Annotated in this window: 36 protein-coding genes and 1 tRNA gene; 19 read left to right on the top strand and 18 right to left on the bottom strand. The window is 42.2% G+C overall.

The genetic code is table 11. From position 1 onward, the window contains the following. Positions 1–237 precede the first annotated feature (237 nt). The 3 genes from der (at position 238) to V7K35_RS28880 (ending at position 4,508) form a co-directional block, all read left to right on the top strand. Complete coding sequence (der, locus tag V7K35_RS28890) at positions 238–1,608, top strand: ribosome biogenesis GTPase Der (protein ID WP_335083825.1); 1,371 nt, start codon at positions 238–240, stop codon at positions 1,606–1,608. 373 nt (positions 1,609–1,981) lie between these two features. After that, entirely contained in the window at positions 1,982–2,899 is a 918-nt protein-coding gene (locus V7K35_RS28885) for an energy-coupling factor transporter transmembrane component T family protein (protein ID WP_335083823.1), read from the top strand. A gap of 124 nt (positions 2,900–3,023) precedes the next feature. Then, positions 3,024–4,508 (top strand): anthranilate synthase component I, encoded by a 1,485-nt coding sequence (locus tag V7K35_RS28880; RefSeq protein WP_335083821.1) that lies wholly within the window; start codon positions 3,024–3,026, stop codon positions 4,506–4,508. A gap of 238 nt (positions 4,509–4,746) precedes the next feature. Here V7K35_RS28880 and V7K35_RS28875 read toward each other — a convergent pair whose 3' ends face one another. Further along, positions 4,747–4,872, bottom strand: a complete 126-nt coding sequence (locus tag V7K35_RS28875) for a hypothetical protein (RefSeq protein WP_334793841.1) — start codon at positions 4,870–4,872, stop codon at positions 4,747–4,749. Positions 4,873–4,965: 93 nt separating this feature from the next. On the opposite strand from V7K35_RS28875, the gene pipX reads away from it, so the two are divergent. From pipX to V7K35_RS28850, 5 genes are all read left to right on the top strand, one after another. Further along, positions 4,966–5,244, top strand: coding sequence for a transcriptional coactivator PipX (pipX, locus tag V7K35_RS28870; RefSeq protein ID WP_335083819.1), 279 nt, complete (start codon positions 4,966–4,968; stop codon positions 5,242–5,244). Next, complete coding sequence (locus V7K35_RS28865; protein ID WP_335083817.1) at positions 5,241–5,909, top strand: YggS family pyridoxal phosphate-dependent enzyme; 669 nt, start codon at positions 5,241–5,243, stop codon at positions 5,907–5,909. Before pipX ends, V7K35_RS28865 begins: the two co-directional genes overlap by 4 nt. A 383-nt stretch (positions 5,910–6,292) precedes the next feature. Continuing rightward, positions 6,293–6,895, top strand: a complete 603-nt coding sequence (locus tag V7K35_RS28860) for a cell division protein SepF (protein ID WP_335083815.1) — start codon at positions 6,293–6,295, stop codon at positions 6,893–6,895. 308 nt (positions 6,896–7,203) lie between these two features. Further along, entirely contained in the window at positions 7,204–8,022 is an 819-nt protein-coding gene (gene proC / locus V7K35_RS28855; protein WP_335083813.1) for a pyrroline-5-carboxylate reductase, read from the top strand. 112 nt (positions 8,023–8,134) lie between these two features. After that, on the top strand, positions 8,135–10,810 hold the full coding sequence (locus tag V7K35_RS28850) for a DEAD/DEAH box helicase (protein ID WP_335083811.1): 2,676 nt from the start codon (positions 8,135–8,137) through the stop codon (positions 10,808–10,810). Positions 10,811–11,067: 257 nt separating this feature from the next. Here V7K35_RS28850 and V7K35_RS28845 read toward each other — a convergent pair whose 3' ends face one another. After that, positions 11,068–11,451: a hypothetical protein gene (locus V7K35_RS28845; RefSeq protein ID WP_334793837.1), complete on the bottom strand. Its 384-nt coding sequence runs from the start codon at positions 11,449–11,451 to the stop codon at positions 11,068–11,070. Between the two features lie 758 nt (positions 11,452–12,209). On the opposite strand from V7K35_RS28845, the gene V7K35_RS28840 reads away from it, so the two are divergent. The 4 genes from V7K35_RS28840 to V7K35_RS28825 all read left to right on the top strand — a co-directional run bounded on the left by V7K35_RS28840 (position 12,210) and on the right by V7K35_RS28825 (position 16,759). Next, the gene (locus V7K35_RS28840) at positions 12,210–14,204 is read left to right on the top strand and encodes a heavy metal translocating P-type ATPase (RefSeq protein ID WP_335083809.1); all 1,995 of its coding nucleotides are present in this window, start codon (positions 12,210–12,212) and stop codon (positions 14,202–14,204) included. Positions 14,205–14,315: 111 nt separating this feature from the next. Beyond that, positions 14,316–15,020, top strand: coding sequence for a hypothetical protein (locus V7K35_RS28835; protein WP_335083807.1), 705 nt, complete (start codon positions 14,316–14,318; stop codon positions 15,018–15,020). A 130-nt stretch (positions 15,021–15,150) separates the two neighbouring features. Next, the gene (locus V7K35_RS28830) at positions 15,151–16,266 is read left to right on the top strand and encodes a HAMP domain-containing sensor histidine kinase (protein WP_335083829.1); all 1,116 of its coding nucleotides are present in this window, start codon (positions 15,151–15,153) and stop codon (positions 16,264–16,266) included. A gap of 127 nt (positions 16,267–16,393) precedes the next feature. After that, positions 16,394–16,759: a hypothetical protein gene (locus V7K35_RS28825; protein ID WP_335083805.1), complete on the top strand. Its 366-nt coding sequence runs from the start codon at positions 16,394–16,396 to the stop codon at positions 16,757–16,759. A 363-nt stretch (positions 16,760–17,122) separates the two neighbouring features. On the opposite strand, the gene V7K35_RS28820 is transcribed toward V7K35_RS28825, so the two are convergent. After that, on the bottom strand, positions 17,123–18,211 hold the full coding sequence (locus V7K35_RS28820; protein WP_335083803.1) for an aromatic ring-hydroxylating dioxygenase subunit alpha: 1,089 nt from the start codon (positions 18,209–18,211) through the stop codon (positions 17,123–17,125). Positions 18,212–18,535: 324 nt separating this feature from the next. Here V7K35_RS28820 and V7K35_RS28815 point away from each other — a divergent pair, with 324 nt between their 5' ends. Further along, the gene (locus V7K35_RS28815) at positions 18,536–18,961 is read left to right on the top strand and encodes a heavy metal-responsive transcriptional regulator (RefSeq protein WP_335083801.1); all 426 of its coding nucleotides are present in this window, start codon (positions 18,536–18,538) and stop codon (positions 18,959–18,961) included. A 568-nt stretch (positions 18,962–19,529) separates the two neighbouring features. Here the strand turns inward: V7K35_RS28815 and V7K35_RS28810 are convergent. The 6 genes from V7K35_RS28810 to V7K35_RS28785 all read right to left on the bottom strand — a co-directional run bounded on the left by V7K35_RS28810 (position 19,530) and on the right by V7K35_RS28785 (position 26,382). Next, positions 19,530–19,757 carry a hypothetical protein gene (locus tag V7K35_RS28810; protein ID WP_334793831.1) on the bottom strand — a complete coding sequence of 76 codons (228 nt, stop codon included), beginning with the start codon at positions 19,755–19,757 and terminating at the stop codon, positions 19,530–19,532. Positions 19,758–19,776: 19 nt separating this feature from the next. Beyond that, complete coding sequence (locus V7K35_RS28805; protein ID WP_335083799.1) at positions 19,777–22,104, bottom strand: heavy metal translocating P-type ATPase; 2,328 nt, start codon at positions 22,102–22,104, stop codon at positions 19,777–19,779. Between the two features lie 123 nt (positions 22,105–22,227). After that, the gene (locus tag V7K35_RS28800; protein ID WP_273764231.1) at positions 22,228–22,422 is read right to left on the bottom strand and encodes a heavy-metal-associated domain-containing protein; all 195 of its coding nucleotides are present in this window, start codon (positions 22,420–22,422) and stop codon (positions 22,228–22,230) included. Positions 22,423–23,237: 815 nt separating this feature from the next. Continuing rightward, positions 23,238–24,362 carry a hybrid sensor histidine kinase/response regulator gene (locus V7K35_RS28795; protein ID WP_335083797.1) on the bottom strand — a complete coding sequence of 375 codons (1,125 nt, stop codon included), beginning with the start codon at positions 24,360–24,362 and terminating at the stop codon, positions 23,238–23,240. Between the two features lie 69 nt (positions 24,363–24,431). After that, on the bottom strand, positions 24,432–25,736 hold the full coding sequence (locus V7K35_RS28790) for an ATP-binding response regulator (protein ID WP_335083795.1): 1,305 nt from the start codon (positions 25,734–25,736) through the stop codon (positions 24,432–24,434). 421 nt (positions 25,737–26,157) lie between these two features. Next, positions 26,158–26,382, bottom strand: a complete 225-nt coding sequence (locus tag V7K35_RS28785) for a hypothetical protein (RefSeq protein ID WP_335083793.1) — start codon at positions 26,380–26,382, stop codon at positions 26,158–26,160. A 693-nt stretch (positions 26,383–27,075) separates the two neighbouring features. Between V7K35_RS28785 and V7K35_RS28780 the strand changes: the two genes are divergently transcribed. Next, positions 27,076–27,798 (top strand): response regulator transcription factor, encoded by a 723-nt coding sequence (locus V7K35_RS28780; protein ID WP_334793827.1) that lies wholly within the window; start codon positions 27,076–27,078, stop codon positions 27,796–27,798. A 49-nt stretch (positions 27,799–27,847) separates the two neighbouring features. On the opposite strand, the gene V7K35_RS28775 is transcribed toward V7K35_RS28780, so the two are convergent. Further along, positions 27,848–29,212, bottom strand: a complete 1,365-nt coding sequence (locus tag V7K35_RS28775; protein ID WP_335083791.1) for a lipid-A-disaccharide synthase-related protein — start codon at positions 29,210–29,212, stop codon at positions 27,848–27,850. 300 nt (positions 29,213–29,512) lie between these two features. Between V7K35_RS28775 and V7K35_RS28770 the strand changes: the two genes are divergently transcribed. Further along, a complete protein-coding gene (locus V7K35_RS28770; protein ID WP_335083831.1) occupies positions 29,513–29,653 on the top strand; it encodes a hypothetical protein in 141 nt (46 codons plus the stop codon). A 426-nt stretch (positions 29,654–30,079) separates the two neighbouring features. Next, complete coding sequence (locus V7K35_RS28765) at positions 30,080–31,678, top strand: serine/threonine protein kinase (protein ID WP_335083789.1); 1,599 nt, start codon at positions 30,080–30,082, stop codon at positions 31,676–31,678. Positions 31,679–31,686: 8 nt separating this feature from the next. Here the strand turns inward: V7K35_RS28765 and V7K35_RS28760 are convergent, their stop codons facing one another. Next, a complete protein-coding gene (locus V7K35_RS28760; RefSeq protein ID WP_335083787.1) occupies positions 31,687–32,859 on the bottom strand; it encodes a CapA family protein in 1,173 nt (390 codons plus the stop codon). 598 nt (positions 32,860–33,457) lie between these two features. Beyond that, a tRNA-Ser gene (locus tag V7K35_RS28755) sits at positions 33,458–33,542 on the bottom strand. A gap of 371 nt (positions 33,543–33,913) precedes the next feature. Here V7K35_RS28755 and V7K35_RS28750 point away from each other — a divergent pair. The 3 genes from V7K35_RS28750 (at position 33,914) to V7K35_RS28740 (ending at position 37,615) form a co-directional block, all read left to right on the top strand. Then, a complete protein-coding gene (locus V7K35_RS28750) occupies positions 33,914–34,780 on the top strand; it encodes a class I SAM-dependent methyltransferase (protein ID WP_335083785.1) in 867 nt (288 codons plus the stop codon). A gap of 587 nt (positions 34,781–35,367) precedes the next feature. Beyond that, positions 35,368–36,390 carry a serine hydrolase gene (locus tag V7K35_RS28745; protein ID WP_334792664.1) on the top strand — a complete coding sequence of 341 codons (1,023 nt, stop codon included), beginning with the start codon at positions 35,368–35,370 and terminating at the stop codon, positions 36,388–36,390. Positions 36,391–36,610: 220 nt separating this feature from the next. Continuing rightward, entirely contained in the window at positions 36,611–37,615 is a 1,005-nt protein-coding gene (locus tag V7K35_RS28740) for a 2-hydroxyacid dehydrogenase (protein ID WP_335083783.1), read from the top strand. A 31-nt stretch (positions 37,616–37,646) separates the two neighbouring features. Here V7K35_RS28740 and V7K35_RS28735 read toward each other — a convergent pair whose 3' ends face one another. The 6 genes from V7K35_RS28735 to V7K35_RS28710 all read right to left on the bottom strand — a co-directional run bounded on the left by V7K35_RS28735 (position 37,647) and on the right by V7K35_RS28710 (position 42,237). Further along, positions 37,647–38,390 carry a M50 family metallopeptidase gene (locus tag V7K35_RS28735; RefSeq protein ID WP_335083781.1) on the bottom strand — a complete coding sequence of 248 codons (744 nt, stop codon included), beginning with the start codon at positions 38,388–38,390 and terminating at the stop codon, positions 37,647–37,649. 82 nt (positions 38,391–38,472) lie between these two features. Beyond that, entirely contained in the window at positions 38,473–38,604 is a 132-nt protein-coding gene (locus V7K35_RS28730) for a hypothetical protein (RefSeq protein ID WP_334792660.1), read from the bottom strand. A gap of 77 nt (positions 38,605–38,681) precedes the next feature. Beyond that, complete coding sequence (locus tag V7K35_RS28725; RefSeq protein ID WP_335083780.1) at positions 38,682–39,557, bottom strand: FHA domain-containing protein; 876 nt, start codon at positions 39,555–39,557, stop codon at positions 38,682–38,684. Between the two features lie 208 nt (positions 39,558–39,765). Continuing rightward, positions 39,766–40,488 (bottom strand): 6-phosphogluconolactonase, encoded by a 723-nt coding sequence (pgl, locus tag V7K35_RS28720; protein WP_335083778.1) that lies wholly within the window; start codon positions 40,486–40,488, stop codon positions 39,766–39,768. A 270-nt stretch (positions 40,489–40,758) separates the two neighbouring features. Beyond that, positions 40,759–41,502 carry a ribonuclease PH gene (rph, locus tag V7K35_RS28715; protein WP_335083776.1) on the bottom strand — a complete coding sequence of 248 codons (744 nt, stop codon included), beginning with the start codon at positions 41,500–41,502 and terminating at the stop codon, positions 40,759–40,761. Positions 41,503–41,613: 111 nt separating this feature from the next. Further along, complete coding sequence (locus V7K35_RS28710; protein WP_335083774.1) at positions 41,614–42,237, bottom strand: adenylate kinase family protein; 624 nt, start codon at positions 42,235–42,237, stop codon at positions 41,614–41,616. Positions 42,238–42,585 lie beyond the last annotated feature (348 nt).

Raw genomic sequence — 42,585 nt, 5'->3', positions numbered from 1 at the left:
TAGACCTCTTGCATAAGTCGAATAGACCCCCCTTAATCCCCCCGATATATTGGGGGGAAACTTTAAATCTTGCCCCCTCCCCTTATGAAGGGGAGGGTTGGGGAGGGGTGATTCAAGGATTTTTGCAAGAGGTCTATTGTTTAGATTGAAATACTTGGGAAATTATTAAAATTTCAAGTTTAAAGTGAGTAAAATGTAAGTACGTGATATACTACGTCTCTGACTTACCCTGGTTTTATGGCACTGCCAATTGTTGCAATTATCGGACGCCCAAATGTGGGCAAATCCACCCTGGTTAATCGACTCGCCGGGGAACAAACGGCGATTGTCCATGATGAACCGGGAGTGACACGCGATCGCACTTACATGCCAGCTTTCTGGAATGGTCGCGAATTTTTAGTCGTAGACACTGGTGGTTTAGTCTTTAATGATGATACCGAATTTTTACCACTAATTCGCCAGCAGGCAATGACAGCGCTTGCAGAAGCATGTGCCGCTATTTTTGTAGTAGATGGTAAAACAGGCCCCACATTGGCAGATTTAGAAATCGCCCAATGGATGCGCCAACAACGCGTACCTGTGCTACTAACTGTAAATAAATGTGAATCCCCAGAACAAGGCTTAATCCAAGCTGCCGAATTTTGGGAATTGGGATTGGGCGAACCTTACGCCATTTCCGCGATTCATGGCAGTGGTACAGGAGAGTTACTCGATGAGTTAATTAATCACATACCTGCTATTGAGGACATCCCAGAAACTAATGAAATCAAAGTAGCAATTGTGGGACGCCCGAATGTGGGCAAATCGAGCTTACTCAATTCTTTTGTCGGGGAAGAGAGGGCAATTGTCAGCCCAATTTCCGGCACCACCCGCGATGCTATTGATACTTTCATTGAACGAGACGGACAAAGCTATCGCTTGATTGACACCGCCGGCATTCGCAAAAAGAAACACATAGAATACGGCACAGAATTCTTTAGTATTAACCGTGCTTTCAAAGCGATTCGCCGCGCTGACGTGGTTTTATTAGTACTAGATGCCGTAGATGGTGTGACTGAACAAGACCAAAAATTAGCTGGGCGGATTATCGAAGAAGGTCGAGCTTGCATCATCGTCGTTAATAAGTGGGATGCTGTCGAAAAAGACTCTTACACAATCTACGACTACGAAAAAACTCTGCAATCACGGTTACATTTTACCGAATGGGCAGAAACAATCTTTGTGAGTGCCTTATCAGGACAACGGGTAGAAAAAATTCTAGAGTTGGTGAAAACGGCGGCTGAATCACACAAACGCCGTGTCAGCACATCAGTTATTAACGAAGTCTTAACAGATGCCGTCAGTTGGCATTCACCGCCAGCATCCCGTGGTGGGCGTCAAGGCAAGATTTATTATGGTACACAAGTAAGTAGCCAACCACCAACGATCGCCTTATTTGTCAATGATTCCAAACGCTTCAACGACAACTACCGCCGCTACATTGAACGCCAATTCCGGCAACAGCTAGGATTCAAGGGCACGCCAATGATTTTATTGTGGCGGAGTAAAAAAGTCCGTGATGCCGAAATTGGTAATGTTAATAGAGCAACTCGCGTCAAATTAAGTTAGGAGTAGAGACGCGATTAATCGTGTCTGTACAAGAGTTATGAGTTAAAGTCAGAATTGCTTGCTAACTATAGAACCCTATTAACTTGAGTTTGATAGCGGTATAAGGTGAAAGTTATGAGATTTACTCGTTCCCGTGCTCCGCGTGGGAATGCATTAATTGAGGCTCTGACTCAATGTCTGAGTGGAGGCAGCAGCCCCTAATTAGCCATTCCTATGCTCTGCATGGGAACGAGAGAATAATAGGAAATAAATCGAGCTTTTTTCGACTTGTGCGTACACCGTAGCCTTTTTAAAGGAGGATCGAGGTTTCAGGTTTTCAATGCATAAGTCCTGTTAAAGTCAAAACTGCTAACTCCTAACTCTTAACTTTAAAATGGATTTACTGCGATCGCTGCCACTTGGACTTTATTTAGAACAACCCCAAACTTGGCTGCATAAAATCGATCCGCGAGTCAAGTTCGCCTGGTTGATGAGCTTTTTAACAAGCTATATTTTGGCTAACAACTCTTGGCGGGTGCTGCTGGTGGTAGTATTGATTATTGCCACCTTGATTGCCAGGATTCCTCGACGAGTATGGCAGCAGCAAATGGGTTGGCTGTTAATGCTATCATTTTTTGTCTTAGCGATCGGAGCCATCAGCCCTGATGGAATGGGTGTAGATTATCAGTCACGCCTGCCAGCTAATGAACAAATATTAAGCCAGCCATCAAACTCCAATAATATTGTTCAAGAGCAAGTAGCTGAGGAAAAAAAATACTACGTACTATTTCACAAAGGTCCAGTGAAAATAACTCGCTACTCCTTGAGTTTGGCAGTACGCCTGAGTACACTTATATTTACTGTGATTTACAGCACCAACTTGTATCTGCTGACAACCGCACCAGAAGAAATCACATCTGGTATAGAAAGCCTAATGCAACCCCTGCGACGCCTGAAGTTGCCTGTCACAGAAATAACTTTAACTTTAACCTTGTCCTTGCGTTTTATTCCCCTGGTATTAGAAGAAGTACAAAACTTATTTCGCTCCGTGATGACAAGGGCAATTAATTGGAAAAAGCTGGGATTGAAAGGAGGATTCAAAGTTTGGATGACAGTCGCAGAGAGATTGTTAGAAAATCTGCTCTTACGAGCCGATCAAATGGCGAATGCAATGATGGTGAGGGGTTTTACCAGTCCCAATGAGCATCGAGTCCAGTGGCACGACTTACGATTAAGAGCGCGTGACTGGCTTGCTATTGCAACTTTAATTTTATTCTGGGGAATACGGCTAGCTATAGGAACTCAGGTCTAATTTTGCGCCGAGAAAATGGTAATAGGTAATAGGTAATTGCATTTTGTCAGGGGTCAGTAGTCGTAGTTATTTGTACTCACTGCTGAAAACTGTTAACTAACTATTGACAACGCTTCTAAACAGTATGACCAAGGCTTGGTATTGGCGATCGCTACCCTTAGAAAAGCGCACAGGTTCGGAAGTTTTTGCTGCTCTTTTTCGCCCCACCGCCGCACCGGGAATTGCTACCCTACTAGAAAGTTCCTATCCAACGCCAATCGACCATCCCCAACTCAACCAATATTCTATCTGTACAGGCGCTCCTCGCATAGTAGATGGCATCCCACAGATGTGGACACCAGAAGTAGGAGAGGTTTTTCCCTTCTTAGAAAAGTTGTTACAGCAAGGAGTAGCAGGTGAAGAGGAGGAATTTACTTCCCCTACTTCCTATCTTCCCTTTACTGGCGGTTGGTTGGGTTGGCTAGGCTACGATGTGGCATGGGAAATTGAACAGTTACCCCGTGATAAAATTGATCCCTTACCTTTTCCTATAGCTTTTTGGTACGAACCAGATTGTTTTGCTGTTTTGGATCATGCACAACAAATTCTTTGGCTAGCCGCCAGTGATGCAAGTGGACTCGATGAGTTAGAAAAGAAGTTAGCAAAGAAAGACGCAGGGAAAGAATTCTCCGTGTCTCCCTGTCCCCGCATCCCCGTGTCCTCTTCCCTCCCCCTATTTTTGACATCTCAGGCAGATTATGAAACAGCTGTCAACCAGGTGAAAAAATATATTCAAGCTGGAGATATCTTTCAGGCAAATCTTTCATTGCGATTTCAAGCGTCTACATCGGCTTCTGGTTGGGAAATTTACCAAGCTTTACAAAAAATCAATCCTTCTCCTTTTGCCAGCTATTGGCAGACGCCTTGGGGGGAACTGATCAGTTGTTCGCCGGAACGGTTAGTAATGTTGCAAAATCGGCAAGCCGAAACCAGACCGATCGCTGGGACGCGATCGCGTGGTATAACTCCAGAACAAGATATGCAATTGGCCCAAGATTTACTCAGCAACACTAAAGAACGTGCAGAACACATCATGCTAGTGGATTTGGAACGCAATGATTTAGGGCGAGTTTGTAAATGGGGAACGGTTGCTGTTGACGAATTGCTGACAATTGAGCGATATAGCCATGTGATGCATCTTGTCAGCAACATCAAAGGTACTTTAAAAGGCGAATGCACTACCATTGATTTGATTCGCGCCACGTTCCCAGGTGGCACAATTACAGGTTGTCCCAAAGTCCGTTGCATGGAAATTATTGAAGAATTAGAACCCGTGCGGCGCAGCTTGTTCTACGGTTCTTGTGGCTATTTAGATTGGCGTGGTTATTTAGATTTAAATATCTTAATCCGCACCCTGTTACTAGCTCCCGCGTCTGGTGAAGCAGGGGAAGTAAATTCTTCCTCATCTCCCTACTCAAGACTCATCCCCCAGCACTCAGCACTCAACATTGTCTGGGGACAAGTCGGCGCTGGAATTGTCGCAGACAGCGATCCTGAGAGAGAATGGTATGAATCTCTGCACAAAGCTCAGGCACAATTGGCAGCGCTGAAAATGCTAGATAATCAATAGAAGATAGTTTTCTTTGCTGTCCCCACTCTCCCCTCCCCTATTCTGTTAGCTATTTTGCGCCATTGGGCGACAGTTGTGGCAGTATAGAAAGAAGTTGAAAAGTTCGCTGTTGCCGTTGGGAACTTCAAAGGGTGTTTTTCCTGGCAACGCCGAACTTCAACAACAGGATCAGGACTATTTTGTGCCTTGTTCCTACAGATTGGTAAATTGAAATCACCAAAGCAGATGGTGATGTTTATCAGCCAGCCTCTACTCTGTAGAATCTACGCTTTGCGGCTTCTGTTGTACCATTTCGCTTCACTACCACTAGCTTCATCTGCCCATTAGGAACTAGATCAAGGTCTTCGTAACCGCAGTTTTGCATTTTAAACAAATATTCAGGCGAATGTTGGTATTATCGTCTGAATGTTTGGAATTCACTGCGAAAAGATATACATACTCCCACCTTGACTCTTAAATGAATTCAGAAAACGCAGAAACTTACATAAACCATCCAACTTGGGGTTTACTCTACAAAATCTGTATGGTTGATGAGAACCAGGATTTGTTCACCACACTTTATGCCCAGCGCTTATTTTTTTTAGTAGCACATGACGTTAAAGGTGTTAAATTCCAATCTCTAGGACGGACTGAGGCTAGAATGATGTTGGAAAATCGCTTACGTACCCTACGTCGCAGTGGACAATCTCAGGAGTACGATCAGCTTCAGAGTGTTTTCCAACGCACCTTCCAATGAACAGTTCGATTTCCGAACGTATTGTTTCCATTCGCTCCTCACTACCAACTTCAGTCCGATTGATTGCTGTTAGCAAGCAAGTTTCTGCCCAGGCCATTCGGTCTGCCTATGCCGCAGGAATTCGTGATTTTGCGGAGAGTCGCATCCAAGAAGCCGCCAGCAAACAAGCCGAGTTGCAAGACTTACCGGATATTACCTGGCACTTTATTGGACATTTGCAAAGCAATAAAGCTAAAAAAGCGATCGAGCAATTCCCCTGGATTCACTCCGTCGATAACTTGAAGCTGGCACAGCGCTTAGATCAATTGGCGCAACAGCTAGGAGTGAGTCCCCAGGTTTGCCTGCAAGTGAAAATTCTCCCCGATCCCAACAAGTCCGGTTGGAGTATGTCAGAACTTTTAGCTGATTTACCCACACTCAATCAATACAAAAGTTTACAAATTCAAGGTTTGATGACAATTCCGCCTTCAGGATTAAATGCTCCGGAAATTTTGAATGTGTTTAATCTCAATCGTCAGCTAGCAAAGGAAATCCAGGAGCAAAACTGGTCACATATTAAAATGCAGCAACTATCTATGGGTATGTCAGGCGACTACGAACTGGCAGTGCAAGCAGGCGCAACGATGGTACGATTAGGAACAATATTGTTTGGCGATCGCTCTTAGCCTGTTGATCATCAGCCTGGAGGTCAGTATTAATAGAGATCAGGATTTGATGACAAGAATTTTGTAACAGACTGGTGCAATTGGAAACAAAGGATATAGTATTGACAAGAGCAATCGCCAAGGGAAAATGGGGTATAAAGAACTTACCTTCGGATAAACCTTAGGATATAATCTTGACTCATTATTATGTTTGGGCGATGCACAGACCTTTCCAATAAGTGTCAGTTCATCGCCAAAACTCGTAGTATAGGCTACAAATAGCAAAGCACTTGCTGAAATATCCACCGATGTAGCGTAGTTTACCGCCCTAGGCATCGCTCCTAGTTCAATCAATCCTAAGCCAAGTCAAAACAGACTATTCGCACCAGGAAAGTACACACACAATGAACAACATCTTTTCCAAACTCAGAGACTTTGTGGGTCTAAATGAGCAAGTGGAATACGAGTATTACGAAGAAGAACCAGAAACAGATAATAATAATTACCAAAATCTGTATCAGCAAGAAAATCCCCAACCAGCACCACAAGAGAGCGCAACCGCTCAAAATCGACGCTGGCGGGAACCAGTGCCTACAATGGGAGATGATATAGCAGCAGGTCCAAAGGCAATGGGGAATGTGATTGGTATGCCAGGAGCAATTAACGGAATTTCGGAAGTTTTAGTCCTCGAACCACGCACCTTTGAAGAAATGCCCCAGGCAATTCAAGCGCTGCGAGAACGCAAGTCAGTAGTATTAAATCTGACAATAATGGATCCAGATCAAGCTCAACGAGCAGTAGATTTTGTTGCAGGTGGTACTTACGCACTAGATGGACATCAAGAGCGCATCGGTGAGAGCATCTTTTTGTTTACGCCAAGCTGTGTCCAAGTTAGCACCCAAGGTGGCGTTCTTCATGAAGTACCACAACCACCAGCCCGTCCGTCTCGTCCTACAGGTTCTCCAAATCAAACCTGGGGCAACGAAACTAACCGGATGGCACAATAAAGTTAAATTAGTTGTTAGTCCTTTGTCCTTTGTCATTTGTCGTGAGTTTTGCTCATAATGACAAATGACAAACGACTAATGACTAATAACCCTTACGGGTGACGCTACGCACAGTCGCTAACGCTACCGCAACTCTTAGAGACGCTGCGTGAACGCTAACGCCAGTCACTCATGGGGAGCGACTGCGGTGGACGGGTTCCCCGCCATAAAGGAGGCAATGCGCCCTTCTCCCAAGGGGAGACGCAACTGCCGTCAAGTGGCGGGGAAACCCCCTGTAAAAGCGCTGGCTCACTAATGACTAATGATCAATGACTATAAAATTTGGCTTAATTGGTGGTGGGGTAATGGGAGAAGCACTCTTATCCCGCCTAATCACGCGGGGAATTTATCAATCATCAGAAGTCATAATTAGCGAACCGCTATCTTCACGCCTAGATTTTTTAAAACAGCAATACGATGTTGCTGTGACCAGAGATAATAGCCAGGTTTTCACCGAAGCAAAAGAAGTTGTCTTTTTGGCAGTGAAACCGCAGGTGTTTAGCGCGATCGCTCAAGAATTAGCAGATATTGATATTATTAATAGAGAACACTCACCCGTAATCATTTCCATCTTGGCGGGTGTGTCTTTAAGCCAGCTAGAAGCTGCATTTGTGCAATTGCCAGTTATTAGAGCAATGCCCAACACCCCAGCAACCGTGGGGGCGGGAATTACTGCGATTTGTTTAGGTGCATACACCAGCCCCAAGCACCACAAAATAGCACAGCAAGTTTTTTCTGCTGTGGGCGAAGTGGTGGAAGTGTCAGAAGGGCTGATGGATGCTGTTACAGGGCTATCTGGTAGCGGCCCGGCTTACGTGGCGCTCTTGGTAGAAGCACTTGCTGATGGCGGAGTAGCCGCAGGTTTACCTAGAACAATTGCCAATCAATTAGCCTTGCAAACTGTATTGGGCACAGCGAAACTGTTGGAGGAAACTAAACTGCACCCAGCAGAACTCAAAGATCGGGTTACCAGTCCTGGTGGTACAACCATTGCGGGGATTGCCAAGCTAGAACAGGCAGGATTTCGTTCAGCTTTAATTGAAGCAGTCAAAGCTGCCACAGAGCGATCGCAAGAACTGGGAAAATGAGAGACTGGGGACTGGGGACTGGGTGCTGAAATTCTTCTCTATACCCAATCCCTAACGAAGTTGACAAAAGACTCGTTAGTATAGTAAACAATCTGGTTGCAAATGTGATTGAGTGAATTATCCTGCGCCGTCTCCAGAACTTGACTTAGGGTCTATATTTCCCTTTGATCTGGATCAGTTTCAAAAAGAAGCGATCGCGTCCCTGAACGCCGGACGCTCCGTAGTCGTGTGTGCCCCCACAGGTTCGGGCAAAACATTAGTCGGGGAATACGCCATTTATCGCGCCCTGTCGCGAGGAAAACGTGTATTTTATACTACTCCCCTAAAGGCGCTGTCGAATCAAAAATTACGTGACTTTCGAGAAAAATTTGGGTTTGATCAAGTCGGACTCTTAACTGGAGATGCTTCCATTAATAGAGATGCACCGATTTTGGTGATGACTACAGAAATTTTCCGAAATATGCTCTATGGCACACCCATTGGGCAAATTGGCATCTCATTAGTAGACGTTGACGCCGTGATCCTTGATGAGTGCCACTACATGAACGATCGCCAGCGCGGTACAGTTTGGGAAGAGTCAATCATCTATTGTCCTCGGGAAGTGCAACTGGCAGCCCTCTCAGCAACGGTTGCCAACAGCGATCAACTCACCGACTGGCTAAATCGCGTTCACGGCCCAACAGACCTGATTTACTCAGATTTTCGCCCAGTCCCCTTAGAATTTCACTTTTGCAATCCCAAAGGGTTATTTCCCCTGCTGAATGATAGCAAAACCAAAATTAACCCCCGCCTTCAGAAGAAGAAGGGGAGAGGGGGAGAAAGGGAGAGGGGGAGAAGTGGTAGACCGGAGGCTCCTGGCATCATTTATACCTTGAGCCAGTTAGAGCAACGAGATATGCTACCAGCGATTTACTTTATCTTCAGCCGCCGGGGATGTGATAAAGCTGTGGCAGAAGTGGGTGATTTATGGCTGGTAAATAATGAAGAGTCCCAGATTTTGCGCCAACAGATTGATGACTTTTTAGTCCGCAATCCTGAAGCAGGGCGTTCTGGACAAATTGCACCCCTATACCGAGGAATTGCCGCCCACCACGCCGGAATTTTACCTGCTTGGAAAGCACTGGTAGAAGAACTATTTCAGCAAGGGCTGATTAAGGTAGTATTCGCCACCGAGACACTAGCAGCGGGAATTAATATGCCCGCCCGGACAACGGTTATTTCTACCCTTTCCAAGCGTACCGACACTGGACACCGCCTGTTGAATGCTTCGGAATTCTTGCAAATGGCGGGACGGGCAGGCCGCCGGGGGATGGATAAACAAGGTCATGTGGTGACAGTCCAAACTCCCTTTGAAGGAGCTAAAGAAGGCGCGTACTTGGGAACATCCAAGCCAGACCCCCTAGTAAGCCAGTTTACGCCCAGTTATGGCATGGTACTCAATTTGCTGCAAACTCACACCCTAGAGCAAACCAGGGAACTCATAGAACGCAGCTTTGGGCAGTACATGGCCACCTTACATTTAAGACCAGAGTATGATGAGATTGCCGAACTGCAAACACAATTAGCTCAACTTCATGAGCAAATCGCCGCAGTTGATGAAAATGAACTGGCTGTTTATGAGAAATTGCGGCAACGCCTGAAAGTGGAACGCCAAATATTGAAAACCCTGCAAGAACAAGCGCAGGATGATAGACAACAAGAATTGGGGATGATGTTGGGCTTTGCAGTGTCAGGAACTCTGTTGAGTCTTAAAGGCAAAAATATCACAGTGCCTTCACCTGTAACCGCAATCTTAGTGGGAAAATCGCCTGGTTCTGGTCAAGCTCCTTACTTGGTATGCTTGGGGCACGATAACCGCTGGTATGTAGCAACAACAGGGGATGTAGTCGATTTGTATGCCGAACTGCCGCGAGTTGAGGTGCCACCTGATGTACTACCACCGCCAGAGATGCCCTTGAAACCAGGACAGTCGCGTCGTGGTAGTCAAGAAACCTTTGCGATCGCTAAACGTATTCCCAATCCGATAGAATCTTTGCATCTGGCACCAGAAGTAACAGAACAACTCAGTCGCACTGCCGCCATCCAAGAGCAATTAGAAGCTCATCCCTTACATCAATCAGGCAATGCTGCCACGCTTTTCAAGCGTCGCGCCCGCTATGTTGAACTAGAGGCAGAACTCGAACAGTTACAAGAGCAAGTAGAGCAACAGTCACAACGTCATTGGGAAGAATTTCTCAATTTAATTTCAATTCTGCAACACTTTGGTGCTTTAGATAACTTAGTCCCTACACAATTAGGACGAATCGCTGCCGCCATTCGAGGGGAGAATGAATTGTGGTTGGGTTTGGTATTCGCTAGTGGTGAATTAGATAACTTAGATCCACACCATTTAGCCGCCGCCGCCGCCGCTTTGGTGATGGAAACGCCCCGTCCAGATAGCAAGGTTAACTTTGAGCTTAGTAATGAAGTGGCAGAAGCCTTGAAAAAATTGCGGGGAATTCGTCACCAAATGTTCCACCGACAACGGCGGTATAACGTAGCGCTGCCTATATGGTTGGAATTTGAGTTAATTGCCATAGTGGAACAATGGGCGCTAGGAATGGAGTGGACAGAACTTTGCGAGAACACCACCTTGGATGAAGGCGATGTAGTGAGAATTTTACGGCGGACGTTGGATTTATTATCGCAAATACCTCACGTTCCCCATTTGCCACACTCTTTCCAGCGTAATGCCCATCGGGCGATGCAGTTGATTGATAGATTCCCTGTGAATGAGGTGGTTGAATGAACAGAACGCTCTTACGCACAGAGAGTATTTGATAATTTCTTTGCGTAAAAGCCTCTTCTATGTCCGTCCTCTTGATCAACATTAATTTGAGGCCTTTGAAGTAATGTTACAAACTGCCCCGACAATGAATTTAGATTTGACTAAACAATAGTAGTGGTAAGTGGTTAAAAGTGCTTTTTTGGTTTCGTATATGTTTTATACGTGATTAATCACGTGTGAGTAACAGAAGTTATAATCCCTGTCAACGCTTTTCAATCCTAATAAACCAGGTTTCCAGCACCCTGCAACTGTCGCAAAGAATTTATACACAATGGACAATCGCATCCAAATAACTGAATTGCCCGATCGCTTTCCGCATCAGTAAAGTTCAACATGGCGATATTTTGATCTGATACTGATGTGACAATAGTTGAGGAACGTGTAGATGAGGTATATGGTTGCTTTCTCTCTGAATCTCTAATGCACACAAAATCTTTTCCACCATGTGGGTTAGTGATACAGGTACGACCGTCTTGTGTGTGCATTAATTTCTGTGTAATACTAGTACTAGCATGGGCAGGATGAAATACCGCCAGCGTAGACATCATTGATACAAAAATAGAGGAACAGGAAAGCAAATTCAGGAGAATTTTTTTGTTCATAGATTTCCTTGAGAAAATTGTCTACTAGTTTAGGGTATTATATTCACTTTCAAACTTCAAGTGAATTTTCCCTAAGAATAGCTAGGTTGACACTTGTTACTCAAGAAAGTTCCATGTCTACCCAGTTTGAGTACAAAGTAGTTGCTATAGCATAATTCACAAGTAAAACAGGCTTTATGTCTAAATTTGATACCTAACCTAAGTTGCGTACTTTACAAAATTTAAATCCGCTGTATATTCCTAACAGTTCTATTTCGTTATATACATAAACCGTCTATAACTTAAGTTCCAGTCTAATAACTAAAGTCCGTTTTAACAAACTATAACCTTTTCTCGGTCGTCTTTAGACGACTTTCGCTATTAAACTGATGAATTCATTCTGAGGTGAGCTAGATGAGAATGAAATAGCTCTGATATTCCCAAGGTAGTGATTGTTTGCTTGATGTTAAGTATAAGGGCTTAATTAAATTAAAGCTCGTAGTCAACGGCTCTAGCCTTTGAAAATCTTATGCAGAGCGACAAATCGCTGACTACGAATAAAAACTATATCTGATATTATTCTATACAATTACGAACTGCTATCGTTATCTTTACAGGATTAAAAATCTTGATTTTAACCAAAACATAGGACAAATATTTAATAATAAATCTGATATAGATTCTCATTCTTAAATTATCAACTTGTAAAAAGTTCTTTTTTTGATTACATTTGAAAAAAGGCTCATACATCAAGTAATTTACTAGCCTTAATAGAAAAAATGAAGCAGAAAGTACATTTAGAATCATCAGGTTGTTCCAACTGTGAACATGACCATCACGAGAATCATAACCATGTTCATAATCACAATAATCATGAGAATCATAACCATGATCATGAACACGACCACGGTGGAGAATTCAATCTGAAAAATGATGTATTGCCTTTAGTAGTGATTTTAAGTTTATATGCACCTGGTGTAATTTTTGAAAATCAATTACACAATACATTCTACTCAATAGGTGAATATTTACTTTTCATCCCTGCTTATTTATTAAGTGGATGGAGTGTTTTAAAGACTGCTGGGCGCAATATACTCAGAGGTAGAGTATTTGATGAAACATTTTTGATGGCAGTAGCGACATTAGGGGCGATCGCAATTCATAAATTACCCGAAGCTGTCGGAGTCATGCTATTTTATAAAATTGGGGAATTGTTTCAAGATATTGCCGTTAGTCGTTCTCGTAATTCTATTAAAGCTTTATTAGAAGTCCGCCCAGATTATGCCAATATCCAAATAGACGGAGAAATCAAGAAAGTATCGCCCGAAACAGTAAAGATTGGGGATATTATCGTTGTCAAGCCCGGAGAAAAGATTCCCTTAGATGGTGAGATTGTAGATGGGAATTCGCAAGTTGATACATCTGCATTAACTGGAGAATCTGTGCCGCGAACGGTGAAGCTATCCGAGACAGTTTTAGCTGGGATGATCAATAAAATGGGTGTTCTCAGCATTAAAGTAACAAAACTTTTTGATGAATCTTCCATTGCTAAGATTTTAGACTTGGTGCAAAATGCCAAAAGTAAAAAAGCAGAGACAGAGAAATTTATTACTAAATTTGCCCGATATTATACGCCAATAGTAGTTTTTACATCTTTAGCAGTTGCTTTGTTACCTCCTTTATTCCTTTCTGGTGCAACTTCTTCAGAATGGGTTTATCGGGCCCTAATTTTATTAGTTATTTCCTGTCCGTGTGGACTAGTTATCAGTATTCCATTAGGTTACTTTGGAGGTGTGGGAGGTGCTGCTAAACGTGGTATTTTGGTTAAAGGCTCTACATTTTTAGATAGTTTAAATGCGGTCAATACAGTTGTTTTTGATAAAACCGGAACCTTAACTAAAGGAGTATTTCAAGTAGCAAAAGTAGTAACACAAAATGGCTTTAATGAACAAGAGTTGTTGCAATTAGCAGCCAAAGTAGAATCGCATTCAAATCATCCTATTGCCCAATCTATCCGCAATGCTTATGGTGAAAAAATTGATGCATTAGATGTGAGAGATTATGAAGAAATAGCAGGTTATGGAATTAGAGCCAAGGTTGAAAATCAGGTGGTAATAGCGGGAAGCGATCGCCTATTGCATAGAGAGAAGATTGCTCATGATAATTGCCAGTTAGAGGGAACAGTTATTCATCTAGCTGTGAATAATATTTACGCTGGGTATATTGTCATTGCTGATGAACTTAAAGAAGATGCGAGACACGCTATTCAAGCACTCAAGCGAATGGGTATAGAGAAAACAGTTATGTTGACAGGAGATAATCAAGCGATCGCCTCCCAGATTGCTCAACAGCTTGGCATAGATACTTACGAAGCAGAGTTATTACCTGAAGAAAAAGTCAATGCCATTGAGAAGTTACTTAGCAGCGCCGGCAAGCATGGTAAAGTTGCCTTCATTGGGGATGGTATTAATGATGCGCCAGTGATTGCTAGAGCAGATGTTGGCATGGCAATGGGTGGGTTAGGCTCAGATGCGGCGATAGAAACGGCTGATATTGTGATCATGACAGATGCACCGTCAAAAGTGGCAGAAGCAATACAAATTGCTAGAAAAACAAGGCAAATTGTTTGGCAAAATATTGGGTTTGCTTTAGCAATTAAAGCTGTATTTATTGGATTGGGTATTTTTGGGATAGCGACAATGTGGGAAGCTGTCTTTGCTGATGTCGGAGTAGCTTTACTTGCGATTTTCAACGCAACTAGAGCAATGAAATAAAATTCTTGGTAAATCAGGAATCCGTAATTGGGAAATTGTAGAAGTTAAAACTGAAAAGCAATAATTGAATATATTGAACACTCCCAAATCGGATTTCCCCAGAGGTAGACTGTGAACCGACCGATCAAAGGTATCGCTACGGCTGCGTTAGCTATACTCCTAAGTAACTCAGTAGCCCCAGTAGTTGCATTACCCCAGAAAACCAATCAACCGCCAACCAATACGCGATGTCTAACGACAAGCTGCTATGCGTCTACGCAACCCTCAAAAGACATCTTGATTGTTCCTGGCGAACGACTGGGGCCGATAAGACGCACAACCACCAAGCAAGATTTAGTGAAGCTATTTGGTGCATCCCATCTCATTGATAAAACTATTTCAGGCGCTGAAGGAATAGGTAGTTTTGCAGCTACGCAGGTAAACCTAAATCAGGGACGTTCTCTGCTAGTAGTTTGGAGTGATAATACTCGTACTAAACCTTTAGATGTGCGTAACTTGGGTTCAGCTTGGAAAACCCGCGAAGGTATCGGTGTCGGAACCCCCTTGAGCGAGTTACGCAAGAAGTTAGGTAACTTTAAACTCTATGGATTGGCGTGGGATTACGGCGGCACTATTTTGTTAGATAGTAGTAAATTATCCCGCTATCAAGGCAAACTGATTTTACGAGTAGATGCTGCTCCTAATGCTTACGAAAAGTTCCCCAATGACTACCAAGCAGTTTCTGGGGACAGTACTTTTTCCTCCAGCAATCCCCACTGGAAACCTTTGGGAATCAGGCTAGCAGAAATTATCGTTGTACTGAACCCAAGTGAGTAGTGGTATGCTAAACATCAGTTTGCTTGCTAGGGCGTAGAGGGACTATGGAGACGACGTTCTTATACTAAATCTGGAACTGGTAAATTATTGACAGAAGAAATTATATAAGTGACATTACCAGGATGAACAAATTGAAGTTACTAAAGAGCTAACTTTTAAAGCTGTACAAGATAGCTTACCGCGCGTTTTGAAAGCATTAGCAACAGTACTTTCTGAATCAGCAACCAGCGATTTACAGACGGTAGTGGATGCAAGCCTGGAACACGGCACACTTCGTGCTGAACAAGGATTTGAGCCAGCAGAAATTGCACGAGAGTATCGTTTACTCAGACTTGTCATTTTTTCTTATTTAGAAGAAGATTTATTAAATGCATCTTCGCAAGAGGTATTACAAGCGGTTCGCCTGATTGATATGATAATTGATGAAGCGATCGCCCGTTGTTTTCACAGTTATACTCAAGGGCGAATACAAGAGTTTAAACAATTGCAAAGTCAGTTGCAGTTGACTAACCAAGAACTAACTCGTTTAGTTCGTGCCGGTAAAGAAGGTCTATCTCATTTGGCTCACGAAATGAAAACGCCCCTAACTTCAATTATTGGTTACGCAGACTTATTTTTACGTCAGCAGCGTCAACAACCAGAACTTAAGGATTCTTATACAAATCTTGAAAGTATTGAGCGAGTCCTCAAGAATGGTAGGCTTCTTGTCCGTTTAATCAATGATACTCTAGAAATTTCGCGTTATGATACCGGGCAAATGATATTGCAGCCAACTCTCACTGATGTACATGATTTAATCAACTTAGTTATAGAGATGATTGAACCGTTAGCGCAGGCCAAAGAATTATCTTTAGTAGTTGATTGTGATCGCGCTCCCAAGCAAGTTACTACAGATTCACTCCGGCTTCAGCAAATTGTTACCAATTTGCTAAGTAATGCAATTCGCTATACAGAAACAGGTTCAATTCTTTTAAAGTGCTGGATGGAATCTCAACAGCAGTGGGCTATCTCTGTTACTGATAGTGGTATTGGTATTTCCCCAGAGGCTCAAACACAAATCTTCAATCCCTATTTTCGTGCCGTAACTTATCCCCAAGTACAAAATACTGATGGTACAGGATTAGGTTTAGCAATAGTCTCTCAATTTGTCCAGTTAATGCATGGCGAGATTAAAGTAAATTCGCAGCTAGGAAGAGGTTCTACATTTACAGTAATTTTGCCATCAGAACCGAGCGCTCAAATATAATACTAATTCGTAATTCGTAATTAAGATTTAGCAATCTAAATCATTTATAAAAATCAATTATACATAAATAGTAACCGTTCAGGGGAGTGCATCTGCGGCGCACCCCCCAGTTATTGATAGGTAGTTCGTGGGAGCATCAGGACCGCAGCACCCGTTTGTAAATAAAGTGCTGGATTTAAGCGATAATTTTCCGCTTTGCTATTACGCAGGTGGAAGTAAATTCTTACCTGGTGAAGCAGCAACTATTGAAATTAGTCCAATTTCTACTAGCTTAACTGCTGGAGGGCGACGGCAATCGCAACAAAAACTAGACGCACTTCAAGCAGAATTTGACATCCGCAGCGAGAAGTTAAAGCAGATGAAGAAAGCTGTAGCAATTGAGGCTGGTACCGCCGTTAAGTTTCAATTAGAACAGCAGCTTCTTGATGAAGAGGCAAAACTGGCACATCTTGGCGATGAACTGGATAAAATTGAGTCTGCATTGCAATCATGAGACTTATGTAAATATACAGTTATTTGGCAGATGGAAATCAGGATTTCCCCACCTAGAAAACAAGGAAAATAGAGATATTCAGTTAATTGGTGTTTGTTTATACTATTTAAATTCTTTGTAATGGTTATACTCATGACTTAGGTTCTACCTGGGAATTAGGAAGTGGCTTTGCCACTTCTTTTTATTAATTTGGTAGCCCAGGAAAAAAATAAATTAAAAGTTAAAAGTAATTTGTTGAACTTTTAACTTTTATTAGTTGTTATATCATGTCCGTTTAATTGACCATAAAATAATTAGCCTGTTAAACTACAGTTTTGTACTCTCCAGGCAGTCTGACAAAATTCTGGTCATATAGACATGATATTAATCATTACTCATTGTATCTTGCCATCTCTCACGCTTGGGCTTGCTCTCCACATCGCGCGATCGCGCTTCTTGCCAAGTCCCCCACATTAGGGATTGCTGTTTTTCAACATAGTTAATAAACTGCATGATTGACTGATCTGCTTTGATGGGAGTTTTCAAATCAAACTGAATTGTTTGGACAATTTTAATGTCACCCATGAGAAAGTACTTAGCTGTAATCTTAGTTAGCCATAGCACAACTCGATTGCATAACCAACCAAAAATTCCTTTACGTTTTTTGGTCATCAACAAGATTTGACCTTCAGTTTTTCCCCCTTCGTGGAGGCGAACTGCAACCATCATATGAATATGGAAGAAATCGGGCCCAACTGTCACAATGCCAATGCTGCCGTACCAATAGCAAATACTGTAAGTTATGGCATTTTTGTAGAAAAGACGGATGAGCTTAATGAAAGACGAATTGTTTTTGATGGGTGTAATGTTACTGAAGATAATAGCATTCTCGTTCAGTTCCTGTCTTTGAAAAATAACTTCTATTGGCAGTTTGTGAATTGTATTGAGGTGTTGAGCATCGATTGCATTAATCATTACCACATTCGGATGACAGTTCATCACAAAATGGGAAGTAATAGCAACATCACACTCTTTTTCTTCTAACTCTGGAACAAAAGGTAGGGGTTGTTGTGGTATTTCTCCAGTCCAAATCCAAATCATCCCGTACTTTTCAGCAGTAGGCCAAGTTTGTAACTTTAGGGAAAGTGGCGCATCTAAACATGGGATATCAATACACATACCTTCAGCATCAAACTTCCAGTGGTGGAAAAAACAACGTAGTGCATTACCCTCAACTTTGCCTTCAGCAAGGTGAGCGCCCATATGCGGACAGTAGGCATCAAAGGTAACTACTCTTTCGTCTTTACCACGGTAAATCGCTAATTCTCTGCCCAAAATCGTGACAGGTTTTACTTCACCCACCCGCAGATTTCGAGAGGGTATTAGCCAATACCATCCTTCAATAAAACGCTCTGGATTATTGAAAATTTTAGGTTTACGAGTTGAGCTAAAAGTCTGCGAGTTGAGATTCATTTTTATAGTTTCACTTGAGGTGAAGCAGTTAATTTAGAAATAACATGCAAACTAAAAAAAAACAGTTACTTTCAGTACCATGACAAACAGTTACCCTATCAATAGATAAAATTATAAAGGTAAAATTTTAAGTTAACTTTATTAAATAAAAATGTTAAATTTAAGTAAATCAGCGGAAATTATTAAAGGTTTGTAGTGAATTAGTAAAATTTTTAATTAGATAAAAATTTCAACTACTGATGCCAACATTTTGCTAAACTCTCAAGTTAATTAATAAATTAGGAAAATATGTCATAATAATTACAATATTTGGGAAAATCTGCCGTGTTAACTCAGGAGACGAAACTGCTTTTGATTGGTCAGGTAACAGATATAAGCGGAATCCCCATCAGGACAATTCGGTATTACGAGAGTTTAGGTTTACTCAAATCATCAAGACGAACAGAGGGAGGCTTCCGCCAGTTTTCATTGGATGTGCTGACTCGTCTAGCTTTCATTAAAAGGGCACAAAATCTTGGTCTTAGCTTAGAGGAGATTGGAAATATTCTTCAGGTTTATGACCAAGGACAAGCTCCCTGTGGTGAAATTAAAGAAAAGCTTGAAAACAAGCTCTTACAAATTGATCACCAAATCGATCAGTTGTTAACTTTACGGTCTGAAATAGATGGATTACTGTCAGGCTGGAAGAATAATGGCAGACAGCATAAAGACACAATTTGTCCCATTATCCAAAACACCACTCAGTGCTGATATTAATTTTTTGTGAAACTGCACAAAATCAAGCTTGCTCAGACTTGGGGCAAAATCCCCAAGTTCTGGAGCAACGGGAGCATCTCAATTTACCATCAAAGAATGATTAATAAAAGCCTGAAATAAGCTATGGATGGTAAATCCATACCATGATTAATTTGTAAAGTGGATAAGGGAGCATCCCAATGCAAGCAAATTTACCAAAATCTTTACAAGTCATTGTGAATAAAGCGTTATGCTCACAATGACAAATTATGTTTTTACACATTTGAGATGCTCGCGTGCATAAGTCCTAATTTATTCATAACTTTGAACTCCAGTTCCCCCCTTTTTTAAGCGTGTATACACAAGTCGAATTACCCCCCTTAATCCCCCCTTATAAAGGGGGGAAATAAGAAATCTTGTTCCCTCCCAATCCATCGGGGAGGGTTAGGGTGGGATAAAACTGACGTAAAAAACCAGGTGGTAAGCTATTTCAGACTTGTGTATACACCGTAGCCTTTTTTAGGTGGGCTAGGGGGAATCTAAAAGTTTTTGATACATCACTAACGACTTTTAAGAAATCCTTTCACGACTCAGAACTTTTATAGAAAAGGAACCACCACAACTCTAGTCCAATTAAGGCTAAACCACCGATCGCAACACCAACTTTCAAGCCCAAAGGTTGCTCAATACGATGAAATTGGCTGGTTTGCTCTGACAAGTGGGCTGGGATTTCTGCTAATGTTACACCTGATGTTCCGGTGAGAAGCACTAAAGCTGTAAGGCTTCCCCAAAGCATTTTTTTACTGAACATTTCCTAAATTAACCTGCAATCATGAGATAGTTTTTGGTTGAAAGTTACGCAATCGTAGAGCGTTGCTAACAACAGAGAGCGAAGAAAGAGCCATCGCAGCTCCGGCGATAATTGGATTGAGTAACCAACCAAAGATGGGGAATAGAATTCCAGCCGCAATTGGAATACCAATAACGTTGTAAATAAAGGCAAAGAAGAGATTTTGCCTGATATTATTGATAGTGGCACGACTCAGTTGAATTGCTGTGACAATTCCTTGTAAATCTCCAGAAATTAGGGTAATATCGCTAGCTGCGATCGCTACATCTGTTCCCGTACCAATAGCAATTCCCACATCAGCTTGTGCTAGGGCTGGTGCATCATTTATGCCATCACCTACCATTGCGACAATGGAGTGGGTATTGGGTACTGGGGATTGGGTATTGGGAAGAATTTTCCCTAGTCCCCAGTCCCTAGTCCCCAGTCCCCCTTTCTGAAGAGATTGGATAATCGCCGCTTTCTGATCTGGACGGACTTCGGCAAAGATTCGCTGGATGCCAACTTGCAGAGCGATCGCATCAGCAGTTTTACGATTGTCTCCAGTGAGCATTACTACTTCTAAACCTAACTTCTGTAAAGCTTTCACTACTGCTGTGGATGAAGGTTTGAGGGCATCAGCAATACCCATTATTCCTTGTAGTTCGCCATCTACTGCAATCAAAATGACTGTTTTACCAACCGCTTCCCATGCATCTTTATACTGCTGGAGACTGATGGTGTTAATTCCAAGTTCTGTTAACCAGCGTTGTGTACCAATTTGCACAAGCTGATTTGAAACAACTGCTTGGACACCACTACCTGCGTTAGCCTGAAAGTTCTTTGCCTCTATTAAACTCACCTCTTGAGACTGGGCATATTTCACCACTGCTGATGCTAAAGGATGCTCAGAATTGCGTTCCACCGTTGCTGCTAACTGTAAAAGCTTGATTTCATTACCATTAGCTGTACCGTTGACAGTTACAAAGTCTGTAACTGTAGGTTTCCCCTGAGTCAAAGTGCCAGTTTTATCTAGAACGATGGTTTGAATTTTGTGTGCTAGTTCTAAGCTGTCTGCACTCTTAATCAAGATGCCATTTTCTGCACCTTTGCCCGTCCCCACCATTACAGAAGTGGGGGTAGCTAAACCCAAAGCACAAGGACAAGCGATAATCAATACACCCACCGTTGTCATTGTTGCTAGGGTGAGGTTACCAGTGAAGTTAAACCAAATGATGAAAGTGGCGATCGCGATCGCAATCACAGCTGGGACAAACCATCCTGTCACCTGATCTGCCAAGCGCTGAATTGGGGCTTTAGAACCTTGGGCTTGTTGCACTAATTTGACGATTTGAGCTAAAAATGTATCATTTCCGACTCGTGTCACCCGAAATTGAAATGCACCCGCACCGTTAATCGTTGCCCCAATCACTTCATCTCCTGGTTGCTTTTTGACTGGCAAACTTTCACCCGTCACCATCGCTTCATCTACCGTCGAAGCGCCTGTAATCACTTCGCCATCTACCGGAATTTTTTCACCAGGACGCACCAAAATCACATCGTTGATTCTGACTTCGGCAATGGGAACATCAATTTCCTTACCATCACGGATAACTCTGGCATCTCTAGCTTGCAGTCCAATGAGTTTGCGGATGGCTTCAGAAGTTTGCCCCTTAGCGCGATTTTCCAATAACCGTCCCAACAAAATTAAGGTAATGACAATCGCGGCAACTTCATAATAAATATGAGGTATCAAGCCCTGAGCAATAAAAAATTTCGGGAAAACAGTGACAAACAATGAATATAGATACGCTGCACTTGTACCCAAAGCAATCAGCGTGTCCATTGTCGCCGTATGGCGCTTGAGGGTTTTCCAGCCATTCCGATAAAAAGATCCACCACACCAGAACACGACGGGTGTTGTCAGCACTAACTCTACCCAAGGATTTTGCAGGAAGCTTGGAATCAAGGGGAAGTTCAGCCCAGTCATCATGGGCAACGACCCCAAAAGTAGGAAAATGCTGATTACACCTCCCACCACTACCTTGAGGGAGAGTTGGCGTTGTAATGCTTGCCTACTCGCAATCTCGGCATCATCTTCTTTAGAGAGCATTTCTTCCTGGAATGAGTAGGAAGAGTACCCCGCAGCATCTATCGCAGCTTGGATTTTCTCTAAATTAGCTAGAGAGCGATCGTAATTGATGGCGGCTTGTTCGGCTCCAAAGTTAACGTTGCAGTCAATCACCCCAGGAACAGAGCGAATTGCCTTTTCGATGTTGTTGGCGCAAGCGGCGCAACTCATGCCTCGAAGTTTGAGTGTGAGAGTATCCATGTTGGGAATTAGGGATTAGGGATTGGGAATTAGGGATTAGGGATTGGGGATTAGGGACTCGTTCATTCACTTCAAAACCTCGAATCTCCCAGTACCCAGTCCCCAGCCCCCAATCCCCTTTCTTTAAGCAACTGGATAGCCAGCAGCAGCCAACGCTTCCTTAATTGCTGTTTCTGATGCTTGAGTTTCTACACTGACAAGCTTGGTTGTCGGATCAGCCTGAATGCTGGCGTTGGCATCGACTGCCTGAAGTGCTTTGGTGATGGTGCCTGCACAAGCAGAACAAGCCATATTGGGAACTGTAAGTTGGAGAGTCATAGATTTACGGGATAAAATGAACAACCTAGCCAGATCAAACTGGATGACTAAGGGACAACCGTCAACAGTCAGAAATAACTGGAAAGAAAGTCGCCTTGAATTCATCCTAGACTCTCTAGCCGGCTGGAGAGTCTAGAGATTTTTAAAAGTTTTTAGCTAAACTTCAAATTTCTTTACAGACGTAGTACAGAAATCGCTAAAAATACAAAATACTACAAAACACTTGTCTTCGGATACAAGTATGTGTTATTAAGGCTATATAACCGAATGGCACTAAGATAAGTCCAAAGTCTTGTGTTGCCTCGTTAAGAGCCTCCAGGCTGGGAAACCATTGTGAGAGGCTCCGCCTCCTCTTTGTTGACCAGAGGCAGAGCCTCTTGGAACTCGTTCCCAGTCTTCAGACTGGGAAAAAGGTTACACAAGCTTTTCGGCTTTTCTTAGTGCCATTCGGCTATATAACCTGTTGTTTTCCCCACAGTTATGGGAAAATAACCTTCCGCACTACTCGATACGCGGCTGCTGAACCCAAGTCTCCTTATCTCTTCACAACAAAGAGTCTTTTTTAAGGCTCTATTTGGAATTTTTATGCAGCCAAAAAATCTGAAACGTCTCCTGCGTGCTTTAGAGCGGCAAGGTTTGGATGTAAGTTACAGCGATCGCATTTATTCTGTTACTATTGACAAAAATATTTGTTAATGTATTAACGAAAGAATCAGATTTATCGTTTAATTTATTTTTCAAGAGTGAAAGCGATCGCGCTTCTGAACCTTTATACGTGATCAAGCAACTATAACTCGTTGGATGAAAAAGAAAACTTAAGTGTTTTTAGGTAGTTGCACAGTGAACAAACTACCTTTACTTAGTTCAGAGGTGACCTGGATAGTTCCTGCGTGCGCTTCTACAATCCGATGGGATAAATGTAGTCCTAAGCCACTACCTGAGCGTTTATGTTTACCTTGGCGAAATCGCTTGAAAATTGTTGCCTGATCTTCTGGCGCAATCCCATATCCTGTATCTTGGATCTCGATTGTTACCGAATCTTGATTTCCTGGATGAGGTGATGTTTCAAAAATGCGGATTGTGATGCCTCCTGTATCTGTAAATTTGATCGCATTTGCGATCAGGTTGTTTAGCACCCGGCGTAGTTCCAAGCGATCGCCCATAATAATACCAGCGTTTTTACCCAGTGCGTCTAATTCACGGCTGTCTATTGTCAAAGTCAAGCCTTTTTCACTAGTTAAAGGACTTAGTTCGCTCACTACTTCTTGAGATATCTCACGTAAATCGCATATTTCCCAATTCAACGTTTTTTTACCTGCCTCGAAGCGATAGACTTCTAGGAGGGTGTTCACCATTTCCATCAAATTTTGGTTACTGCGAATCATGACTGCGATCGCCTGTTTCATTTCCGGCGAAATTTTGCAGAATGTTTCCATCTCAAACAAATTCAACATGCGATCGGCGGCTACTAAGGGAGTTCGCAAATCATGAGTCAGACGCGAAACAAAGTCTTCCCGTTGGCGGGCCATTTTTTGTTGTTCATCCAGACTGTGCTTGAGACGCAACAGTGATCGCACCCTTGCCAGTAGTTCATCAGTATCAAATGGTTTACGAATAAAGTCGTCAGCACCAGCATCCAAACCTTCGACAACGCTAGATTCGTGAAAGGCAGTAATTAACAAAATTGGAATATAACTAATTGCTGGGTTATTCCGAATCCGACGTGTGACTTCATAACCATCGATTCCCGGCATCATCACATCTAACAGAATCAGATCGGGTGGAGATTGTTCAACTTGCCGCAAAGCCTTTATTCCATCTGAAACCAAATCAATTTCATAGCCCTCACTTTCTAAAATTGCTTGAACCAAAATGAGATTATCTAGAGTATCATCAACTGCGAGGATACGAGAAATTTTATTATTTTCAACTATAGACATAATTTATCAACTTTTATCAGTTTTTTTGAAAGTAATTTATAGTTTAAATTTAGGAGATACTATTACTGCTTACCTGGTTTGAAAAGATGAATGATGCGGATTTTTAGCTTTGCTAAAAATATCATCGCCATCTAACTGTACATCTGGAGCATCGGCTGCTTCAGTGGATAATAATGTGATTTGACGCGGCAATTCAATTTTAAACATTGAACCGCTTCCCAATGTGCTATCAAGAAAAATTTTGCCGCCCATCATTCGCACCAGCGAATCTATAATTGCCAAACCCAGACCTGTACCTGGATATTTACGAGTGATAGTTTGATCTATTTGCCGAAATGCTTCAAAAATACATTTAAAATCTCTGGGTGCTATGCCAATACCTGTATCCCGAACAACAATTGTCACTCGACTTGCAGATAGTTCTTTAACCTCAACCCAAATTTGCCCAGACTCTGTAAACTTAATAGCGTTGGAGAGCAGGTTAATTAAAATCTGTTTGAGCCGAACCGGATCATTAAATACCAAAGTATTTTGCAAATCGGTTTGTACTAACAATGATAAATTTTTAGCATCAGCAAGGGAACGCATTTCATTTACAGCGAGATTTATTACCTTTGATACATCAAACATTTCCCCCTTTAAGTCTAATCTTCCTGCCTCCAACCTGGAAAAGTCGAGAACTTCATTGACTAGCATCAGCAAATGCTTCCCATTATTTAAGATCCGCTCAACCATATCTGCTTGCTGGTGCGTTAGTTGACCGAACTTAGAACGGAACAATATTTGCGAAAAACCAATAATCGCATTCATCGGCGTTCTGAGTTCGTGGGACATAGTTGCCAAAAAATGTGATTTTAACTGTGATACCTCCAATAGCTTAAAGTTTTGCATTTGAATCTGTTGCTGTTGTCTTTCCAATTCTTGGTTCTTATGAATGAGTTGTTCATGACTTTCTTTAAGCTGCTGGTTTACCAAAGTTGCCTGCGTTTCAGCCCAATAAATCCGAATCGCACTCCGCAAAACCTGTACCAACATTTCTGGAGATATCTTAGACTTAGATAGATAGTCTGTAGCACCAGCTTTGATTAATTGCACAGCAATTTGTTCATCTCCTTGAGCAGTTAGGACTACTGAAGGAACTTTAATTTTGGAAGAACGTAGCTGTTGAATAAAGGTCAGTCCATGCTGATCTGGTAAACGATAGTCGAAGAAAACACAATCATAGGCAGTAGTGCTTAAGGCAGAAAACGCATCATTGCCATCGCTTACTTCAAACAGTTCCATTTGAACACCTGCTTTAGTCAGCGCATCACGGAATGCCATCCGGTCAACTTCGTTATCGTCTACAATCAAAATTTTCAGCGTCTGTTTCATCAATTTTTATTTTTGCCGCCAAAGATAGGTTGATGTATGATGTTTCTTTTTTGAGATTATCCAACTAAAAAATATAAGATTTTTGGACATCTAAAATTTCTCACTTACTTGATTAACTAAAGTATTTTGTATAATATCCAATATTTATCTTTAGGTTGAATTCAGTCTGTTGTCTTCTCAATCTGATTAATTTACCCGAATATCGCAATTAAACTCCTAGTTAATGACTAATAGTTTTAAAACAATTAGCAATTAATAAATTGAAACCTATTGCTCTGAAGACAACAGTTAGAGCCGATATAAAGTAAAATAAAATACTTTACTAAGCTTAAAACAATTGTAAATGAGTCAGCAAGCGACCGTCGTCACCCATTGGTCAGAGTTGCATACCATTTATCGTCTACCATAAGCCTGAGTAATTTTACTCATCATATTGCTTAAGCCAGGTAGATGAGAAAGTACTGCCTATATTTATTTGTGAATCCGAAGTAATCCTACCTCCTGGAATTTTGACAATTTTCTGAACGATCGCCAGTCCTGTGTTAGGATTTTTTTGGCGATCGCGGACTTCCACTGTTTGAAAAATTCCCCAGACCTTCTTGTGAACTTTGGAAAGAATACCAAGTCTTTCCAAGCCTTTTAGCATTAAAAAGATTAATTGTCCACTTTGATTGCTGAAGCGTCTAACTTGTCGCCCGTAAGTCTCCCACCATATGGAGGCACGAGTAATTACCTTTGGTAGTTGTGCTTGAATTCCTTTTGAAATTGTCCACCAATGAGCCTGATAATTCAGGTCATGTGGAAAAGAAGAGGGCGAAATCTTAACCCCCCAGCCCCAACCCTACAAGGGTTAGGGAAAATTCAAAGCCTCTCAAAAGCAGGAGAGAGGAATGGAAGTAAGGTTTTTCAGAACCCGTGAAAAATCAGAACTTCCATCTGTTGTAATTTGTTCATTTTTGTCAGCTTTTTTTCAAAGCTTTATACAAGATAATAGTAATTAACTGATGGAAGATAGGAACTAAGCGGATGAGTGTAAATAAATATAATATGGACTTTCATTGCGTTTAATTATGCCTGCCTACTTAAAAGCTGAATTTTGAGCAAACGGAGCAATTTTGCACTATTCTCAATATTTCATACTTTTTGTGTAAGTATCTATATATCTCCAGCTAGATATGTCCTCTATCTAAATACTAAAATATAAGATGTTTCTTATTTCTATCGGTGGATGCAGACTGGTTGAAAAATCATCTATCTTTAGTTTGGGAAAATAGATAGATAGCGCTTATAAAAGCTAATACTTTGAAAGATTGCAAACAGCGTAAGAGTAAGTGTAGCTATGAATGAAATTAGTATTATTTTAATTGAAGATCACGACTTAACGCGAATGGGGCTACGAGCGGCATTACAATCTCACAGCGCATTGAAAGTAATTGGCGAAGCGGCAAATGCTACCCAAGGATTAAAACTTTTAGAAACGGCAAAGCCAGATGTAGCTGTTGTAGATATCGGCTTGCCTGATATGGATGGCATCGAACTCACCCGTAAATTTAAACGCTACCAAGCTGAAACTGGGCAAGGCACAACGAAGATTCTGATCCTGACAATGGATCATACAGAGGATGCTGTACTTGCAGCTTTCGCAGCGGGTGCTGATTCTTATTACATGAAAGAAACAAGTATCAGTAAATTAACGGAAGCAATCCAAGCAACTCACGGCGGTAACTCTTGGATTGATCCGGCAATTGCCAACGTGGTATTGCGGAAGATGCGGCAAGGTATTCCTGGAGAGAGCCAAAGCTCTGGCAAGCCGAAGACTGTAAAAATTGAGGCGCTGGCGTCAGAATATGAGCAAGTTTTAGAAACATACCCTCTGACTCAACGTGAACTAGAAATCCTAGAGTTGATTGTAGCTGGGTGTAGCAATGGGCAAATTGCCGAGAAACTTTATATTACAGTTGGTACTGTGAAAACCCATGTTCGTAATATTCTAAATAAATTATGTGCCGATGACCGTACCCAAGCTGCTGTTAGGGCCCTACGTTCTGGGTTGGTGGCGTAAGGGATGAGGGGATAAGGGGACAAGGGCAATAACCATGCCCAATGCCTCTTTAACTCAATCGTTCCTGTAAACATTCTGCAATGCGTAATGCGGCTCCCGGTTTACCCATGCGTCGTAGACCATTTTCGGCAATAATTTGCAAAATATCAGGATTTTTGAATAAGGATTGGACTATTTGGGCAACTTCTGCTGGCTGCTCGACTAAAATCAAAGATGAGCCTAAATGACGACTTTGAGCTTCAGCAAAGCCCTGGTTAAATTGGGGGCCATTACCGGGAATCGCGATCGCAGGTTTCCCTAAACCGATAAACTGTTCTGTGGCTGTACCTGCCATTGCGATCGCTAAATCTCCCAAATGCAGACAGTCATTATAAGCTTGTTGTGTCAGCAATAGATATGCATTCCTTTGTTTAAATGTCAAGACATTTGGATCAGAGATTTCGAGAGGAGATGCTGATTGAGTGCGCCAGCCTTGGGATTGCACAGTTTGGGATAAAATATTAGAGTCTAAATTAGGAGCGATCGCACCTAAAAAGACTACTGTGCCAGAAGTATAGAACACTGAATCTCGCTCCTGGAAACTTGCCATCAACGCAGATACGGCAATCATAATTGTTTCCCAGTTAGTGTATGCCTCTGGTGGACGGGAACCAGGAAGAAGAGTCACCATCAAAGGTCGAACTGTCTCTTGCTGTTGACTATTTTGACTATAAAATTGTTGGCGTGAAAAGGTCGGTTGCAAATCATCCATCATGGGATTACCCAAATTAAAAGCTGGAATTGGCCATTGTTTTAATGTTTCCGTCGTCAGTGTATCTCTAGGGAACACTGCCTTACAACGGCGACGACTCATTAACCAACGTTCCCAAGGATGGTAAACTGAACCAGAAAAGTTTTCCCAACGCGCATCTTTGGATTTCCGTGGTAATAATCCAGCTTCATCCCGCACATAATATTCAGATTTCGCCGTACCCACAAAAGCATAATTAGCGCCACTGAAAGTTGCAAACAATAACGGGACAATATCTCCCACAGCTAAAATTGCTCTTTTATTACCTAATTTTTTTTGAGAACTCACCCAACGGCGGACAGCTTTAATCTGGCTGAGGGTAAGTTGCAATAAACCACCGCGTACATCCCGCACTAATTGGCGTCCATCCATATAAATAAAGCCGCCAGAAGGCATAGTGCGGACTGAACCGATCAGAGGGATATTCAACTGTTGATAAGCACGTCCCTCGCCCACCAGAGATAAAGCAAATATCTCTGGTGGGTTTGATTGTTGTTGGAGTTCTTGCAAAATCCGAACTGCAATTACATCTTCTCCATGACCATTACTTAATACAAGTAACCGCAAAGGAGAAGTTGCAGCTTGGGAGTTAGAGGATAGGGATAAGTGAGATACATTACTCATAAGAAACAAAACATCGATATTAACAGTCTGTTTGGGTAAGAGGTATAGATAGGAAAATCGGCGAAGAAGCTGGAAGTTAGTATTATCCCTATTTCTTTACTTCCCTACAACTAACACCAATTTTGCATCCGTAGTATTGTTTAAAATTCCTGGAATAGCCTTTTGTTCAAGACTTTTAATCTAAAATCATTCGACTGAGCTTCCCCGTACCCCTACGGGGAAGCAAGCTACGCGTAGCGTTCCGCAGGAAAGTCCAAAATTAAAAATTGGTATAACTCCCAGTTAATTAGATTAAATATTATGCGAGTTTCTGCTACTGCAATTTTTACTTTAACTACTTTAGCTGCTGGCAATGTCACTCAGCAAGCAACGGCTGCACCTCCTAAAACCGTTACTCCAACTGCAAAAGCAGGTAACTTGGTAATTAAAAAATTTTACTGATTTTTTGCTCATGGTTAATAGTCAGACAGCAAAACTCAGACTTGAGCAATTTGCAGACAGACTTGTAAATCATAGAAGCGATCGCTTTTAATGTAGTTAGAGCCGAGTCAGTGAGTTGGTCTTTAGGCGTTGTAGCAAGTAGGATGTCGAATCAAGTTTCCTGCTTGACATCACGGACGTGGAAGACAACTTGAGTCTGTTTTTTCCTTCAGGATTTCTCTACTCCCGCGTTATCCTATGAAAAAGATAAAACTGTTGTGATCGTGGGGAGGTTTTTCCCGCTTAGGGAGTTCCAACAACTAAATCATCCTGTAGGATAGACAGGCGAAAACCCTGCCCTGTAAAAAATATGGGAAAATTTTTTGGAAATCCCTCAAGACTCAGAACTCGCTACTTAATCTGCTCACTCAGGACTCAGGACTCTCTATGTTAGCAGGCACAATTTTGCAGGATGGAAAATATACCCTAATTCAAGAAATAGGGCGGGGTGGCTTTGGCATTACGTTTAAAGCTACCCATCGCTATTTGGGTCAGGAGGTGGTGATGAAAACCATCAATGAACGGCTGCGACAACATCCTGATTTCGCGAAATTTGAGCGCCAATTCCAAGATGAAGCCAGACGATTAGCTACGTGTATCCACCCAAATATAGTTCGAGTCAGTGACTTTTTTGTTGAAGCTGGACTGCCTTACATGGTGATGGAATACATTCCTGGCGAAACCTTGACAGACGCATTTGTATTACCAGGGATACCTTTGCTAGAAGCCACAGCAATTCATTACATCCGGCAAATTGGGGCAGCTTTGCAGGTAGTACACAACAACGGTTTGCTGCACCGAGATGTCAAACCAGATAATATCATCCAACGTCTTGGAACACAGGAAGTAGTGCTGATTGATTTTGGCATTGCCAGGGAATTTAATGGCAGTGTCAGGCAGACTCACACGGGTATGGTTTCTGAGGGTTATTCTCCAATTGAGCAGTACCTAACGCAAGCGCCGCGCACACCCGCCACGGATGTTTATGGTTTAGCCGCAACTTTGTATGCCCTGTTGACTGCTCAAGTTCCTATACCAGCATTATTGCGCGATCGCGAGCAAATGCCTTCCCCCCGCGAACTGCAACCACACTTGAGTGCTGCTGTCAATCAGGCAGTAATGCGCGGTATGGCGATGGAGTCTCGTTTTCGGCCAGCGACAGTTGCTGAGTGGTTACAACTGCTACCTGGAGATGGGGCGAATATGACACCGGAAGCCTTAGCCACTTACGCAGTGCCAACTGTCAATTTATCTGCCCAACAGGCAACATTAATTGGGAAAACTACCCAAAATCGCCTTCATAGACCATCTGTGTTGGTGCAGCCCAACCCAGGCATCGCCAAGGAGACTGTAGTGGCGAAAAAACTGGGGTCATCTAAAATATTCATTGGTATAGGTGTAGCCTTGGTTGCCGCTACAGCAGGTTTTGGCATCACTAGAATCTTACCCAAATCTCAGCCGCAGCCAACCGTAAAACCGCTTTTTGAACAGCCAACTCAAAAGCCAGCCGCGAAAGTACCTAGCTTCGAGAATGGTGAACAGACTAACACCACCTCAAGAACTGAATCAGCACCTGTTTCTAATTCCAAGCAGCGGCGGCGTAATCGTCGTTCTTCCCCGCCAGAAACTCCCAGCAACCCTACAGGAGAATCACAACGGCGTGATTTGGAACAATCCGCACCTTTACCTAAGGTTTCACCTACACCCTCGCTAGTAGAGAAACTACGGGCGATCCGGTCATCTCGTAATGCTTCCCCGGCACCATTGCCACAAAATAACTCACCTGTTTTTAAGCAAAATTCTGCCTCCCCTCAGCCTCTAAATCGATCACATCCTGTGGTTATACCAACAGCACCGTCAACCGAATCCAAACAGTCAGATCCTTCTGGTGTAGTAGTACCAACACAGGAAACACCAAATTCACCGATTCAGAGTCAACCTCAAAATGAGAAATTTCCGGAAAAATTGGGAGATGATAACAATTAAAGGGTTCTTTATTTGATATTGCCTACAACAATTTCCCCCTTCTTATTAATTTTCACCGGATTCTTGGGAAAAGCTTGATTATTCAAATAACGCATAAGTCTTACAGTCTGAAAACGCTGATCAATATGAGGGATTCCCTGCCTATCCATCCGAACAGGAATAATTTTACTTGATACCAAATTTCCCGCTGGGTTGAGTTTAACTTCTAAAATCATTGAGTCACCCGTCTGGGCATTTGTAGATAAAGTCCGGTATCCCAGAAAGTTTCCTAAAGAATAGGCAATGATTTTTCCTTTATAGATTTCCATCGCTCTCGGAACGTGAGGGCCATGTCCAAGTACTAAGTCTGCTCCCACATCAATCATATTTCGAGCAAACTTGATCGAATTACCTCGATTTTCTCCATAAAAAAACTCTGCCTGATTCTTAACTTGTAGTGCCGCCGTTCCTTCGGCGCCAGCGTGCATCGATACTATTATAATGTTGGCTTTCTTTTTGGCTTCTGCTACGAGTTTTTGGGCTACTCCTAAATTATGGATGGAATTATAAATTTCATAAGGAGAAAACCCGATCATTGCCACAGAGATATTGTTAGCTTCTAAATAGAGAATTTGATTTTTATGACCTAATGTTGCAATGCCCACAGCCTCAAGATTTTTCTTTGTATCTTTAAATCCTACTGTGCCAAAGTCCATTGCATGGTTATTCGCCATATTAAACACATTAAAACCAGCTTCAGCAAATAGCTGGGCATATGCAGGTGGGGAGCGAAAGGCAAATACTTGTCCATTACTAATATCTTTGGCAGTGTAGGGATAATTAGTTAAGCTACTTTCAAAGTTACCAAATAAGATATCAGATCCTTGCAACTGAGTTCTCACTGACTTTGGTAATAATTGATCTCGAAAACGGGGTAATCTATAATTAGGAAAATTAGTGCCGGGAATAATATCTCCAACGGCTTTGATGGTAATAGTGTCTGGAAAGGTTTGTTGTTTTGTTGTTGATGGCGTAAGTTCAGGGATAGGTAATGGAAATTTCACAGGCTTGGTAGGTGTAGTAGCAGCGTTTAATCGCTGTGATTGCCCAAGCCGGATAATGACTCCTACACTAATACCCAGATATAAACAGATGCTGATAAAACTAAATGAGAGCACTCTCCCCATGCTGTGATTAGCCATTGTTCACTCCTCACACGATGGCATTAGTTTACCCCAAAAAAACTCAAAGTTCTAATGCCTTAGATCAATATCTGAGAGAATGTTTGAAAAGTCATGATTGATGGATCAAATATTTGTTTACCCTACCCTAACCCTCCCCTTATAAAGGGAAGGGAACTATATTTTCTGGTTTCTCCCCTTATAAAGGGGGGTAATAACTCAATTAAAATCACAGCCAATCACTTTTAAAACAACCTCTGAGTTTGTAAAGGAATTAACTGAAAAATTATGCAGTCGCCCATAAGTGAAAGTCTGTTTCGGTATAGATGAAAATATTAGCGCCCACGAATTAGTAAACGAAATTTTTATAGATTTATTGACTAAAACTTATAACAAAATTAGCCAAAAATATCAAAGCAATATGATTATTCAGCCCAATAATATTGAAGAAATTAATATTTATAATAGTTCGGAATTTATATAATATTTTAAATCTTATGTCAATAATAAATATAACATTGTATATACTTATTATTTAACTATAGTTACATAACTTAAACCAATTAAACCAGATAACTTTAAGCTTAAATAATTGAAATGCTTACAAAATAAAGAAAAACGGAGAGGGGGGGATTTGAACCCCCGTTGGGTTTCCCCAAAACGCATTTCGAGTGCGTCACCATCAACCACTCGGACACCTCTCCAGCTATTTATTTACAGATTTGAGTATCTATTGTATACTCAAATGCCATGAAGTAACGGAAATTTTAGCGTATTTCCTATACTACTATAACATTATCGCTTTTTTTGTGTAACGGAATGCTCCGGTAACGCGCAAGCCCAAGACATTTCTCATTATCGTGGTTGATGCAATTACCCAGTGAGTCAATGACACCCAGACAATATTATTATGGTGGTGTTGGCGCAGCGTCTTGTTGAGAAGGCCGATCCTCTGACTGAGGTCAGTTTTTTACACCAACTGAAAACTACTCCACCCGATTGCTACGAAAAAGTTTGCAAACGTTGGTCAGAATTTCAACCAAGTCAAATACCCTAAAACTTACTTTATTCATCAATGCTCAAGTCAAAATCAATCAACATTCCTAAACCAACTCGCTATCAAAATGCGGCGATAGATTATTACATGGGAATCACAGATTCCTCCTATCTCCATTATGGGTATTGGGAGCCACTACCTACTGCTGGTGAAGAATTGACTGTAACTCGCCTGCGTGCGGCGCAAGTTGCTTATGCAGCCAAGCTTTTGAGTTTTATTCCAGAGGATACAAAAACTGTGCTTGACGTAGGTTGTGGTATCGGTGGGAACGCAGCATATTTGTGCTCACGCGGTTTCACTGTTGAGGGATTAGCACCCGATGTACTTCAACAAGAGAAGTTTATCAAGAATACCAACTCTCAAGTACCTTTCTACTTAACGAGATTTGAAGATTTTCACACTTCACACTCCTACGACTTAGTTCTGTTCAGTGAAAGCAGCCAATATATTGCTGCTGACGATTTGGCTCAAGGTGCGGCTCGTTTATTGAGTAGTGGTGGCTACCTACTGCTTGCGGATATGATGCGCTCTGATGCTGGATATCGAAAGGGCATTTTTTCTAATTGTCATGTCGTTAGTGAGCTTCAAGCAGTGTTGATAAAAGCTGGATTCAAGTTAATTAAGACTGAAGACATTTCCAGCCAAATTGCACCGACGATTGACTTGGGTGTTGATAACTTCCGAACTTTTGGGCTGACTACCATCAAATATATTGCGGATGTTGTAGCGATCGCACTCCCACCATTACACGCGATCGGTCGTTTAGCATTCAAACGCTGGCTGGAAAAGCCGATTGTCGAGGGGTTAGCAGCACGCACCATTTTTGATAACCATCTCTGTTATGAAATTCAACTTTGGCAGTTAGCAATTCATCAGGTTAACTAAGAGGATGTTTGAAAAGTCATAAAGTATACTAAAAACTTTACTTACATTCCTCTCTCTCACTCCTGAGAGGCTTTGAAATCCCCATTCTCTTGCAGGGAAGGGGGGGCTAAATTTTAGAGTACCAGAAATACTTTTCAAACAGCCTCTAAGATGACCTCCGAAATAAACAGCCAACTTGTTGCAGATAAATCTCCTGTAGAACTTTTAGAACAGTGAGAAAATCCTCAAAAACCAATGAGCATCAGTCATTTTGTAGTCTTTATTTTATATTTTTTAATTGGTTTCACTGCAAGTGCTTTTTTTATCTCTCGCCATGTATAAATCATTGCTAGCGAAATTAAAACAGTAATCATAATCTATTGATATCTGTATAAATACATAATTAATTGATGTACTCTATGCATATTTTCGATATTCAACCTTGTGCTTTTTTGTCACAATTCTTGTTTTCAATATTCTAAGTAATGTGTTATTAATCTCTCTTGACATGGGATATTTTAGGGATTAATATGTCAATCAATCCGGATTTGATTAACTCCTTTGGAAAATCTCTGTAAATAAATCCAACACTATCTTCACAGCACTGCATGAAACTACGCTGGTTCTTACTGAGCCTTACAAGTATTCTTTTACTGTCATCTCCAGTAAAAGCGAATCCCAACACGAATCAAGTTAGCAACGTAAATGACTGGAGTGCAAATCAATATAATTTACAACTACCAAAACTTCAATTTATTCCTCCGGTTCCTTTAAGCGATCCTGTCAACCCAATAAATACTTCTAAATTCACTGGTATAGTTCCTCTGGGACGCGAGATATCAGAGCTAAAAACTCCTATTAAAGCATTAATGGAGCGCTATAGATTCCTCACTCCTGGAATGTTTTTTATGGACTTACAAACTGGGGATTATTTTAGTTTTAATGGTGATAAAGCTTTTTCTGCTGCTAGCACAATTAAGTATCCTATTTTGATTGCTTTGTTTCAAGAAGTAGATGCAGGGAGAATCAAACTAGGTGAAACTTTAGTGATGCAACGCAAACATGTCACTGGCGGTTCTGGAGATATGCAGTATCAACGAGTAGGAACTAAGCTTAGTCTCTTGCAAACTGCAACTAAGATGATGACTATTAGTGATAACACTGCTACAAACATGATTATTGACCGTTTAGGTGGTGTATCTAAATTAAATCAAAAGTTTCACCGTTGGGGATTGCAAAGCACTGTAATTCACAGTCTGCTAGGAGACTTTAAAGGAACTAATAAAACTAGTGCAAAAGACTTGGTACGACTGTCAGCTTTGATTACAAATAATCAGTTAATTTCGATGACAAGTCAATCCCAAGTTTTAGGTATTATGATTCATTGTCACAATAGAACATTGCTCCCATCTGGCTTAGGTTATGGTGCAAATATTGCTCATAAAACAGGTACTCTGCGGTTTGTGCTAGGGGATGCAGGTATCATTGAAACGCCATCAGGTAAGCGTTATTTAGCAGGAATTTTTGTCAGAAGACCGAATAATGATAATAGAGCTAGGGATTTTATTCGTCAAGTTTCTCAGGTGATGTATGGCTACTTCGAGCAGCCAAAAGTCAGTCATCTACCTTAATTATTTATTGGGTATGAAGCATAATTAACACTTAATTTTCGAGCGAAACGTCTGAGTTTAGTACTCACGGAGAAAATTGAATCGCTTACACTAATAGCAATCCTGAAGACTGGCAATGTTCAAAGCTGTGATGCCCAATAGCCCATCATAGACATCGCTTCTCTAACTGCCAAGGTATTATGTAGTCGAATACCATGCAGCATACAGCTTGAGGTTTTGCATGAAAGTAGCAGTCTTCAGTACAAAAGTCTATGATCGACATTTTTTGTCAGCTGCAAATTCTCTCACCCAACACGAATTAGTGTTTTTTGAACCCCGTTTAAATCGGGATACTGCTATCCTCGCCGCCGGATTTCCGACGGTTTGCGTATTTGTGCATGACCAGGTTGATGCCCCAACTTTAGAGCTTCTCGCCTCATGGGGAACTCGGCTGGTTGTCCTTCGCTGTGCAGGGTTTAACAATGTAGACTTACAAGCCGCAGCGGATTTAGGAATTACTGTTGTGCGTGTTCCCGCCTATTCACCCTACGGAGTAGCAGAACATGCTGTAGGATTGATTTTAAGCTTGAATCGAAAAATTCATCGTGCCTATAACCGTGTCCGAGAAAGCAATTTTTCTCTAGATGGACTGTTGGGATTTAATTTGCATGAGCGCACAGTGGGGATTGTCGGCACTGGCAAAATCGGTCTGATTTTAGGAAAGATTATGAAGGGGTTTGGCTGTAACTTACTCGCCTATGACGTTTATCACAATCCAGAATTGGAGGCGCTAGGTGGAAAGTATGTAGAACTACCTGAGTTATTTGCCAACTCCGATATTATCTCTCTGCATTGCCCCCTGATTCCCGAAACGCATCACTTGATTAATGCTGAGGCTATAAAACAGATTAAGTCAGGCGTGATGCTAATTAACACTAGCCGAGGAGCGCTGATTGATACCCAAGCAGTAATTGAGGGATTGAAGTCTGGTAAGATTGGCTATCTCGGTGTGGATGTCTACGAACAAGAATCGGAATTGTTCTTTGAAGATTTGTCTGGCGAAATTATTCAAGATGATATTTTCCAACGTCTGACAACGTTCCCCAATGTACTTATTACCGGACATCAAGCCTTTTTTACAGTAGAAGCTCTTTACAATATTGCCGAAACAACTGTTGCTAATATTGCTGATCTTGAACAGGGTCGTCCTTGTGCAAATGAAATTCGCGCTCAACCGTCAGTTTAAGTAATGCTTGGCGATCGCTAAGGGAGCATATTCATTTTGAACGATAGGCAACGCGGAGACTTTGGACTAAAATCACCAGAGATGCGATCGCCATCAAACCGCCCCAAAACCAGTAAGGTAAAAGCAAATACCGCTGCATTTGCGCTGTATCAGAGAGTCCAAGGGGGCCAGCAGACTGACTAAATAGATAATCAAGTTGATGGTACGTACTCACACAAGCTTGTACACCCAGCAATTGAATGGCAAACCCTTGGGCCCAGCGAGGTGCTTTCAGGGCGATACCCAAGATTATTAAACCCAGTAAGGGAATTGCCACCAATCCAAACCAGGAACGTATCCAAATTAATGTGGAAAACAGCAAAAAACTCCCTAATATTTTTAAACAGAGGGTAGCTGCTCTAAAACTGCGGGAAGCCAGAATCAAAGCTGCACCGGCAAGAGGCGGCCCCATTGGTCCTGCTGCTGCGACCATTGCTGGGCCAAGTGGCCCCAATAACGGCCGGATGCCATAAGTTGCGACACCGGAACCATTGCTAAAAATCTGCAACTTTTGAAACTGTCCCCCTAATAGAAGTGCCATTAAGCCGTGACCCATTTCATGAAACCAAGTTGCCAAGATTGTAAATGGGTATAAGATATAATCCCCTCCTGGTATTTGCCACACTAAAGCAGTTGCGATCGCTGCTGCAATTAACCAGGTTAGCCCCATACGTTCAACAACTGGCGGGGCTTCTTTGGTGAGCAAGGGTTTAAAATTTTTGCTTGGTTCCTTCATAGGTCACTCGATTTTGGATTTTGGATTTTAGATTTTAGATTTTCCGGAAAATTCAGAATCTAAAACTGACAGTGTATTTTCTCTATCCTAGTGTAATTATTAAGGTAGTGGGGTTGCTGGGCAATGCAACAATTCGCACATCAAAGCGACGGCTGTAAACTATGGCGCTATCAAAAACAACATAGTTATCCGTCGCTTGTCTGATGCGGTTCATTTGTTTATCCTCCTTTAATGATGCCGGAGGATGGGCAGAAAATACCTAGACTGATGTCACAATTGATCGAGAATCAGTTAAGCAAGTTGAAATAGGAATGTCATTAAGTCTCCTTTACCCAAGCTGATGCGATCGCCTGGTCGCAAGCGGTGACGATTCCCCGGTAAGAGCGGCAAATTATTAATGTAGGTGCCATTGGAACTTCCCACATCCTCTACATAGTGAGCGTCTCCCTCGACGCGAATATCTGCATGAATCCGCGAGACAATTTCTGAATTGGGAAATCCTGAAACATCTATATCAGGGGGAATCCGGTCATTGAGCTTGCCGATATGAATCACAGAGAGATTTTGCGGCAATTCAATTAACCGATCACTTTGAACGTGGATTAACCGCGCTGTAACCTGCTGCAATTGCGTTCTGGCAGCAGTTGCAGTTGATGCTGCTGCTGGCGGGGGTAGTTCGGCTTCGGAGGCTGGCGTTGGTTCCAAAGGTGGTGGAGTTGGAATACTTTGCCCAGAAACTACGGGTTGAGCTACAACGGTTGGCGGTGGTTCTGGGAGGCTGCTTTCTGTAACAGATACCTGTGGCGGAGCTACTGGGGTAACTGCCACCTCTGTTGGTGGTAAAGATGAGCCGGAGGGATGGGAATTAGTAGAACCGCTTATTCCCAAAGCATCTGGTTGTAAAAGTTCTAACAGTGGATCGGGTGGATCTAACGGCGGAACTTCCACAGGAATATCGGGAGTAACTGTTGCAGCTACCGCAGTATGAACATGTGGAACTCCTGCGGAATGAAGGTTATAGCCACACTGACCGCAGAATGCAGCATCTGCCTGCACAGTTGCCCCACAACTGGGACAGTTAGTAGTCGCGGGTAAGGGTGTATAGCAAGCTTCACACTGGACAGCGCCGTCAGGGTTAGGATGATTGCAATTAGGGCAGACGATCATCGATATTTAGCCTTTGTTCAAGATCATCATAAATATAGGTAGGACTGGCAAGCAGAGAGCGGCCCTAGCTTTAGATTCTAGCAATTACTGCTGATGGAACAATGAATTGGACACTCTGACGCGAGGAAAGGAGCAGGGGAGCAGAGGGGAAGTTACAGTAAATCTTTCTGCCCCTTTGCACTGCCTCTTGCGCCCAATGCCCCATTGTTCAATGTTGGAGTTCCAAACCTGCTGCCGCATCTAGCAGCCACCAAAGTTCGCCTTGGGGCTGAATTAAGCGGGATGGGTAAGTGAAGTCATCGGCTACAGGTGCAAAGACTTGCGCCAAAGCTGGTCGTTTATTAGCACCAGCAACTAGAAAAATCACACTGTTCGCAGCGTTGATGAAGGGGTATGTGAAACTTATCCTGGGGTTTCCGTCTTTGTTACCCACAGTCAGCAGGCGATCGCGTACTTTGAGAGCCTCTGTGTGGGGAAACAAAGATGCGGTATGTGCATCATCACCCATTCCTAGTAATACTACATCCAATGAGGGAAACTCGACCCCAGGAGAATTGAAAAATTCTTTGAGTTGTTGTTCATACTTAGCAGCAGCCAGTTCTGGATTGGCTTCTAAAGTTGGTACGGGATGAATGTTAGCCGCTGGGATGTCAACACGATCTAGCCACGCCCGACGCGTCATCAGTTCATTGCTATCGGGGTGATCTGGTGGTACATAACGCTCATCCCCCCAAAATATATGAATTTTATCCCAAGGCAATTTTTGATTAGCGATCGCTTCATACAACGGTTTAGGTGTACTACCGCCAGATAAAGCGATGGTAAACCGCCCCCGCTGCTCAATGGCAGTTTCTAACTTGGATAGAATTAATTCTAGCGCTCGTGCAACTAGTGCTGGCTGATCCGGTAGAACTTCAACGGTTTTGTTCATGGCTTCATCATATTGCTGGCTTCCAGCAATACAATACCGAACTTATTACAATCCTCCTTTTTAACTTTTGAAACATTTAACATCGTGGATTAAGTAGGCTGGAAAAATATAGACGCTCATTATCATTTTTAACGGTGAGTTGTCAGTAGTCAGGCGTACTAACTACTAACTACTTTCATGATTATTTTTATTTACACCCAGTTACTTGATACTTTGTTGAGTAACGCCATAGAGGATACATTTATTAATTCTTATTAAAAATTAATAAAACTAATTAATTACAAACAATGCTTCCCAGTCAGCGATCGCTTCGCGTTGGGCGATTAACAATTGCTGAATTCCTTTTTGAGCGACATCTAGGAGTTGATCCAACTGAGTACGGCTAAAGCTACCTTCTTCGGCTGTTCCCTGGACTTCAATAATTCCCAGGTGTTGATTCATTACCACGTTAAAATCTACTGTTGCAGCCACATCTTCAATATAATTTAGATCCAAAAATGGCTCTTTCTCCAGTAATCCTACGGAAACTGCTGCTACCTGTCCACACAGAGGCGATCGCTCCAACGCGCCCGACTGCAATAATTTAGAAATCGCATGAGCCAACGCGACAAAAGAGCCTGTAATCGCTGTTGTCCTAGTTCCAGCGTCTGCTTGCAAAACATCGGCATCTACAGTCAGCGTGCGTTCTCCCAGAGCCTCAAAATCCACTGCTGCGCGTAAGCTACGGCCAATTAGACGTTGAATTTCTTGCGTCCGTCCAGATAATTTCAATAATTCCCTTTCTTGGCGTTTTTGAGTAGCAGATGGTAGCATCCGGTACTCAGCAGTCAACCAGCCTTTACCAGTTCCTTCGAGAAACTTCGGAACTCCTTTATTAACGCTAACAGTACAAAGTACTTGAGTATCACCGCATCTTGCGAGAACAGAACCGGGGGCAAAGCGGGTGAAATTAGGGTAAAAGCTGATCGGACGTAGTTCGTAGGGAAGACGGCCGTCTGGACGCTGCCAAGCCATTGGAGTTGCCTCAATTACAATACTGCCTTAAGGTTACCAAAGTGATTGTAAATCATCATTTTAGGGGCATTAGGCAATTCAATCTAAAATTCTTACTCCCCTGCTTCTTTTCTAAGGAACTGAAAGCAGAGTCAAAATATTTTGCTGCACCATATCTGGTGACTGGTCGCCGTTGATGGTCAATAGGCGGCGACGACGGTCGTAATATTCTAGGATGGGAATGGTGTGATCATAGAATAATTCTACACGGCGTTGCACGATTTCCGGTTGGTCATCTGGTAGCGATCGCCCCAAGGATCGGCTAACCATGACTGCTTCTGAGACTTGGAGATAAATTGCCCAATCTAGCTTTTGTCCGGAATTATCCAAGAAAAAATCTAATTCTTTAGCTTGGAAGGCAGTACGGGGATAGCCTTCTAACACCCAAGCACAGTCAATATCTGGTTGTCTGAGGCGAATTTTGATCAATTCAATGATCATTTCGTCTGGAACTAACTCCCCTTTTTCCATGTAGGGCCGTGCATGGTAACCTAGTTCACTCAAGCTAGCGTAAACCGAAAGAGAAGTCCGGGGATCGGCTTGTGACCATCGAAATTTCGGGATATGCTGATCGCTAGATATTGCTTCCCGTAAAATCTCTCCTGTAGAAATCAGAGGAATATCAAAGTATCTGCAAAGCCTTTGTCCTTGAGTGCTTTTCCCCGATCCTGAACCTCCCAGAATCACCAATCTCACAACAATTAACTCCTCATCTTGTCAAATTCACTGCTTGTTAAGTCTGTTTTGCCCAAACAACCGGGAAATCTAACATTTAGCGATTTTCAGCCGTTATGCCCAGCTTTTTTGAAATAATTGGAACTCTAACTCATGTGTTTTCATTTTTACAACTACTTTCAGAGAAAAAACGAAAATAACTCTTGACTTCAGCACAAACGTAGTGTTTGACTAAGAATGCAATTTGCCAAATCCACCACACCTGTGAAAAACAGATTGATTATACAGGCAGATTTGTAATAATTACGGTTAATAAGAGGACTCTTGGGATAGGGGGACTTTGGGGTTACCCCATAGATAAATCTATTT

Origin of the sequence: Nostoc sp., assembly GCF_036917275.1 — a bacterium.
Taxonomy (GTDB): domain Bacteria; phylum Cyanobacteriota; class Cyanobacteriia; order Cyanobacteriales; family Nostocaceae; genus Nostoc.
This window is presented reverse-complemented; position numbering and strand designations above follow the sequence as displayed.

Coding starts and splice junctions, on each gene's coding strand:
- der (WP_335083825.1), top strand. CDS start 238: ATGGCACTGCCAATTGTTGCAATTATCGGACGCCCAAATGTGGGCAAA.
- V7K35_RS28885 (WP_335083823.1), top strand. CDS start 1,982: ATGGATTTACTGCGATCGCTGCCACTTGGACTTTATTTAGAACAACCC.
- V7K35_RS28880 (WP_335083821.1), top strand. CDS start 3,024: ATGACCAAGGCTTGGTATTGGCGATCGCTACCCTTAGAAAAGCGCACA.
- V7K35_RS28875 (WP_334793841.1), bottom strand. CDS start 4,872: ATGCAAAACTGCGGTTACGAAGACCTTGATCTAGTTCCTAATGGGCAG.
- pipX (WP_335083819.1), top strand. CDS start 4,966: ATGAATTCAGAAAACGCAGAAACTTACATAAACCATCCAACTTGGGGT.
- V7K35_RS28865 (WP_335083817.1), top strand. CDS start 5,241: ATGAACAGTTCGATTTCCGAACGTATTGTTTCCATTCGCTCCTCACTA.
- V7K35_RS28860 (WP_335083815.1), top strand. CDS start 6,293: ATGAACAACATCTTTTCCAAACTCAGAGACTTTGTGGGTCTAAATGAG.
- proC (WP_335083813.1), top strand. CDS start 7,204: ATGACTATAAAATTTGGCTTAATTGGTGGTGGGGTAATGGGAGAAGCA.
- V7K35_RS28845 (WP_334793837.1), bottom strand. CDS start 11,451: ATGAACAAAAAAATTCTCCTGAATTTGCTTTCCTGTTCCTCTATTTTT.
- V7K35_RS28840 (WP_335083809.1), top strand. CDS start 12,210: ATGAAGCAGAAAGTACATTTAGAATCATCAGGTTGTTCCAACTGTGAA.
- V7K35_RS28820 (WP_335083803.1), bottom strand. CDS start 18,211: ATGAATCTCAACTCGCAGACTTTTAGCTCAACTCGTAAACCTAAAATT.
- V7K35_RS28810 (WP_334793831.1), bottom strand. CDS start 19,757: ATGTTCAGTAAAAAAATGCTTTGGGGAAGCCTTACAGCTTTAGTGCTT.
- V7K35_RS28805 (WP_335083799.1), bottom strand. CDS start 22,104: ATGGATACTCTCACACTCAAACTTCGAGGCATGAGTTGCGCCGCTTGC.
- V7K35_RS28800 (WP_273764231.1), bottom strand. CDS start 22,422: ATGACTCTCCAACTTACAGTTCCCAATATGGCTTGTTCTGCTTGTGCA.
- V7K35_RS28795 (WP_335083797.1), bottom strand. CDS start 24,362: ATGTCTATAGTTGAAAATAATAAAATTTCTCGTATCCTCGCAGTTGAT.
- V7K35_RS28790 (WP_335083795.1), bottom strand. CDS start 25,736: ATGAAACAGACGCTGAAAATTTTGATTGTAGACGATAACGAAGTTGAC.
- V7K35_RS28785 (WP_335083793.1), bottom strand. CDS start 26,382: ATGCTAAAAGGCTTGGAAAGACTTGGTATTCTTTCCAAAGTTCACAAG.
- V7K35_RS28780 (WP_334793827.1), top strand. CDS start 27,076: ATGAATGAAATTAGTATTATTTTAATTGAAGATCACGACTTAACGCGA.
- V7K35_RS28775 (WP_335083791.1), bottom strand. CDS start 29,212: ATGAGTAATGTATCTCACTTATCCCTATCCTCTAACTCCCAAGCTGCA.
- V7K35_RS28770 (WP_335083831.1), top strand. CDS start 29,513: ATGCGAGTTTCTGCTACTGCAATTTTTACTTTAACTACTTTAGCTGCT.
- V7K35_RS28765 (WP_335083789.1), top strand. CDS start 30,080: ATGTTAGCAGGCACAATTTTGCAGGATGGAAAATATACCCTAATTCAA.
- V7K35_RS28760 (WP_335083787.1), bottom strand. CDS start 32,859: ATGGCTAATCACAGCATGGGGAGAGTGCTCTCATTTAGTTTTATCAGC.
- V7K35_RS28750 (WP_335083785.1), top strand. CDS start 33,914: ATGCTCAAGTCAAAATCAATCAACATTCCTAAACCAACTCGCTATCAA.
- V7K35_RS28745 (WP_334792664.1), top strand. CDS start 35,368: ATGAAACTACGCTGGTTCTTACTGAGCCTTACAAGTATTCTTTTACTG.
- V7K35_RS28740 (WP_335083783.1), top strand. CDS start 36,611: ATGAAAGTAGCAGTCTTCAGTACAAAAGTCTATGATCGACATTTTTTG.
- V7K35_RS28735 (WP_335083781.1), bottom strand. CDS start 38,390: ATGAAGGAACCAAGCAAAAATTTTAAACCCTTGCTCACCAAAGAAGCC.
- V7K35_RS28730 (WP_334792660.1), bottom strand. CDS start 38,604: ATGAACCGCATCAGACAAGCGACGGATAACTATGTTGTTTTTGATAGC.
- V7K35_RS28725 (WP_335083780.1), bottom strand. CDS start 39,557: ATGATCGTCTGCCCTAATTGCAATCATCCTAACCCTGACGGCGCTGTC.
- pgl (WP_335083778.1), bottom strand. CDS start 40,488: ATGAACAAAACCGTTGAAGTTCTACCGGATCAGCCAGCACTAGTTGCA.
- rph (WP_335083776.1), bottom strand. CDS start 41,502: ATGGCTTGGCAGCGTCCAGACGGCCGTCTTCCCTACGAACTACGTCCG.